We start from the raw sequence: 55399 nt of genomic DNA, 5'->3' as shown, positions 1-55399 counted from the left end.
AACCGGCCGCCGAGCCGCCCCGGCTCGGCGGCGACTGGTACGACGCCATGGTGCTGCCGGACGGCGCGGTCTTCGTCGTCGTCGGCGACGTCACCGGGCACGACGTGGAGGCGGCGCCGGTGATGGCGCAGATCCGCAGCATGCTGCGGGCCCTGGCGTTCGACCGGTGCGGGCCGCCCGGCCTCGTCGTGGACGCGCTCGACCGGGCGCTCGCCCTGTACGGCGACGCGACCGCGGCCACCCTGGTGGCGGCCCGGATCGAGCACGCGCCGGGCACCGGCTACACCGTGTGCTGGACCAACGCCGGGCATCCGCCGCCGCTCCTGGTCACCGCCGAGGGCACGGTGTGCGTGCTGGCGCCCGAGCAGCACGGCATCCCGGTCGGGGTGGATCCCTCGCTGCCCCGGCCCGACCACCGCCGCACGCTGCCGGCCGCGAGCACCCTGCTGCTGTTCACCGACGGTCTGATCGAGCGCCGCGGCCAGGACATCGACACCGGTCTGCGGGACCTGGCCGCGCACGCAGCCGCGCTGGCCGCGGCCCCGCCGCAGGTGCTGTGCGAGGCGCTGGTGAGCCGGCGCGAGACGTACGACGACGATGTGGCCCTGCTGGCGCTGCGGGTCCCGGCCGCGCGGTGACCGCCGCCACCGGTGCCCGGTCTCAGCCGGGGCGGCCGGGTTCGTCGTCCCCCGGCTCGTGCGCGTCGCCGGGGCGCGCGTGCGGGGGCGGGTCGAAGTGGACGGTGATCTTCTCGAAGCCCTTGAAGGACTCGGTCGTCGCGTAGGAGCGGTAGGCCCGCTGGTCGCCCGCGCTGAGGTGGACGCGGTCGGTGAAGGGGGTCAGCAGGCTCCGGGGCCACAGCCGCATGCACCGCACGGCGCCGATCTCCGCCGTGCCGAGGTACACCAGCGCCCCCAGGTAGATCCACGCCAGCAGGCCGAGCACGATGCCGAACAGGCCGTACGTCGCCGTGGCGCCCTGGAGCACGTGATCGACGTAGTAGGTGCCGCCCCACAGCAGCGCCTGCCAGGCGCACGCGGCGCCCAGCGCCGGGCCGTACAGCACGCGCAGCGGCAGCCGTCTGCGGGTCAGCAGCCGGTAACTGGCGATCAGCAGCGCGGCGTTCAGCACGACGGCCAGGGCCTCGGCGGCGACCCGCACCCCGACGGCGAGCCGGGCGGCGAACAGGCCGGCGGCCCACTCGGCGGTGGTGGACAGACCGGTGGTGACGCACAGTCCGAGGGCGAGCAGCGACAGGAACTTCAGGCCCTTCAGCCGGGAGCGGAACGGGTCGGGCCGGGCGTACCGGGGCACCGCGAAGATCTTGTTCAGCGCGTGCTGGGCGGCCTGCGCGACGTTGAGCACCCCGTAGAGGCTGCCCGCCACACCCACCGCGACGGCGACCGCGTTGCCCTGGAAGGAGTGGATGTTGTGGACGAGCTGGTCCCCGATCACCGGGAACTCGCTCAGCGCCGAGTTGAGCACCGCGTGCTGGAGGTGCGGGCTGCTGCTGAGCACGGCGCTGAGCACCGCGACCAGGAAGAGCAGCAGCGGGAAGAGCGACAGGAAGCCGTAGTACGTCAGCAGCGCGGCCAGATAGGCCGCCTGGTCGTCGTAGAACTTGTAGACGACGGCCAGCGGCAGGCCCGCCCAGCGGTGCCGCCGCTGGTAGGAATCCACCCGGGCCAGCACTCCCATGCGTTCTCCCACACGGTCCGCCGTGGGTCCGCCGACGCGGGACGCCACCTCTTCCGGGTGCCCTGGCCAGGGGCTTCCATGCGGTGACCACGGGAGCGGTGCGCGGCTCAGGCGCCGGAGGGCCGGTCCGAGCCGGGCCACACGTACGGCAGATCGTCGGGCACCCCGGGGAACAGCCGCGCGTAGTGGTCCGGGTCCTTGCGCACCAGCGCCGACCGGTGGCTGAGGTGCAGGGCCTCGTCGCCGAGCCAGGGCGGCAGTTCACCGGCGGCGGCCAGCTCGGACTGCTCGCGCACCCGCGCGCCGGGACGGTGGGCGGCCAGGTCGGCGACGAGCGTGGCGGCACAGCTGTCCTGGTGGCCGTATCCGCGCCAGACGCGGCACACGTCCAGGCCGTAGCGGACCAGCGCCTCCTCGTACCCGGCCCACATGCGCACCGCCGGGTGCCTGCGCCAGCCGTAGCCGGGGACGGTCAGACCGCGCAGCACCTGGAGGGCCTCGACGCGCTGCTTGCCCAGTCTGCGGCGGTCGAGCACCTGCGCCGACTCGGTGAAGCCGGGGTAGGGCAGGAAGGTCTGCATGGAATCTCCGCGGGTCTCGGCGGGTGAACGGCGGCGCGTCGCTCCGTCACACCACGTTCATATGATGTGACAGTCTGCACATGATCTGGCAGCAGAACACCGACAGGGCCGCCGTCCGTCTGGACCGGGCCCCCGTTCGTCACTCACGTCGTCGCGGACTGCGCGGGGCACTGCTGGTCACGGTGACCGCCGCCGCACTGGCCGGCGGGCCCGCCGCGGCGGCCTCGCCCTTCGGCACCCGCACCGCCGACTGGGACTCCATCGCGGCGTGCGAGTCCGGCGGCGACTGGAACGCCAACACCGGCAACGGCTACTACGGCGGGCTCCAGTTCGCCCAGTCGAGCTGGATCGCGGCCGGCGGCCTCCAGTACGCGCCCCGCGCGGACCTGGCCACGCGCCGCGAGCAGATCGCGGTGGCCCGGCGGCTCGCCGCGCTCCAGGGCATGTCGGCCTGGGGCTGCTCCTGACGCGGCCGTCCGCGGTGTGCCGGGGGTGATGCGGTTTGCCGGTCAGCAGAGCACGTCGAGCGCGCCCGGCAGGACGCGTGCCGTGACCGGGAGGACGGCGTCGACCTCGCCGTCGGCGCCGTAGGGGACGGCGCGGTCGGCCTCGACGCGGATCTCCCGGCCGCGCAGCACACGCACCTCGGGCCGGTCCACGTGTCCCCCGGACTTCAGTTCGTTCATCAGGGTGAAGAACAGCCGACGCGGGGCGGCGCGGATCAGCACGACGTCGAGCAGGCCGTCGTCGACCCGCGCGCCCGGCGCGATCATCCGGCCCGAGCCGTAGTAGGCGGAGTTGGCGGCCACCACGGTGTACCCGCGGTGCAGGTGCTCCTCGCCGTCGACGGTGACCCGGTAGCTCGCGGCGCGCCAGGTGGCGACGGCCCGCAGTCCGCCCGCGTAGTAGGAGGCGGCGCCGCGCAGCAGCCGGGAGCGGTTGGCGTGCCGGTTGGCGAGCGCGTCGACGCCCGCGTACACGCTGCCGAGGACGACGGTGCGGGCGTGCACCGCCGACTCCACCTCGATGGTGTCGACCCGGCGCGGGGCGTTGTGGAGCAGCACGGCGGCGAGTCCGGCCGGGTCGGCGGGCAGTCCGAGCGCCCGCGCGAAGTCGTTGCCGCGGCCGGCCGGGACCAGGCCGAAGAGCGTCCCGGTACCGCTGAGCGCGCCGCCGACCCCGCCCGCGATGCCGTCGCCGCCCACCGCGAGGACGACCCGGCCGCGCTCCCCCGCCCGCCGCGCCAGGTCCTGGGCGTGGGCGAGGCTGCGGCTGTACTCCGTCTCCAGACCGGCGCCCGCCTCCCGGAGCAGCCTGCCCACCCGCAGCAGCGCGGCGGCACCGGCGGAACCGCCCGCGGTCGGGTTGACGACGGCGGTGAACTGACGCATCGGTGGGCCTCCGGCGAGGTGGGCGCGGACGGACGGGACGGACGGCGCGGACGGCGGGGGCCGGTGCGCGGGCGGCGGGGCTCGGGTGACGGGGTCAGGCGCGGGGCGGGTCGAGGGGCAGCAGGACACCGGGGTTGAGCAGTCCGGCCGGGTCCAGCCGCTGTTTCACGGCGCGCAGGGCCCCGATGCCGAGCGGTCCGGCCTCCCTGACGTACGCGTCGCGGTGGTCGGTGCCCACGCCGTGGTGGTGGCTGATGGTGCCGCCCGCGGCGAGGATCGCCTCGTTCGCGGCGCGCTTGGCGGGCGCCCAGTGCGCCACGGGGTCCTCGCCCTGGGCGCTGACCACGGTGAAGTACAGCGAGGCGCCGTTCTCGTAGACGTGCGAGATGTGGCACATGACCAGCGGCGGGGTGCCCGCCTCGGTGAGCGTCCCGGTGAGCGCGTCGCGCACGGCGGCGTACAGCGCGGGGATCCGGGACCAGAAGGCGGCGGTCTCCAGCGTCTCGGCGAACGCGCCCACGTCCAGCAGCGCGTCGCGCAGATACGGCGCCGAGTACCGGCCGTGCGCCCAGCGCCGTCCCGGTTCCTCGCCGAGGGGCGTGCCGCCGCACTCGCGCAGGACGGCGGCGGCCCGCTGGGCGCGGTGGGCGACGTCCTCGGCGGTGCCCTCGTAACCGGCGACGGCCTGGCAGCCGGCGGACCGCTGCTCCAGGGACGCCCCGATGGCGTCGGGCTGGGCCAGGCCGATCAGGGTCTCGGTCTCGTCGGACAGGCGCAGCACGGTCGGGCGGGGTCCGTCCTGGGCGAGCCTGCGCAGGGCGGCGGCGCCCGCGTCGAAGGAGGCGAACCGCCAGCCCTCGTAGCGGCGCACCTCGGGCAGCGGGCGCAGCCGCACCGTCACCGACGTGATGACGCCGAACGCGCCCTCGGAGCCGAGGACGAGCTGGCGCAGGTCGGGTCCGGCGGCCGAGCGCGGGGCGCGGCCCGCCTCCAGGGTTCCCTCGGGCGTGGCGAGGGTCAGCGCGAGCACCATCTCGTCGAAGCGCCCGTAGCCCGCGGACGCCTGGCCGCTGGAGCGGGCGGCGGCGAACCCGCCGAGGGTGGCCCACTCGTAGGACTGCGGGAAGTGGCCGAGGGTGAATCCGTGCGCGGCGAGCAGTTCCTCGGCCCGCGGGCCGCGCAGACCGGGCTGGAGGGTGGCGGTCCGGGAGACCGGGTCGAGGTCCAGCAGGCGGTTCATCCGGCGCAGGTCGAGCGCGACGAAGGGCCGCACCCGCCCCCGGTGTTCGGGCGCCAGGCCGCCGACGACGGAGGTGCCGCCGCCGAACGGCACGAGCGCCAGGCCGTGGGCGGCGCAGGCCCGCAGCACGGCCAGCACCTCCTCGTGCCCGTCCGGGAGCACCACGGCCGCGGGCAGGTCGGTGAGGTCGCCGCCGCGGATGCGCAGCAGGTCGGGGGTGGACTTGCCGCGGGTGTGGCGGATCCGCGCCTCGGCGTCGGTGCGCACATACGCCTCCTCGCCCACGGCGTCGGCCAGGGCGCGGCGGGCGGCGGCGGTCAGCGGGGAGGCGGGGACGCTCAGCTCGTCCGGGCCGGCCGGGGCGGGGGCGCCCGGCTCGACGCCGAGCAGGTCGCGCAGCAGGCCGGTCACGGGGGCGGGCAGCGGTGCGGCCTCGGCCGGGTCGCCCCAGCCGCTCCACAGCATGTCCATGGGTTGTTCCTCACCGGTCGGGTCGTCGGGGCGTGGGGGGTGCTGGCGCGTCGGAGGCGGAGACGGGGCGGGGTTCAGCTCGGGGCGTTACACTGTTACACATGACGCCTATTCGTCACAATGCTGGGGAGCAGGAGAACGGGGACGGCCCGGCCGCTCCGTCCGGGGATCCGGTGCTCGACGCCGTGCGCGACTGCGTCCTGGCCGTCGGGGTCCGCCGTACGACGCTGACGGACGTGGCCCGCCGCGCGGGCGTCTCCCGGATGACGCTCTACCGGCGCTGGCCGGACGTGCGCTCCCTGGTGGGCGATCTGATGACCCGGGAGTGGATCGGGGTCGCCACCGGCGCCATGCCGGAACGCCGTCCCGGGACGAGCGCGCGCGCCCTGATCGTCGACGGCCTGGTGGCCGGGGTGGCGGCGTTCCGCGCGCACCCGCTCTTCCGCAAGATCGTCGACGTCGATCCCGAACTGCTGCTCCCCTATGTGCTCGACCGGCGCGGCGCCAGCCAGGAGGCCCTGCTCGACCTGGTCGCCGACGCCCTGCGCGAGGGCCACGCCGACGGCTCGGTGCGCCCGGCCCACCCGGCCCGGCAGGCCCGGTCGCTGCTGCTGGTCGTCCAGTCCTTCACCCTGTCGCTGCGCACGATGACCGACGAGGACGACCCCGAGCTGTCCGCCGAGGCGTTCCTCGCCGAGCTGCGGACCATCCTGGAGAGGACCCTCACGCCATGAGCCCCGCCCGTCCCCGCGCCACTCCCGCCCCCCTCGCGGGCTCCTCGCTGACCGCGGCGCGCCGGGCGCGCGAACTGGCCCTGACCGCGGGGGGTCCGGCCGTGGACGTCCTGGTGGTCGGGCTGGGCGCCACCGGTGCGGGCGTCGCCCTCGACGCCGCCGCCCGCGGGCTCTCGGTCGCCGCGATCGACGCGCACGACCTGGCCTTCGGCACCTCGCGCTGGAGCTCCAAACTCGTCCACGGCGGGCTGCGCTACCTCGCCTCGGCGCAGCTCGACGTCGCCCACGAGAGCGCGGTCGAGCGCGGGGTGCTGATGGAGCGCACCGCACCGCACCTGGTCGGCGCGCAGCCGTTCGTGCTGCCGCTGACGCCCCTGGTCTCCCGCGGACAGGCGGCCCTGGCCTGGGCCGGCTTCCGCGCGGGCGACGGGCTGCGGCTCGCGGCACGCACCGCCCGCGCCACCCTGCCCGCGCCGCGCCGCCTGTCCGCCGTGGAGACCCGCCATCTGGCCCCCGCGCTGCGCGGCACCGGGCTCCGCGGCGGCCTGCTGTCCTGGGACGGACGGCTCACCGACGACGCCCGCCTGGTCACCGCCGTCGCCCGTACGGCCGCCGCACGCGGCGCGCGGATCCTGACCCGGGTGCGCGCCCTCTCCCTGACCTCCGCCGGCGCCCTGATCCGCGACGAACTCACCGGCGAGCAGGGCGAGATCAGGGCCCGCGCCGTGGTCAACGCCTCCGGCGTGTGGGCGGGCGGGCTCGTCGAGGGCATCCGGATCCGGCCCTCCCGCGGCACCCACCTCGTGCTGCGCGCCGAGCGGCTGGGGCCGCTGCCCGCCGGCCTGCACATCCCGGTGCCCGGCGAGACCAACCGCTTCGTGCTGGTGCTGCCCCAGGGCGACGGACGGGTCTACGTCGGGCTCACCGACGAACCCGTCGACGGCGAGGTCCCGGACGTGCCCGAGGCGCCCGAGACGGACATCGGGTTCCTGCTGGACGTGCTGGGCTCCGCGCTGGACGCGCCGGTCCACCGCGACGACGTGGTGGGGGCGTTCGCGGGGCTGCGCCCGCTCCTGGACACGGCCCCCGGCGAGGCGGGCGCGGGCGGGGCCGTCCGCACCGCCGACGTCTCGCGCCGGCACGCGGTGCTCACCTCACCGGACGGAGTGACCACCGTCGTCGGCGGCAAGCTCACCACCTACCGGCGGATGGCCGAGGACGCCGTCGACGCCGCCGTGCGCACGCACCGGCTGCCCGCCGGGCCCTCGCCGACCGCCGCCCTGCCGCTCGTCGGCGCCGCCTCGCCCGCGGCCCTCGCCGCCCTTCCCGCACCGCGCCGGCTGATCCGCCGCTACGGCACCGAGGCACCCGCCGTCCACGCCCTCGGCACCGACCACCCCGCACTGCGCGCACCCGTGCTGGAGGGGCACCCCGTCACCCGCGCCGAACTGGCCTGGGCCGTACGCCACGAGGGCGCCCTCGACGAGGCCGACCTCCTCGACCGCCGCACCCGCATCGGACTGGTACCCGCCGACCGCACCGCAGCCCTGCCCGCGGCCCGTGCCGCGGTGGGGGAAGCGCTGGGCTCGCGCTGAGCCCGCGGCGGGAAGGCGCCCGGACTCAGCCGCACCGGCCCCGACAGCGGGCCGGTGCGGCGTCCGCCGCGGCTCATGCCGCCAGGGCCGGGTCCGGGTCCAGCCGGTCCAGGAGCTGGGCGCGGTGGAGCGCGACCACGGGGGCCAGGAGATCGGGGTGGCGCAGCAGTGCCGCCGCCCGGCGGTCCTGCTCGTCGGGGCTGAGCAGACGCCGGAACTCGGCCTCCGGGTGCGCCGCACGGCCGCTCCCGGCCAGTGCCGCCACCGCCCGGCCGGCCAGCACGGGATCGGTGAGCAGGCAGGCCGCCCAGCTCGCCACGACCTCGTCGACCCAGGTGCGCCAGGCGTGTTCGTCGGGATCCGCCGGTTCGCCGGCCGCGATGCCGTCCGCTCCGGTCACCCGGTCGAGACGGCCGGAGCCGCCGGGGCCCGCCATGCCGACCAGTGCGGCGTCCACCGGCGTGGGATAGCGCAGCCAGGCCGCGACCGTGACCGCCTGGCGTGCCTGCACCTCGCACAGGGCACACGCCAGCGCGCCACCGGACGCGGGATACGCGGCGGTCAGCCACTGGGCGGTCGCCGCGATGAGCGGGGAGAGGTCTTCGAGCACTGCCGGGCCGTTCGGGCTGGTTCACGGGCACAGGGGCAGCACCCGGCCGCGCCGGGTGCTGCCCGGCACCGTAAGCCCGCGGCGCCCGCGCCGCCTATGGCGCGGGCCTCCCGGAGGGCGTGGCCTTGGCCACAGGCCGCGCGTGCCCGCACCCACACCCGCACCCACACCCGCGCCCGCGCCCGCGCCCGCGGGAACGAACGGACACGGGCACCGGCACGGGCGGGGTGGCGGCGGTCAGGCGTCCGCCGGGAACCGTTCCCAGACGCGGTGCGCGCCCAGCAGGCGGGTGATCTGCTCCAGGGCGGCCGTCCCGCTGTCGACGAGCACCACACCGGGCGCGTCGGTGGGCACGCCCGCCGCCTGGAGCGCGGCCTCGGCGCCCTTCCAGGCGCCGATCGCCTTGCCGTGCCGGAACGCCTCGGACAGCAGCAGCCCGACGCGCGGGTCGTGGGCCGCCTGCTGCGCGGAGGGCAGCGGGGACTTGGCGTCCCGGGCTCCGTAGGCGTCGGCGCCCACGCCCGGGACCCCGGCGACCAGCAGCGCGTCGAACTCCACGGACCGCGCGTTGGCGTAGGTCCGCTGCGCCGCCAGCGGGTCGGCGCCGTCACCCAGGGTGCCGCCGGTCGGCGCCACGACCAGGGGCACCATCCCGGCGGTCAGCACGGCCTCGCGTACGGCCCGTACGCCCTCCAGGTCGCCGTCCGGACCGGCGACGATCCCGATGACCCGGCCCTCCGTGGGCCAGGTCTGCCCGACCTGGGACAGCGCGGGGCTGGGCTGTAGGTCGGCCAGCGGCACCGTGGGCTCCGGCGCGGGCAGACCGAGCCCGGCGGCGACCTGCGCGCACAGCTCGGGGTCGATGTTGGCCAGCACCTGCAGGCCCCGCTCCTGGATGGCCTGCTCGTAGCACTTGCTCAGCTCGAAGGTGTACGCGCCGATGATGTGCTCGCGCTCCACCGGGCTCATGGACAGCCAGAACCGGCGGGGCTGGCTGAAGTGGTCCGAGAAGGACTCAGGCGCCTCGCGGACCTTCCTCCCCTCGGGGACGCGCACGGGCACCTCGATGTACGCTCCCGTGTCCGCGCCCGCGGTGAACGGGCAGCCGCCGTCGAGGGAGTTGGGCCGGTAGGGGGCGACGCCCCGGTGCACGGCGGTCTGGTGGAAGCCGTCGCGCAGCATGTCGTTGACCGGGGCGTGCGTGCGGTTGATCGGGATCTGCCCGAAGTTGGGGCCGCCGAGACGGGTGATCTGGGTGTCCAGGTAGGAGAACAGCCGCCCGGCGAGCAGCGGGTCGTCGGTGACGTCGATGCCGGGGACGAGGTGGCCGACGTGGAAGGCGACCTGCTCGGTCTCGGCGAAGTAGTTCGACGGGTTGCGGTCCAGGACCAGCCGCCCGACCCGCTGCACGGGGGCCATCTCCTCGGGGACGATGTTCGTGGGGTCCAGCAGGTCGATGCCCTCGAAGGTCTGGTCGGGGGTGTCGGGGAAGGTCTGGATGCCCAGCTCCCATTCGGGGTACGCGCCCGCCTCGATGGCGTCGGCGAGGTCACGGCGGTGGAAGTCGGGGTCGACGCCGTTGGCGATCTGCGCCTCCTCCCAGACCAGGGAGTGCACGCCCAGCTTGGGCTTCCAGTGGAACTTCACCAGCGTCGTCTCGCCGCTCGCGTTGACCAGCCGGAAGGTGTGGACGCCGAAGCCCTCCATCATCCGGAAGGAGCGCGGGATGCCCCGGTCCGACATGTTCCACAGGGTGTGGTGGGCCGCTTCGGTGTGCAGGGTGACGAAGTCCCAGAAGGTGTCGTGGGCGCTCTGCGCCTGCGGGATCTCCCGGTCGGGCTGCGGCTTGCCGGCGTGGATGACGTCGGGGAACTTGATGGCGTCCTGGATGAAGAACACCGGGATGTTGTTGCCGACCAGGTCGAAGACGCCCTCGCTGGTGTAGAACTTGGTCGCGAAGCCGCGGGTGTCGCGCACCGTGTCGGAGGAGCCGCGCGAGCCCAGCACCGTGGAGAAGCGGACGAAGACCGGTGTCTCGACGTCCTCGGCGAGGAACGCGGCCTTGGTCACCGAGGCCGCCGTGCCGTAGCTCTGGAAGACGCCGTGCGCCGCGGCGCCGCGGGCGTGGACCACGCGCTCGGGGATGCGCTCGTGGTCGAAGTGCATGACCTTCTCGCGCAGATGGTGGTCCTGGATCAGCACCGGTCCGCGCGGGCCCGCCTTGAGCGAGTGGTCGGTGTCGTACAGCCGGGCGCCCTGGGCGGTGGTCAGATAGCTCCCGCTCTGCGCCATGCGCGCCTGCTCGGCGCCGGTCGGCTGGCCCGTGGGCGAGACGGTCTCGGGCCCGGTCTGGTCGGGCTTGGCCGGCAGCGGCTCCCTCGGCTGCGTCGGTTCCTCCAGGGAGGGCGACTCGGCGCCCGGCTTGCCCGGGATGCCGTCCTGCGGACCGTCGCCGTCGCCCTGGAGCGCGTCGGCGACCTTCCGGGCTGCCTGCTTGATGGGGTTGGCCTCGCTCATGCGTACCGTTCCTCCACTCCTGGCCGTCACCACGGTGCGTGCGCGGCCCGCGTACTCTCCGATTGCCGGTCGCCCCGACGGGGCCGCCGTACCCGGCTGCTCGCGCCGGTCCTGCCGTTCGGTCCGAGAGATTCAGACAAAACACCCTTAACGGGCATCGGCCCTGTCAATCTCTCACGGCCCGTAGTGCGCCGCACGGGGCCCGCCCCGACGGGGTGAACCTCCCGTTCCCCCGGGGCGCCGCCACCGTGCCCGCCGCCTTCCCGGCCCCCGTCGCGCTCCCGCCGCCATGACCGGCTGCCCCACCCGCGTACCCGGACACGGCGGATCGAGCCCTGCGGAAATCGGCCCGGCCGGGCGGGGTGGCCGAACGGGCGGCCGGGCCCGCCGCTCCCGCCCGTACGGCACGCCCCGCAGCTCCCGCCCGTACGGCGCGCGCCGCCGGTTCCGTACGCTGGTGCCGTGCACATCTGTTTCGTCTGCAGCGGGAACATCTGCCGGTCGCCGTCCGCCGCCCTGGTGTTCGCCGAGCATCTGCGCCGGGCGGGCCTCGCCGACGCGGTGCGGGTCACCAGCGCCGGCATCGGCCCCTGGCACGCCGGTGAGGCCATCGACGAGCGGGCCGGGCAGTCGCTGGCCCGGCACGGCTATCCGGTCGAACACGTGGCCGCGCAGGTAGGTGCCGAGCATCTGGACGCCGATCTGTTCCTGGCCATGGACCGCGGCCACGAGAAGGCGCTGCGCCGCCTCGTGGCCGATCCGTCCCGCGTGCGCCTGCTGCGCACGTTCGACCCGGACGCGACCGGCGATCTCGACATCCCCGACCCCTACTACGGCGGTCCGGAGGGCTTCGAGGAGGTTCTCGCCATGATCGAGTCGGCGGTGCCCGGCCTGCTCGCCTGGACACGGGAGCGCCTGACGCCATGACGGCCCGCCCGGCCGGCGACTCCGGCCCCGGACCCGATGCCGCCGGGGCTGCCGCCGCCGCGGCCCGGCTGACCGGGCGCGGGGCCACCGTGCGGCGCAGGCTGTCCGCCGCGCTCACCGAAGTGGCGCTGGACGACGGCCGGGTGGTGATGGCCAAACACGACGAGCACCCCGGCGCGGTGCGCGCCGAGGCGGCCGGGCTGCGCTGGCTGGCCGCCGCCGGCACCGTGCGGACCCCGGCGGTGCACGGCCATGACACGCGGTGGCTGGTGACCGACCGGGTCGCGCCGGGGCGGCCGGACGCCCGGGGCGCGCACCGGTTCGGCCGCGACCTCGCCGCGCTGCACGCGGCGGGCGCGCCCGCGTTCGGGGCGCCGCCGCCCGGCGGCCCCGAGGAGGCGCGGATCGGGCGCGCTCCGCTGCGCAACACGCCCGGCGCCGACTGGCCGCGCTGGTACGCCGAGCACCGGGTGCTGCCCTATCTGCGCCGGGCCGTCGACACGGGCGCCGTGCGCCCGGCCGGGGCGGCGGTCGTCGAGGACGTCATGGAGCGGCTGCCCGAGCTGGCGGGGCCCGCCGAACCTCCGGCGCGGCTGCACGGCGACCTGTGGAACGGCAACGTGCTGTGGGACCCCGAGGGCCGGGTCCGGCTGATCGACCCGGCCGCGCACGGCGGCCACCGCGAGACCGACCTCGCGATGCTGCGGCTGTTCGGCTGCCCGCACCTGGACCGGGTGCTGGCGGGCTACCAGGAGGTGGCGCCCCTCGCGGACGGCTGGTCCGCACGCGTCGGGATCCATCAGCTCTTCCCGCTGCTGGTGCACGCGGTGCTGTTCGGCGGCGGATACGGCGAGCAGGCCGTCGCCGCGGCCCGGACCGCCGGCTGACGGCACCGCGCCGCCGGCCGCCGCGGTGGCGCGAGGCGAGGGCGCGGGGCCGGACGGCCGCCGCTTCCCGGTCGCGGCGCCCCGGTGGCCGATACCGCCGACGTGGCGAATCTCGCTTGCGGACCCCGGCCCGTTTGCCGTCGCCACGGGTGAGCAGGCGGTCTCCTGGATGTCAGTGCGCCGGCAGGAAGGAGCCCCCATGGCGGGCAACGCAGAGGATTCCCGGGAGAGCGAGGCCGATCAGGGCGCCCGCAGGCGGCACCGCACGCTGTTCCGCGCCGCGGAACGCCGCAGGAATCCCCCGCTGCGCCGGACCGACATCACCGTCACCGACGAGCACGCGGTACGGCGCGCGGTGAAGGCCGCCTCGCTGGGCAATGCCATGGAGTGGTTCGACTTCGGCATCTACAGCTATCTCGCGGTCACGATCGGCCATGTGTTCTTCCCGTCCGGGAACGCCACGGTCGAGCTGCTGTCGTCGTTCGCGACCTTCGCCGTGTCCTTCCTGGTGCGGCCGCTGGGCGGCATGGTGTTCGGACCGCTGGGCGACAGGATCGGCCGGAAATCGGTCCTCGCCATGACGATGATCATGATGGCCATCGGGACGTTCGCGATCGGTCTGATCCCGTCGTACGGCACGATCGGCTTCTGGGCCCCGACCCTGCTGATCTTCTTCCGGCTGGTGCAGGGCTTCTCCACGGGCGGCGAGTACGGCGGCGCCTCCACGTTCATCGCGGAGTACGCGCCCGACCGGCGCCGGGGCTTCTTCGGCAGCTTCCTGGAGCTGGGCACGCTGGCGGGCTATGTCGGCGCCGCCGGTCTTGTGACGGTGCTGACCACGGTCCTCGGCAGCGGCGGGATGGAGTCGTGGGGCTGGCGCGTGCCGTTCCTGGTGGCTGGGCCGATCGGGATGGTCGGTCTGTACCTGCGGCTGCGGCTGGACGAGACGCCCGCCTTCCAGAAGCTGGAGGACGCCTCCCTGCACCGGGCCTCGGAGGCGGCGTCCGCGGTGGAGACGACCGCGAAGGGCGACCTGGCGAAGATCTTCCGCCAGTACTGGCCCTCCCTGCTGCTGTGCGTCTGCCTGGTCGGCGCCTACAACATCACCGACTACATGCTCCTGTCGTACATGCCGACCTATCTGTCGGACGAGATGGGCTACTCCGAGACGAACGGCCTGCTGATCCTCATCGGCACCATGGTGGTGCTGATGCTGCTGATCAACCAGGTGGGCCGGCTGTCCGACCGGATCGGCCGCAAGCCCGTGCTGATGGCCGGCATGCTCGGCTACCTCGTGCTGTCGCTGCCCGCGTTCCTGCTGGTCGGGCAGGGCAGCCCGGTGGCCCTGGCCGGCGGCATGCTGATGCTCGGACTGTCCCTGGTGTGCATGCTGGGCACGATGTCGGCGGCGCTGCCCGCCCTGTTCCCGACCGAGGTGCGCTACGGCTCCCTGTCCATCGGCTACAACGTCGCCACCTCGCTCTTCGGCGGCACCACCCCGCTGGTGATCACCGCGCTGATCTCGGTCGCCGGCAGCGAGCTGATGCCCGCGTACTACGCCATGGCCGCGGCCCTGGTCGGCGTGGTCGCCGTGGCCTGCATGAAGGAGACGGCCCGCCGCCCGCTGGCCGGCTCCCCGCCCTCCGTGGCGACCCCCGAGGAGGCGGCGGAGATGGTGGAGAGCCAGGCACCGGTGCCCAGGTTCTGACGTCCCCTCCCCCGAGGACCGGCGGGCCGCGGTCCCGGACCCGTCGGCGGACGGGCCCGGGACCCGCCGCTCACAGGTGCGGCCGGTGTCCCCGCTCCTGGCGGGGGAAGGTCTGGTCGGCGCCGGGCAGCGTCGGCTTCGGCAGCGTCGCCACCTCCTCCTTCGCCTTCTCCAGCTGCTCCGCCGTGTCGTGCGGCAGCCGGGGCGGGCGCGGGCGGCTGTGGGAGAAGCGGAAGGGCGAGGTGAAGTCGCCGAAGGTCTCCCGCCGCCAGTCGGTGATGTTGGGCTCCTCGACACCGGTGAAGCGCTCCAGGAACTGGAGGGCCGAGGTGTGGTCGAATGCCTCCGTGGCGACCCAGCCGCCCACCGTCCAGGGCGAGACGACGATGGCCGGGACACGGAAGCCGCCGCCGATGGGCAGGCCCTTGATGAACTCGCCGGGGGTGCCCGCGGGCGGCGTCGGCGGGGGCACGTGGTCGAACAGGCCGTCGTTCTCGTCGTAGTTGAGGATGAACGCGGTCTTGCGCCACACCTTCGGGTTGGCGGCGATCGCCTCGATCTTGGAGGCGACGAAGTCCGCCCCGGCGGCCGGCAGGTAGTCCGGGTGCTCGGACTGGTGGCTGGTCGGCATGATCCAGGAGACGGCGGGCAGCCGGTCGTTGCGGGCGTCGTCCTCGAAGGTGCCCTCGGGCTGCGGGCGCACCCCGCGCTCGTACAGCTCGGAGCCCGGCCGGGCGTTCTTGAAGGCGGCGAACTGCTCCAGCAGGTTGCAGCCGTAGTCGTCGTCCTGCTGGTACACCTTCCAGCTGACCCCGGCCGCCTGGAGGCGCTCCGCGTACGTCGTCCAGCGGTACGGCGTCGGCGCGGTGTTGTTGGTGATCGGGCCGCCGTGGGTGCCGTCGGGGTCGATGGACCCGGTCATCCACATCAGCCGGTTCGGCCAGGTCGGGCCGAACACCGAGCAGAAGTAGTTGTCGCAGACGGTGAAGGTCTCGGCGAGCGCGAACTGGAACGGGATGTCCTCGCGCGTGTAGTAGCCCATCACATAGGGGCCGTTGACGCCGTCGGCCTTGCGGTGCGCGGGCAGCCAGCGGTCCATCTTCCCGTTGTTCCACGCCTCGTGCTGCACCGACCAGGCGTGGCTCGTGGAGGGGATGGCCTGGGCGCTCGACGTGTGCGTGTCCAGGTGGAAGGGCAGGAGGTAGCCGCGGGGGTTCTCGGTGTCCGGCTGGTAGAAGACCGAACGCCCGGTGCCGAGCTTGAGCGCGTGCGGGTCGGCGAAGCCGCGGACGCCCTTGAGCGTGCCGAAGTAGTGGTCGAACGACCGGTTCTCCTGCATCAGCAGGACGACGTGCTCGATGTCGCGCAGCGAGCTGTGCCGGGGCGGCTCGGCGGCCACGGCCTTCTGGACGCTCGGCGGGAGGAGGGAGAGCGCCGCCGCGCCGCCCAGTGCGCCGGCGGCCGAGCCCAGGAGTCTACGGCGTGTCAACTCGGACATCTGTGCTCCTTCTTGAACGGGTGAAGCTCTCACGATGTCGCGGTCCGGCGGGGGGGCGTCCGGACCGCCGACCACTTTCTGCCCATCGCGGCGCGGGGAATCAGGGGCCGCGGGTGAACAAGTGGCCAACGTGTGGAAAGGGGTTGGCCAACCCATGACCGAACGCACCGGCACGACACCAGGACTTGGCCCGCCCGTTGCGATGGTGCGGGTGTCGTGCGGATCTTCCCGTACGGCGTACCCGCGAGGGCGCGCACGCGCGGCCGTCGCCGCCCCGGCCGCCGGACCACCGCGCTCCGGCGGACCGGGCCGCCCCGCCGGAGCACCGGCATGCCATGATCGCGTTACGCGGTGCGACGGCGGCCGAGGGGTACGCTGCGGATGCCGGGGTCCGGGGCGGCATCCCCGGCAGCGGTGCACGCGGCCGGGAGAAGGGTGGTGCGCAGGGATGGACTGGCGTGTCTTCGCCGAACAGATGGCCGAGCTCGCCCGGCGTCTGCTGGCCCAGGAGTCCACCGGGGCGACGCTCGAGGAGATCGCCTCGGCGGCGGTCGAACTCATCGACGGGTGTGACGCCGCCGGGATCCTCGCCGTGCGCAAGGGCCGCGCGGTGAGCCTGGCCGTCACCGAGGGCATGGTCGAGGAGTCCGACCGGCTCCAGGGCGAGCTGGGCGAGGGCCCCTGCTTCGACGCCGCCCGCCGGGTCAACGGCGACCGGGTCTTCCGCATCACCGACCTGTCCCAGCCGCAGCCGGACTGGCCGCGCTACGCGCCGGCCGCCCGTGAGCTCGGCATCGGCAGCATGATGGGCTTCCTGCTGTACACCGACGACGAGGACTTCGGGGCGCTGGACTGCTACTCCCGCCGCCCCGGCGCGTTCACCCCGGAGAGCGAGACCGCCGGCTGGCTGCTGGCCTCGCACGCCGCCGTCGCCCTGTCCGGTGCCCGGACCGTCGACCAGCTCGAACACGCGCTGGAGACCCGGCACGCCATCGGCGAGGCCATGGGCATACTGCGCGAGCGCCACCGGCTCAGCGAGGACGACGCCTTCGCGGTGCTGCGCCGCATCTCCCAGCACCACAACGTCAAGCTCCGCGACGTCGCCCAGAACATCCGCGACGAGAAGCCCCGCCGCTCCTGACCCGGCGGCCCGCCGCGGGCGCGGCCGCGGCCGTGCTCATGCCCGCGGCCGCGGGGCCACCCGGACGGCCGTACCGGTCCGTCGGCGCCGCCGCGCCCGGCTCCCCCGGCCCGCGGGCGCTCCGGCCGCCGCGCCGGACCCACGGGCCGCGCGGCACCGGCGGGATCAGCGGGTCGCGCGCGCCGCGCGGGCGGGCCCGGGGCGCGGGTGTGCCGGGCCTCGCCTGGCGGGGCCCGGCAGTGTAGACATGGCACATGGTCCGACTCCCGGGTCGAACCGGTACCCGGTCGACCCGCCGCCCCGGCGGCCGGCGCGTCCAGCCGGCGCCCGGCCCCGCCCGTCGCGCGCGTGAGCGCGCGGCGCGCAGCCGGGCCGCGGGCGGCCGGCCCACGCGGCTGTGGGCGGCGCTGCGCGGGCGCAGTGTGGCCCGGCAGGTGTTCGTGCTCCAGGTCGTCGTGGTGCTGCTGCTGGTGGTGGCCGCGGTGGTCGCGCTGGTGCTCCAGGTGCGCCGGGACAGCACCGGCGAGGCGCGCAGCCGCTCGCTGGCGGTCGCCGAGGCGTTCGCCAACGCGCCGGGCACCGCCGCCGCGCTCGCCGCCCCGGACCCGACGGCCGTGCTGCAGCCCCGCGCCGAGGCCACCCGCAAGGCCGCGCACGTCGACTTCGTCGTCGTGACGGACGCCGCCGGGATCCGCTACACCCACCCCGAGCCGAACCGGATCGGCAAGAAGTTCGTCGGCACCATCGAACCCGCGCTGCACGGCCGGACGGTCGTGGAGGAGATCAACGGCACCATCGGGCGGCTGGTGCAGGCCGTGGTGCCGCTCAGGGCGCCGGACGGCAGGGTGGTGGGCGTGGTGGCCTCCGGCATCACCACGCGGAACGCGGGCGGTCTCGCCGACCGCCAGCTGCCCGTCGTGCTGGGCGCGGCCGCCGCCGCGCTCGCCCTGGCCACGGCCGGGACGGCGCTGGTCAGCAGGCGGTTGCTGCGGCAGACCCACGGGCTGGGGCCGGGCGAGATGACCCGGATGTACGACCACCACGACGCGGTGCTGCACGCGGTGCGCGAGGGCGTGATCATCGTCGGCGACGATGGCGAACTGCTCCTCGCCAACGACGAGGCGCACCGCCTGCTCGATCTGCCCGCCGACGCCGAGGGGCGCCGGGTGCTCGATCTGGGGCTCGATCCGGAGACGGCGGCGCTGCTGGCGTCCGGGCGGATCGCCACCGACGAGGTGCGCCTGGTCGGCGACCGGCTGCTGGCGGTCAACCAGCGGCCCACCGACCTGGACGGCGGACCCTCGGGCAGTGTGGCCACCCTGCGCGACTCCACGGAGCTGCGCGCCCTGTCCGGCCGCGCGGAGGAGGCCCGCGAGCGGCTCAGCCTGCTCTACGACGCCGGGCTGGGGGTCGGCACCACCCTGGACGTGACCCGGACCGCCGAGGAGCTGGTGCGGGTGGCGGTGCCGCGCTTCGCCGACTTCGTCACGGTGGACCTCTACGACGCCGTACTGCGCGGCGAGGAACCGGATCCGGGCGCCGGGCTGCGCCGGGCTGCGGCCGGCGGGATCCGCGCTCAGACGCCGCTGTACCCGGTGGGCACGCAGATCCGGTTCGTGGCGTCCTCGCCGCAGGCGGACAGCCTCCGTACGCGCAGGCCGGTCCTCGAACCCCGTCTGGAGGCCGCGCCGGGCTGGCTGGCGCAGGACGAGGAGCGGGCCGCGCGGGTGATGCGGTACGGCATCCACTCGCTGATCACCGTGCCGGTGCGGGCGGGTGCCGTGGTGCTGGGTCTGGTGGACTTCTGGCGCTCGGAGAAGGAGGAGCCGTTCGACGCGGAGGAACTGGCCCTGGCCGAGGAGCTGGTGGCGCGGGCCGCGGTCTCCATCGACAACGCCCGCCGGTACACGCGCGAGCACGGCATGGCGGTCACCCTCCAGCGCAGTCTGCTGCCGCGCAGCCTGCCCGAGCAGGGCGCGCTGGACGTCGCCTACCGCTATCTGCCCGCGCAGGCGGGGGTGGGCGGTGACTGGTTCGACGTGCTGCCGCTGTCCGGGGCGCGGGTGGCGCTCGTCGTGGGGGACGTGGTCGGGCACGGGCTGCACGCGGCGGCCACGATGGGCCGGCTGCGTACCGCGGTGCACAACTTCTCCGCCCTGGACCTGCCGCCGGACGAACTGCTCGGGCTGCTGGACGAGATGGTCGACCGGATCGACCAGGACGAGGCCGCGGACGGCACCGGCGCGCCGGTGATCGGCGCGACCTGCCTGTACGCGATCTACGATCCGGTCTCCCGGCGCTGTGTGATGGCGCGCGCCGGGCATCCGCCGCCCGCGGTGATCGCCCCGGACGGCGAGGTGGTGTTCGCCGAGGTGCCGGCCGGTCCCCCGCTGGGCCTGGGCGGGCTGCCGTTCGAGACGGCCGAGCTGGAACTCGCCGAGGGCAGCAGGCTGGTGCTGTACACGGACGGGCTCGTGGAGGACCGGGAGCGGGACATCGACGCCGGTCTGGAGGAGCTGCGCGCCGCGCTGGCCTCGGCGGGCGGGTCGCCGGAGGAGACGTGCCGCGCCGTGCTGGACTCGCGGCTGCCGTTCCGGCCCGGGGACGACATCGCGCTGCTGGTGGCGCGGACCCGGGCGCTGGACGCCGACCGGGTCGCCGAGTGGGAGGTGCCCGCGGATCCGGCGGCGGTGGCGGACGTGCGGGCCGCGGTGAGCCGGCGGCTGGCCCGGTGGGGTCTGGACGAGGCGGCCTTCACGACGGAGCTGATCCTCAGCGAGCTGGTCACCAACGCGATCCGGTACGGCAGCGCGCCCATCCGGGTGCGGGTGCTGCGGGACACCGCGCTGATCTGCGAGGTCTTCGACAGCAGCAACACCTCGCCGCATCTGCGCTACGCGGCCTCCACCGACGAGGGCGGCCGGGGACTGTTCCTGGTGGCGCAGGTCGCGGACCGCTGGGGCACGCGCTACACGTCCACCGGGAAGGTCATCTGGGCGGAGCAGTCCCTGCTCTGAGGCGGCCGGCTCGTCGCTCGTCTCGGCCACCTCCCGGTCTTTCTCATAGGTTCCTACGAATTTCCCGCGTGACGGGTGCCGGGCCCTGACGGCCTCTGATAGGAAACCTTCCTACCAGTTGGCGTCCGGTCCAACTGCCCTCCCCCCACTCACCCTTGGAGCCCCCGTGGTGCACGCGAACCCTGATTCGGCCACACCGGCCGGCGCCTCCCGGCGTACCGTCCTCGCTCTCCTCGGCGCCTCGCTGGCCGCCGTCCCGCTGCTCGGTGCCGTCCCGCAGGCGACGGCGGCCCCGGCCGCGGCGCCGGGCCTCGACGACCCGGCGAAGAAGGAGATCGCCATGAAGCTGGTGTCGAGCGCGGAGAACTCCTCGCTCGACTGGAAGGCCCAGTACACCTACATCGAGGACATCGACGACGGCCGCGGCTACACCGCCGGCATCATCGGCTTCTGCTCCGGGACCGGCGACATGCTCGACCTGGTGCAGCTCTACACCGACCGCAAACCGGGCAACGTGCTGGCGAAGTACCTGCCCGCGCTGCGCAAGGTCAACGGCAGCGACTCGCACTCCGGCCTGGGCTCGGCGTTCGTCTCGGCCTGGCACACCGCGGCCAAGGACAGCGCCTTCCAGCAGGCCCAGAACGACGAGCGGGACCGGGTGTACTTCAACCCGGCGGTCTCCCAGGGCAAGAGCGACGGGCTGCGCGCGCTCGGCCAGTTCGCCTACTACGACGCCATCGTCATGCACGGCGACGGCGACGACTCCACCAGCTTCCGCAACATCCGCAAGCGGGCGCTGCGCAGCGCCAAGCCGCCGGCGCAGGGCGGCGACGAGACGGCGTACCTGAACGCGTTCCTCGACGCGCGGGTGTGGGCCATGAAGCAGGAGGAGGCGCACAGCGACACCAGCAGGGTCGACACCGCGCAGCGGGTGTTCCTGCGCAAGGGCAACCTCGACCTGAAGCCGCCGCTGGACTGGAAGGTGTACGGCGACTCGTACCACATCGGCTGAGGCCGGCGGCCGGCCCCGGTGCCCGCCGCGCGGGCACCGGGGTCAGCCGAGGGCGCGGTCCAGGTTGTAGGCGGCGCTGATCAGGGACAGGTGGGTGAAGGCCTGTGGGAAGTTGCCCTGCTGTTCGCCGGTGCGGCCGATCTCCTCGGCGAACAGGCCCAGGTGGTTGGCGTAGGTGAGCATCTTCTCGAAGGCGAGGCGCGCCTCGTCCAGGCGGCCCGCGCGGGTCAGCGCCTCCACGTACCAGAAGGAGCAGATCGAGAAGGTGCCCTCCTCGCCGCGCAGTCCGTCGGGGCTGGTGCGCGGGTCGTAGCGGTAGACGAGCGAGTCGGAGACCAGGTCCTCGGTGAGCGCGTCGAGGGTGGACAGCCACTTGGGGTCGGTGGGCGCGATGAACTTGGCCAGCGGCATCATCAGCACGGCGGCGTCCAGCACGTCGCCGCCCTCGTACTGGACGAACGCCCCGCGCCGCTCGGACCAGCCGCGGTCCATGATCCGGCGGTAGACGGCGTCCCGGCCGCGCTGCCAGCGCGGCAGGTCGGCGGGCAGGCCGCGGCGGTTGGCCAGCCGGACGGCGCGTTCGACGGCCACCCAGCACATCAGGCGCGAGTAGAGGAAGTTCCGGCGCCCGCCGCGGGTCTCCCAGACGCCCTCGTCGGGCTGGTCCCAGTGGTCGCACACCCAGTCGACCAGTGCGCACACGTCGTCCCACTGGGCGCTGGAGATCGGCTCGGCCCATTTGTCGTAGAGGTAGATGGAGTCGATCAGGGCGCCGTAGATGTCGAGCTGGAGCTGGCCGGCGGCGGCGTTGCCGACCCGGACCGGGGCGGAGCCCTGGTGGCCCTCCAGATGGGTCAGTTCGCGCTCGGGCAGATCGGTGCGGCCGTCGATGCCGTACATGATCTGGAGCGGGCCCGTGGCGCGGCCGTCGCCGGGGCTGATGTGGCGGGTCAGGAAGCGCATGAAGGCGGCGGCCTCGCCGGTGAAGCCGAGGCGCAGCAGGGCGTAGACGGCGAACGCGGCGTCGCGCACCCAGACGTAGCGGTAGTCCCAGTTGCGCTCGCCGCCGATCCGCTCGGGCAGGCTGGTGGTGGGCGCGGCGACGATGGCGCCGCTCGGCGCGTAGGTGAGGAGCTTCAGGGTGAGCGCGGAGCGGTGCACCATCTCCCGCCAGCGGCCCCGGTAGCGGGACTGCGCGATCCAGCGCCGCCAGTAGGCGACGGTGGCGGCGAACTGCTCGTCGGCCTCGGCGCGGGCGCAGCGGCGCGGGGCGACCTCGCCGCCCACCTGGTCCAGGGCGAAGACCGCGGACTCGCCCTCGGTGAGTTTGAAGTCGGCCCGTACGTCCGGTCCCTCGGTCTCCAGCGGCGCGGTCGCCGTCAGGGCGAGGGCGGAGTGCGCGGACTCGAACAGCGCCAGGTGGCCCTGGACGCGCACGGTGTGCGGGTCGGCGCCGTAGCCGAAGCGCGGCGCGACGCGCGCGCGGAACCGCACGGTGCCGCGCACGCACACCGTGCGCCGGATCAGGCGGTGCCGTTCGGCCTCGCCGTCGTCGCCGCACACCGGCATGAAGTCCTGCACCTCGCCGACGCCGTCCTCGGTGAAGAAGCGGGTGATCAGCACGTTCGTGTCGGGGAAGTAGAACTGCTTGGTGCGGGCGGCCTCGTCGGCCGCGGCGAGTTCGAAGCAGCCGCCCTTCTCGGCGTCCAGCACGGCGGCGAAGACGCTCGGGGAGTCGAAGGAGGGGCAGCAGTACCAGTCGATGGTGCCGTCGGTGCCGACCAGGGCGACCGTGCGCAGGTCGCCGATCAGGCCGTGGTCGGCGATCGGCACGTACCGCCGCGTGCCCGGCGCGGATGACGGGCTGGGTGTGTCGGCCATCGCTGGGCCTCCCTGTCCGGTCCCCGGCCGCGGGCCGCCGCTGCGGCGGCCCGCGTGGTCGTTCCAGCTTACGGAGCGCGGGGCCGGGCGGCGGCCGGGGAAGCCGGCCACGGGTCCGGCGGCCCTTCCGGATGCAGGGTGCGGCGCGGCGGGCAATCGTAGGAGGAGGTCCCGGTCCCTGGGCGCGGGCGGCGCGGCACGGGGCGGGGACCCGGCCGGACCCGAGGAGGACACATGTCGACGTCACAGCCCGAAGCATCCCGTTCGCCCGAAGCGTCCCGCCCCCCAGGGGAGCGCTGCACGCCGGACGCCGTGCTCCACGCCCGTACCGGTACCGAGGTCTCGCCCGAGGACGTCGTGCTGGCCGCGGGCCGCGACATCACCCCGCGCAACCTGGAGTGGGCCAAGCGCAGGATCGAGACGGACGGCCCGGCCGCCCTGGACAAGCTGCTGCCCTGAGCCGGGCGGCCGGCGGGCGGACGACGGGACCGGAGCCTCGCGCTCCGGTCCCACCGCTGTCCGCCGGGCCTCCCGCCGGCCTTCCCGCCGCGTCGGCGCGCCGACGGACCCCGCACGTGCCTGACTACGACATGCTCGTCATCGGATCCGGACCGGGCGGCCAGAAGGCCGCCGTCGCCGCGGCCCGAACTGGGCCGCCGGGTCGCCGTCGCCGGCCGGCCCGACATGGTCGGCGGGGTGTCCATCCAACACCGGTCCATCCGTCCAAGACGCTGCGCGAGGCGGCGCCGTACCTGACCGGCCTCACCCAGCGCGACCTGTACGGGCAGAGCTACCGGCTCAAGGAGGACATCACCGTCGCCGACCCGACCGCGCGCACCCGGCACGTGGTCGGCCCGCGCGAGGTGGACGTGGTGGCCGGACAGCGTGGCGTTCGACGGCCGCACCGTCATGGATTCGACCGGCTCGGGGACTGAGCGCGGGCCTGGTCCGCTCAGGGCCCGGTGTCCTCGTCGGGGAGGGCGCCGTCGTCCTCGACGATGTGCACGGCGGCCTCCTCCGCACCGGCGGCGCCCCCGTCGACGCCGGCGTCGGCGGCGACCTCCTCCTTGGTGGTGTCGGCGTGCGCGCCCTCGTCGGGGGCGACCAGGCGCCCGGCGCGCGCGCCGCCCGCCTGCGGGTCGACCGGTTCGCCCGTGCCGCCGGGCAGGTCACCGACGCCGTCGCCGGCCGGTTCGTCCGCGTCGGGGCGCTCCTGGGCGAGCCGCTGGTCGAGGCTCTCGCCCTCGTGCTGCTCGGCGGCGGTCGTGCCGTACTTGTCGACGCCGAGCGGCTTCTCCGGCGGCGAGTAGCCCTCGTCGAGCAGGTCGTCGTAGGTCCGCTCGCCGACCGCGTCCTCCAGGTCCAGCGGCGCGGCGTCCTCCTGCTCCTCGTTCGTGCCGGTGGGCTGGTAGGCGTCGTCGGCCATCGGATCGGTGCTCACGGGTGTCCTCCCTGGTGGCGGCTCGCGGTCGCGCTGTCGTGATCCGCGTTTCCCGCTGCGCCGACTCCAATCACCCCGGCCCGCTCCGGGTGCCCGGCCTCACTCGGCCGGGGAGTCGGCGGGGGCGGCCAGGTCCGCCGTCCACTTCTCCTCGATCCGGCCGACCTTCCAGATGACCAGGGCGAGCACCCAGGTGACGAAGAACAGACCGACGACGACGAAGCCGATGACGTTGAGGTCCAGACCGCCGACCCAGTCCCAGAAGGCGCCGTGCAGATCGAGTTTGTCGGCGAGCAGGCCCAGCAGTTCGACCGTGCCGATGATCAGGGCGACGGCCACGGACAGACCGGTGATGGTGAGGTTGTAGTAGACCTTGCGGACCGGCTTGGAGAACGCCCAGCCGTAGGCGAAGTTCATGAACGAGCCGTCGATCGTGTCCAGCAGCGACATGCCGGCCGCGAACAGCACGGGCAGGCACAGGATCGCGTACCAGGGCAGCCCGGAGGCGGCGCCGGAGCCCGCGAGCACCAGCAGGGCGATCTCGGTGGCCGTGTCGAAGCCGAGGCCGAAGAGCAGGCCCAGCGGGTACATCTGCCACGGCTTGGTGATCGACTTCATGAACCGGCCGAGGATGCGGTTCATCAGGCCCCGGCTGCCGAGCTGCTCCTCCAGGGCGGCCTCGTCGAAGTGGCCCGAGCGCATCTCGCGGAACACCTTCCAGATGCCGGCCAGGATGACCAGGTTGACGGCGGCGATGACGTACAGGAAGGCGCCCGAGACCGTCGTGCCGATCAGGCCGGTGATGTCGTGCAGCCGGGAGTCGTCGTCCTGCACGGGTCCGGCCAGCGCCCGGACGCCCAGGGAGAGCAGGAAGGCCAGGCCGAAGACGACGCTGGAGTGGCCGAGCGAGAACCAGAAGCCGACGGAGAGCGGGCGCTGCCCCTCGTGCATCAGCTTGCGGGTGGTGTTGTCGATGGCGGCGATGTGGTCGGCGTCGAAGGCGTGCCGCATGCCCAGGGTGTAGGCGGTCACGCCGATGCCGATGCCGAACGACTTGGTGCCCAGGCTGTAGTGCTCCGGCGCCACGATCCAGACGAGCGTGAACCAGCCGATCACATGCAGGGCGAGCACGAAGGCGGCCATCCCGCCGACCCTGGTCCACTCCTGCCGCGTCATCGAGGTGCGGACGCGGTGCCAGAGCGGGCCTTTCGGCCCGGTCGTGGCGGGGAGGGGCGGAGCGGAACCAGGGGCGGCCGTCATGGGAGAGGTGTTCCTTCGGATGGGGTCGTGCGGGCGGACCCGGGCCGGGGCCGCCTTCTGCCATCGTCACCCACCTGCGCACGATGTGCAGTAAAGGCAGCCACCGTTCTTGACCATGGGACGGGAAAGTCCAGGTGGGGAGCGGTCCGGCACGACCGGCGCCATGCCTTCACCCGTCCGGCCGATCGGGGGGCCGCACACGACGGACGATATCGTCTACAGTGACGTAGACGGTCTACTGGCCTGTAGTCGGTCGCCCTGTAGTCGGTCGCCATCGGCCACCGTCACGCGTCACCCGGACGAAATGAGCCCCGCGCCGATGAACCCCTCCCCGCTCCTGTCGTCACCGCTCGCCGTGAACGTGCTCGACGCCCAGTCGCTGCTGGCCGCCTTCGGTGTGCTGGGCGTCGGTGTCGTGATGTTCGCCGAGACCGGACTGCTGATCGGCTTCTTCCTGCCCGGCGACTCGCTGCTGTTCACCGCGGGCCTGCTGTGCACGGGCACGGCGGACCGGGGCGTACGGCTGTCCCTCCTGCCGCTGCTGCTCACCGCGGCGGCGGGGGCGCTCGCCGGGTCCCAGTGCGGGTTCGTGCTGGGCCGCAGGGCCGGGGGCGCGCTGCTGGCGCGCAGCCGCTCGCGGCGCCTGCACGAGGGCGCGCGGCGCGCCGAGGAACTGCTCGGCCGGTACGGGCACGCCAAGGCGATCGTGCTGGCCCGCTTCGTGCCGGTGGTGCGCACCGTGCTCAATCCGATGGCGGGCGCCCTGGGCGTGCCGGTCCGCACGTTCACGGTGTGGCAGGTGGCCGGCGGCCTGGTGTGGAGCGTCGGTCTCACCCTCGCGGGGTACGCGCTCGGCTCGTCCGTGCCGAACGTCGACCGGTATCTGCTGCCGGTGATCGCGCTGATCGTGGCGGTCTCGCTGATCCCGCTCGCCGCCGAGGTGGTGCGCTCCCGGCGCGCGGCGAAGACCGAGGAGGCGGGCGGATGACACCGGTCCCTGACACCGCGTCCGCGTCCGTGCCCGCGCTCCCGTGAGGCGCCGGGACGCCGCCGATCTGGCGGGCAGCGCCGCGGTCGGCGCCTGGGCCGCGTTCACCGTCCTCGCCCTGGTGGTGGCCGGCGGGCACGGCGCACCGCTGCGGATCGACGAGACACTGCTGTCCTGGTCGGTCGGCCACCGGCCCGCGACGGCGGTGGCCGCGGCCCGGGGCGTGACCGCCACCGGGACGGGCGTCGTCCCCTACCTGCTGGTCGTCGTGGCCGGTGCGGTCGCCGGACGGACGGCGCGGCGGCGCGCGGTCGCCGCGCTGCTGGGCCCGGTCTGTCTGGCCACGGGGCAGCTGGCGCGCCGGGGCGTGATGGAACTGGTCGCCCGCCCGCGCCCGCCGCGCCCCGACTGGGCGACGCACGCCTCGGGCTGGGCCTTCCCCTCGGGGCACACCACCACGTCGGCGCTGACCGCCGCGCTGCTGGTGCTCGCGGTGCTGCTGCGCGCTCCGCGCGGCCGTACGGCGCTGTGCGCGGCGGTGGGCTGCTGGGCCGTCCTGGTGGGGGTGAGCCGGGTGTATCTCGGGGTGCACTGGGGCACCGACGTGGCCGGGGGCTGGCTGTTCGCGGCCGGCTGGTCCGGGGCGTGCCTGTGCGCGGCGCTGCGGTGGCTGCCCGCCCGCTGCGTCGCGGCGTTCACCGCGCGCGGGCCGGCGTCGGCGGACGAGCCGGAGCCGCCGCGGACGCCCGACGGGCTCGGGCGCTCGCACGCGCGCTGAGGCGCGGGCGGCGCCCGGCGCGTACCCGGGGCGGGCCGGGGTGCGGGCCGCTCACACCGCCCGGCGGCGGATCAGTGCACCGAGGACCAGCAGTCCGGGGATCAGGGGCAGCCAGACCGTCAGGAGGCGGTAGCCGAGGACGGCGGAGGCCGCCGCGGTGCCGGGCGCGCCCGCGGAGGTCAGCGCGAAGGCGAGCGCCGCGTCCAGCGAGCCGAGGCCGCCGGGGGTGGGCAGCAGGGCGGCGGCGCTGCTCGCGGCGAGGTAGAGGAGCGCCACCCGCAGCGGGGACAGGGGCAGTCCGACGGCCTGGACGACGGCGATCACCACCAGCGCGTGCGCCGCGGCGAAGGCGAACGAGCCGCCCCACAGGGCGGCGGCCCGGTGCGGCCGGGCGTGCACGGCCCGGATGTCCGCCCCCACCGCGCCGGCCGCGCGCCTCCACCGGGAGCGCAGCGGGCCGCACAGCAGCAGCGTCACCAGCGCCACCACGGCCCCGGCCGCGGCCAGCGCGGTGACCGGGACCTCCGGCAGGCGCAGTACGCCCGGACAGAGCGCGGCGAGCACGGCGATCAGGACGCCCCTGGCCAGCGCCCCGGCCGCGGCCTTGACGGCGAGGGCGCCCGCCGAGCGCCCCGCGGGCAGCCCGCAGCGCATCAGGAACCGCAGGTTGACCGCGCCCGCGCCCAGTCCGGCGGGCAGCACGTGGTTGGCGGCCGAGGCGGCGAACTGCGCGGCCAGCAGCCGCCCGCGCGGCAGCCGTTCGGCGACGGCGCCCTGCTGGGCGAGGGCCGCGCAGACCCAGGTGGCCAGGGGCGGCGGTGGCGCCCAGCAGCCAGCCCCGGTCGGCGACGGCGAGCCGGTCGGCGCCGGAGGCGACCACCGGCCAGTGCCGCTGCCCGAGGTAGGCGGCGCACAGCAGGACCGCGAGCAGGGCCGCGGTGTGCCACCGGGTGCGGCGCCGGGGCGCGGGGGCGGGCGGGGCGGGAGCGGCGGGAGTGAGCAGCGGGGAGGTCATGTGCCGGGACCCTTCTGCGCCGTCGGCGCGACGTACGCGAGCACGTCGCCGAGTCGGTGGGCGGGCCAGCCGCGGGCGTACCCGGGCGGCTCGCCGCCCGGGGGGACGAGCGCGGCGACCGGGGTGTGCCGCGCGGTCTCCTCGATGGCGGCGGAGGTGGAGTTGGCGTTGTGGCCGCCGGTCGCGGCGGAGCCGCAGCCGGTGTGGAAGGCGAGGGGGATGGCCTCCTCGCCCGTGAGCAGGCAGGGCGGGCGCACGCCCAGGGCGTGCAGCGCGTCGGCGGTGCGGTCCCAGGCGCGGCGGTCGGCCGCGGTGCGCTCGGCGGTGCGGTCCAGGACGGTGTACTGGGCCCCGAGATGCACGGCGAGTGCCAGCGCGGTGAGGCTCAGGGCCAGCGGCCGCCAGGCGCCCGCCGGGGTGGTGACGCGGTGGACGATGCCGTCGGCGACGGGGACGGCGAGCAGGGCGTAGGCGGGCAGCAGGAAGCGGGGCGCGGCGTAGCCGATGAGGAACAGATAGGGGAAGGCGGCCGTGGCGGCGCAGGCCAGCGCGACCAGGGTGGGCGTGGTGCGCCGGGCGCGGCGGGCGGCGAGCAGGCCCAGCAGGGCGAGCGCCGGCAGGGCGTACCACCAGGCGGTGACCAGCGGGCCGGGCAGGTCTCCGGTGCACGGGCGGCACAGGGTGCGCCCGCCCAGGCTGCGCAGTTGGTCGGTCACGGCGAAGTGCCAGCCGAGGTCGCCCTGGATGGCGGAGGCGTCCGCGAGCCGCCGCAGCGGGCCGCCGTAGCCGGCGTAGGACTCGGCGATCCACTCGGCGCCGCCCGCGGCCGTCCCGGCGAGGAGCGCGGACAGCGCTCGCCAGTGGCGTCCGGCCAGGGCGAGCAGCACCAGCGGGAGGGCCGCCCAGACGGCGTCCATGGGACGCATCAGCGCCATCAGGACGCCGCCGGCCGCCAGGCCCCACAGCGCCGCCCGGTCGTGCCGGTCGGCGCGGGCCCGCAGCAGGCAGCCCGCGCAGCCGAGCGCGCCGACGGCGACCCAGTAGTTGGGCATGGCCTGGGGGCCGTAGAAGAGGGTCACCCACAGGGAGGCGAACAGGGCGCCCGCGAGGGCCAGGACACGGGCCGGGAAGTGGTGGCGCCACACCCGCAGCGCCAGGTAGAGGGCGAGGCCCGACAGCAGCGCGAGGTAGCAGCGCAGCAGCACGGTGGAGGACGACCAGGCGGCGACGGGGGCGACCAGCAGCGGGACGCCGCGGGCGCGCGGGGCGCTGAAGAAGGCGGCCGGGGCGTGCGGGCTGACCTGGCTGACATAGACGACCTCGTCCCAGCCGAGGCCCGTCGCGGGGCCGACCAGGAGGAGCTGGGCCAGGACGAAGGCGGCGGCCACCCCGGCGAGCAGCGGATCGCCGCGGCGGCGATCCGCCCGGCCGCTGCCGGGGCTCGGCGCGGTGCGCCGGGGCCCGGCGAGAACGGCATGCGTGTGGTCGGCCATTTCCACCCCTCGTCCCTACGCACTGTAGGGTCTTCCGCTCCTCAGTGTGCGCGACCGTGCGCGGGAGCCGGCAAGACGCCGGGGAACCCCCGGGAAAACGTCGCGGAAGAATCCGCGAACCCGTCGGCGGGCTCGGCGCGGCGCGGGCTCCCCTCGTACGGTCGCTCGTGGACAGGGAAAAGCTAACCCGTGCCGGGCCCCGCGCCGGGCGGGACACCGCCGGACATCGAGCACCCCTACGCGCTGTAAGGTTGAGGGCATGGCTGGTAGAGGGCCTCATGGCAGGACGGAACGGCGCAGCCCGGGTGAGCTGGAGGGCGAGGTCCTCGCCGCGCTGTGGTCCACGGAACTCCCGTTGACACCGGCCGAGATCCAGGTGGAGATCGCCGGGGACCTGGCCTACAACACCGTGCACACCATCCTGAAGCGGCTCTACGACAAGGGCCTGGTGCTGCGGGAGGTCGACGGGCGCCGCGGCGCCTACCGGCCCGCGAAGGACGCCGCCGAGCTGACCGCCCAGGCCATGCACGAGGCCCTGGACCGCGGTCCCGACCCGGTCGCGGCGCTGCGGCAGTTCGTGACCGGTCTGAGCCCCGACCGGGAGCGGGCCCTGCGCGAACTGCTCGCCGCCCGGCCCGCGTAGGACCGGCGCGCGCCCGGTCGTACGCGGACCGGGCGTCCCGCGCGCGCCCGGGTCAGCGGGCTCCCGGGCTGCGGTGCGGGGGCTGCTCCGGGGCCGGCAGGTGCCGGGGCGGCGGGACCGTGCGGACCGCGGGCGCGTCCGGGCGCAGCGGTACGTCCTCGCCGTGGTGGCAGACCGTCAGGGCGGGGCCCGACAGCAGGGTGTACGTGGCGTTCTGCTGGGTGATCTCCACGCGCAGCAGGCTGCCGCGGAACTGGAGCGTGAAGGCCAGCCGGCTGAACTTCTCCGGCAGCCGCGGGGAGAACTGGAGGGTTTCGCCCTTCCTGCGGGTGCCGCCGAAGCCGGTCACCAGCGCCATCCAGGTCCCGGCCAGCGAGGCGATGTGCAGCCCGTCGCGGGTGTTGTGCTCCAGGTCCGCCAGGTCCATCAGGGCCGCCTCGGCGGCGTAGTCGTAGGCGAGCCGCAGATGGCCGGCCTGCGCGGCGATGACCGCCTGGACGCACGCGGACAGCGAGGAGTCCCGCACGGTCAGCGGTTCGTAGTAGGCGAAGTTGCGGGCGATGTGCTCGTCGTCGAACTCGGCGCCGCAGGTGTACATCGCCAGCACCAGGTCGGCCTGCTTGACCACCTGCTTGCGGTACAGGTCGAAGTAGGGGAAGTGCAGCATCAGCGGGTACTGGTCGGCGCGGGTGCCGGCGAAGTCCCAGCGCTGGTAGCGGGTGAAGCCCGCGCTCTGCTCGTGCACCCGCAGTTCGGCGTTGTACGGGATGTTCATGGCCTCGGCGGCGTCCCGCCAGGCCGCGCTCTCCTCGTCGTCGGCGCCGAGGAGTTCGGCCTCCTTGGGGTGGCGTTCGACCGCGTCGGCGGCGGCCAGCAGGTTCGCCCGCGCCATCAGGTTGGTGTACGTGTTGTCGTCGGCGACGGCGCTGTACTCGTCGGGGCCCGTGACGCCGTCGATGTGGAAGGTGCCGCGGTGGTCGTGGTGGCCCAGCGAGCGCCACAGCCGGGCGGTCTCCACCAGGAGTTCGAGCCCGGTGTCGCGTTCGAAGTCCTCGTCGCCGGTCCCCGCGACGTAGCGCACCACGGCGTGCGCGATGTCGGCGTTGACGTGGAAGGCGGCGGTCCCGGCGGGCCAGTACGCGGATCCCTCCTGGCCCTCGATGGTGCGCCAGGGGAACGCGGCGCCGCCGAGACCGAGCTGGGCCGCGCGTTCGCGGGCCGCGGGCAGGGTGCTGTGCCGCCAGCGCAGCGCCTCGGCCACGGCGTCGGGCGAGGTGTAGGTGAGCACCGGCAGCACGAACATCTCGGTGTCCCAGAAGGCGTGCCCGTCGTAGCCGGAGCCGGTCAGCCCCTTGGCCGGGATGGCGCGCTCCTCGGCGCGGGCCCCGGCCTGGAGCACATGGAACAGGGCGAACCTGACGGCCTGCTGGATCTCCTCGTCGCCGTCCACCTCGACGTCGGCGCGCGCCCAGAAGTCGTCGAGGTAGGCGCACTGCTCGGCGACCAGGCCCGACCAGCCGCCGTGCGCGGCGGCGGCCAGGGCGGCGTCGACCTGGTCGCTCATGGCGGGCAGCGAGCGGGTGCCGGACCAGCCGTGCGCGACGAGCTTCTCCACCCGCAGCGTCTGCCCCGCCTCCAGGACGGCGGCGACCGTCAGCCGGGCCAGGTCGGGGTGGCTCTCGCTGCTGGTGGCGGTGCGTTCGGGGCCGGAGACGACGTGGTCGGCGGCGACGGCCACCCGCAGTCCGCTGCGCCGGGTGCGGTGCACCAGCCGCAGCCGGTGGCCGGAGGCGAAGTCCTCCTCCGGTTCCAGCGGGGCCTGGAGCGCCATCGCCGCGCGCGGGTCGCCGTCGGCCTGCGGCAGTTGCTCGTTGGCGACCAGTTCGGACTGGATGACCACCCGGGCCTGGCAGTCGACCGGCTCCACCTCGTAGGCGACGGCGCCGATGGAGCGCTGGGTCAGGGAGATCATGCGGGTGGCGCGCACCCGGACCTTGGTGCCGGCCGGGGAGATCCACTCGCAGGTCCGCTCCATCACCCCGCGCCGCAGGTCGAGGACGCGCTCGTGGGAGAGGAGCCGGCCGTAGCGCAGGTCGAACGGCTCGTCGTCGACGAGCAGCCGCAGCACCTTGCCGTTGGTGACGTTGATGACGGTCTGGCCGGACTCGGGGTAGCCGTAGCCGGCCTCCGCGTAGGGCAGCGGGTGCACCTCGTACACGCCGTTGAGGTAGGAGCCGGGCAGGCCGTGCGGTTCGCCCTCGTCGAGGTTGCCGCGCCAGCCGACGTGGCCGTTGGAGAGCGCGAAGACCGACTCGCTCTGGGCGAGGACGTCCAGGCTCAGTTCGGTCTCGCGCACGGACCAGGGTTCGACGGCGTACGAGCGGTGGGTGATCACGCGGCGCCTCCCTTCGCGGCGGGGCCGGCGGGCCCGGTGAGGAGTTCGGCGAGGTCGTCCACGACTACGTCGGCACCGTGCGCGTACAGGGCGTCGCGCTGGCCGACGCGGTCGACGCCGACGACGTACCCGAAGCTGCCGGAGCGGCCCGCGTCCATCCCGGCCAGGGCGTCCTCGAAGACGGTGGCCCGTGCGGCGTCGACGCCCAGGTCGCGGGCGGCGGCGAGGAAGGTGTCCGGGTGCGGTTTGCCGGGCAGCGCGCGCTCGCGGGCGACCACCCCGTCGATGCGTACGTCGAACAGGTGCTCGGCGTGGATGGAGCGCAGCACGTCGACGGTGTTGGCGCTGGAGGAGACGATCGCGGTCTTCAGGCCCGCGGCCCGGACGGCGTCGATGTAGCGCAGCGTGCCGTCGTAGGGCTGGACGCCCTCGGTGCGGATCTTCTCCAGGACGAGGGCGTTCTTGCGGTTGCCGAGCCCGTTGACCGTCTGCGCGTCCGGCGGGTCGTCGGGGGTGCCCTCCGGCAGTTCGATGCCGCGGGAGGCGAGGAAGGTGCGCACCCCGTCGGCGCGGGGCCGTCCGTCCACGTACTCGTCGTAGTCGGCGACCGCGTCGAAGGGCCGCTGGTCGCCGCCCCGCTCGCGCAGGAACGCGTCGAACGCCTCCTTCCAGGCGGCCGCGTGCACCACGGCCGTCCTGGTGACGACCCCGTCGAGGTCGAAGAGGCAGGCCAGGATCTCATCGGGCAGTCCGAGCTGTGTCATACAGGCACCCTTCCCCGCGACGCGGTGTCGACGGAGTGTCGCATGCCACATCAGACGGACTTCATCCCTTCCTCGGGGTCACTTTCCGGCCTTCGGGCGCCCGCCGCCCGCCGGGGAGCGCGTCCGGCCGGGTGACACACTGGCGGATGTGCCGCTCGCCTTCGACGACCTCCTGGCCCGTGCCCGCGCCCTGCCCCGCCCCGGCCACCGCGCGATCCTCGGCATCGCGGGCAGCCCCGGCGCGGGCAAGTCGACCCTGGCCGAGCAGTTGGTACGGGCCCTGAACGGCACGGCCGAGCCGTGGGTGGCGCATGTCCCGATGGACGGCTTCCACCTGGCCGACGCCGAACTCGAACGGCTCGGGCGCCGGGACCGCAAGGGCGCCCCGGACACCTTCGACGCGGCGGGGTACGCGGCACTGCTGCGGCGGCTGCGCGAGGAGTACCCGGGCAGCGCGCCGGGCGGGGGCGAGGTGGACGGCGAGACCGTCTACGCCCCTGGCTTCGAACGCGTCCTCGAACAGCCGCTCGCGGGCGCGGTCCCGGTGCCGCCGTCCGCCCGGCTGGTCGTGACGGAGGGCAACTACCTGCTGCTGGACCGGGGCCCCTGGAGGCGGGTGCGCGCCCGGCTGGACGAGGTGTGGTTCTGCGAGCTGGACGAGGAGGAGCGGGTGCGCCGCCTGGTGGCCCGGCACGAGCGGTTCGGCAAGGGGCACGCGGAGGCCGTGGCCTGGGTGCGCCGGAGCGACGCGCGCAACGCCGAGCTGGTGGCCGCGACCCGCGCCCGCGCGGATCTCCTCGTCCCGGCGACCGCCCTTCCGGTCTGGCCCTGACCCGTACGGATCCGCCCGCGCGACCACCGGTCATGACGGTGAGTGAGCTATGTTGAAGCGCTGTGGGAGACAAAGGAGGCGCCTCGGTGCCATCGCCGCAGCAGGCTCGCGCCCAGGCGTCCGCGATCACCTCGGGCACGTCGGTCCCGCGGACGCAGGCCGCACCGGCCTCGCAGCTCAGGGCGCTCTTCGACGGACCCCAGCTGTCCCCCGGGCAGCGCCGCATCGCCCAGTACCTGATCGAGAACCTCGCCGAGGCGGCCTTCCTGTCGGTCACCGAACTGGCGGACCGGGTGGGGGTCAGCCAGCCCTCGGTGACGCGGTTCGCGGGCGCGGTCGGCTTCAGCGGCTACCCGGCGCTGCGCGAGCGGCTGCAGTCCCTCGCGCTGGCCGGCCTCGCCGGCGGCCCCGGCCCGGTCGAGGAGGACCGGGGCAACGAACTCCAGGCGGCCGTCGACGCCGAGATCGAGAACCTGGAGAACCTGCGCCGGGACCTGGCCGACCCCGAGCGGGTGATCAGCGTGGGCCGCGCGCTGTCCCGGTCGGCGCCGCTGACCGTGCTGGGGCTGCGCATCTCGGTCTCACTCGCCGAGTACTTCGCCTACGCGGCCCGGCGCATCCACCCGGACGTGCGGCTGGTGACCCGCGGCGGCAGCGTGGCCTACGACGCGCTGCTCCAGTCCCGGGAGGCGGGCGGCACCTGGGTGCTGGCGTTCTCCATGCCCCGGCACGCCCAGGAGACGCTGAACGCGGTCCGGGTCGCGCGCGGCGCCGGGCTCAAAGTGGCCCTGGTGACGGACCTGGCGCTGGGTCCGGTGGCGGACGAGGCCGACGTGACCTTCGCGACCGGCACCGGTTCCCGGCTGGTCTTCGACTCCTACGCGGCGCCCGGCATCGTCTGCGCCGCCCTGCTCCAGGCGATGACGGACGCCGACCCCGAGCGGACCCAGGCCCGGCTGGAGGAGTACGAGCAGGTCGCCGACCAGCACCAGTTCTTCCTGAAGGACTGACCGGCTCCGGTCCTCCGGCCGGTCCGTCGCCGCGGCGGTCGGAACGCGGGCGCGCCGCGGTGGTCGGAACGTACGCGGACCAGCCCCCGTAAACCCGGCATGAATGTTTTCATACGCCTTGCAAAGCGGATGGCATATATAAATACTGCTCACGGATCGCGGCCCGGCTCCCTGCGTCGGCCCCCTCCACGACGCACGCCGCACACCCGGAAGCGATGACCATGCCTGTGACCACCACGCGTGTCAGCCCGGACTGGCCCTGCCAGGTCAAGCCGCCCGGCAGCTACGACTGGGAGCGCTCGGCGGTCAGATGGCTGCGGGACCTGGTCCCCGCCCGCTACGGCAGCTACCCGGCGCTGCTGCGCCATCCCGTACTCCTCGCCCGCCATGCGCAGATCCAGGTGCAGCAGGAGGTCAGGGTGGCCCGCACCGCCCTGCAGACCGCGCGCGCCGACCTGCCGCGGCTGGGCCTTCCCGAGTCGGTGATCGAGCACACGATCAAGCTGTACGCCGGGGAGCTCCTTCAGCTCCAGCACATCGCGCGCAGTGTCCGGGCGGTCACCGAGGCCCTGCTGCGGCACGGCGGCGCGGGTCGCTGAGGCACTGCCGCCGGGGCCCGCCCCGCCCGCCTCTCCCCCGCCCGGCCGCCGGCCGGGACGCAGCTGAGGCACCCCCGGAGCGCCCGCTCGCACAAGTATCCGATCTGGCCGTGATCGGATCAGGTCATCTGTGCGATGCTCGACCCGTGACCGGCGATTCCGTGTTCTCCAGGGAGTCCGGCGGCGCGCCCGGCACGGCGGCGCCGACCGGTACGGCTGCCGTGGTCGAGCGGGCCAAGGGCGCGCTGATGGCGCTCACCGGCTGCTCCCCCGAGGCCGCGCACGAGGATCTTCTGCGGCGGGCCAAGGCCGCGCACCGCACCCTGACCGAGGAGTGCTGGATCGCCCTGGGCACGCTGGTGCCGCCGCTGAGCCATGCCGCCGGGTCCGCGACCGCCGACGAGGAGGCCGAGGGCGCCGTCCTGGCCGGGCTCGGGCGGGCGCTGACCCATGTGGAGACCCCGCCGGACCTCGCCCGGTGCCTGCTGGCCCACCTCGCCGGGCCCGTGGGCGCCGACGCCGTGCTGATCCACCGCTGCCCGCCGTCGGGCGAGCCGGTGCTCATCGGGTACGCGGACACGGACGGGACGCGGGCGCGGCGGTGGCGGGACGTGCCGCCGCCGGCCGGGACCGGCGGCACCGGCGAGCGCAGCGTCCGCGCGCCGCGCCGGACGGAGCACACCGTCTGGCTGCCCGTGGCCGGTACGGACGGCGCCGAGGTCGTCGTCGGCGTGCTGCGGGAGCGGGCGGACCCGTTCACTCCCCGCACCCGGGAGCTGCTGCGCCATGTCTCCTGGCTGTGCGCGGGGCGGCTGCGCGACCTCGGCGCGGGACAGGGCCGCCCCGGCTCCTCCGGAGCGCCGCGGCCACCGGTCCCCGCGCCCGCGTCCCTGCCGGTGGACGGCCTGTTCGCGGCGCTGCCCGGCGCGGTCCTGCTGCTCTCCCCGCTGCGCTCGCCCTCGGGTGACGTGGAGGACTACCGCGTGGACGCCGCCACCGCGCAGAGCGCCGACGTGCTCGGTCTCGACGCGGGCGACCTCGTCGGGCGGCGGCTCCTGGAGTGCCGGCCGGACGCCGCCGGGGAACCGCTGTGGCAGAGCTGGCTCGCGGCCCTCGACACCGGGGAACCCCGCGAGAGCGAGCCGTTCGCCCGGCGGACACCGGAGCCGGGGACCGACCGGCGGGAGCCGCCGCAGTACGTGGTGCGGGCGGTCCCGCTGGGCGACGCGCTGGTGGTTAGCTGGCTGCGGCACGACGCCTCGGACCGGCAGGCGCAGCGCCTGGCCGAGCTACAGCGCCTCGGGCGGCTGGGCTGGGCCGTCTGGGATCTGGTCACGCATGAGGCGGCCTGGTCGGACCAGGTCCATCTGCTGCTCGACCGCGACCCCGCGCTCGGCCCGGTCCCGGTGGAGCTCCTGCCGGACCTCGCCGTGCCGGAGGACGGACCGGCGCTCGGCCGGGCGGTACGGGAGCTGCTGCGCGACGGCACATCCTTCGACGTGCCGTTCCGGGTGCGGACGACGGCGGGGCTGCGGCATCTGCGGGCGGTCGCCGAGACCGTCGTGGACACCGCGGGCCGGCCGGTGGAGGTGCACGGCTTCGTCCAGGATCTCACCGCGCAGCGCAGCGCCGAGCTGGCCCTGGTGGAGAGTGAGCGGACGATGCTCGCCCAGGACGGGGTGCTGCGGGCGGAGCGGATGCTCGCGGGCCGCCTCCAGCACGCGCTGCTGCCGCTCCCCCGCCACGCGGTGCGCCTGGCCGGGCTGCGGGTCGATGTCACGTACCTGCCCGCCGAGTCCGGGATCCACGTCGGCGGCGACTGGTTCAGCGCGGTCGAACTGCCGGACGGGGACGCGCTGTTCGTGGTCGGCGACGTCGCCGGGCACGGGATCGACGCGGTGGCGACGATGGCGCAGCTCCGGTTCACCGCCAAGGGCATGATCTTCACCGGCTCGTCGCTGACCGGGGCGCTGGCCCGCCTCAACACGCTGCTGCTGCACTCCCGCGACACCAAGGGCACCGCCACCCTCGTCCTGGCGCGCTACGAACCGCGCGAGCGCCGCCTCGTCTGGGCCCAGGCCGGCCATCTGCCGCCGCTGCTGCTGCGCCGGGGCGAACCGCGGTACCTGGAGCGTCCGTTCGGCGTGCTGCTGGGAGCGACCGAGACACCGGTCTACGCGGAGGCCGAGTGCCGCCTCGAACCCGGGGACCGGCTGCTGTTCTACACGGACGGACTGGTCGAACGGCCCGGCGAGAACATCCAGCGGGGTCTGGAGCGGCTCGCCCGGAACGCGGCCGCCCACCACGCGGACGCGCCCGGCTCCCTGGTGCCGCTCCTGGGGTCGATGCTGGAGGGCGAACGGCGCGACGACGTGTGCGTGCTGGACGTACGCGTGCCGGGCGAACCCGCGTAGTCGGCGCGGTCGGCGCACCCGGTGCGAACGGCGTACCCGGTGCGACGGGCAGGCCGGACGTGTGAGCAGGACGTGTGAGCAGGACGTACGGAACGGACGCGCGGGCCGGGCGCGTTCAGCCGGCCGGGTGTCCCGGTGTGATGTCCAGGGTGTCCGACAGGCGCAGCAGCGGCGTTCCGCCACGGCTGTCCCGGTCGTCCCTGTCGTCCCGGCCGCCGGAGTCGACCGGGTCGAGCACGAAGCCGACATGGTCCCCGCCGTCGGCGCGCCCGACGACGCGGCCGACGAACCAGGCGGGCGCGTCGTCGAGGACGACGGCGCCGTCGGGCCGCGCGGTGCGGCGCAGACCGGCGAACTTGTCGACGCCGTCGTCGCCGGTGCGGCCACCGAACAGGGCGGCCAGCGCGTGCTGTTCCCGGGTCAGCGTGTGCACGGCGAGCCGGTCGGCACGCCCGGCCACCCGGAAGGTCCGGTTCGCCCGGGACAGCCACACCACGAACCGCAGCGGGTCGAGGGAGCACTGCGAGGCGAACCCGACCAGGCAGCCCGCGCGCTCCCCTCCGGCCGCCGCGGTCACCACGTACATCTCGGGGTCCAGCCGTCCGACGAACGCGTCCATGCCCGGTGCACCCGATGCGTCCCGCATGTCCCGCTCCCTTCCCGTCCCGCCCTCGCGAGATGGTACCCAGTACCTTTACGCACGGCACTGAGTGCCATACCCTGTCGTGTGCACGGCGGCACCGCGAGCCGCCCCCGCCCGTGCACGGGTACCCCGGCAGGCGGGATTCCGGCCCAGCGCAGGGAGTTGACCAGCGTGTACCACCCCTCAGGAAACGAGACCGGTGCGGCGGCCGGCTCCGCGACCGGTCTGCTCGAACCCGCGGCCGGTGACCGGGAGGCACTGACCTTCCAGCGCTGCACCTGGTGCGGTACGGCGATGTACCACCGGCTGCTGTGTCCGGTGTGCGGGGGCAGCGAGCTGCGCACCGAGCGCAGCGCGGGCACCGGCACGGTCCGGCACGCCGCGATCGTGCACCGCAACACGCCCGCGGCGCGCAATGTGTCGATGGTGGAGATGAGCGAGGGTTTCGTCGTGCGGGGCAGGGTCATGGGGCCGCTCATCGCCATCCACGGCGGCGACCGGGTACGGCTGACCACCGCGAAGGACCCGGTGCGCGGCGAGCCGGTCTTCCAGCTGCTGGACGAGCCGTACCGCGCCTGGAGCTGACGGCGGCCCCGTCCGGCCGGAGCGGCGACCGCCCCGCGACGGCGTCGCGGACGTGCTCCGGTGACCCGGCGGGTCCCGTGTGCCGGGCAGCGAGGGCCAGTACGAGGAAGGTCAGCAGCGCGCAGCCGGCGTAGACACACCCGGGCCAGGCCAGCGCCCACGGATACGGGTCGGGCCGGGAGAGCCGGTCCTCGGCGCCGATCAGCCGGGGCACCAGCCGGGCCCCGGTGACGGCCGCCCACAGGACGAGCACGGTCCGGGCCGCCGCCCGGGTGCGGTGCGGGCCGTGCGCCAGCCAGATCATGGCGGGCAGGCACCAGATCCAGTGGTGGCTCCAGGAGACCGGGCACACCAGCAGCCCGTACAGCTCCACCGTGACGAGGACGCCCAGCGGGTCGTCGCGGCGCAGGGCGGCGCGCAGGGCGCCGGCCGCCGCCAGGGTGACCAGGGCGAGTGCGGCCCACCAGAGCGCGGTGCCGACCGCGTCGTGGCCGAGGAGCCGGGTGAGCGCGCCGCGCAGCGACTGGTTGCGCACCGACCACACCGGGCCGACGCGCCGTGTGTCCGTCACCAGACCCGACCAGTAGCGCTCCGACTCGCCCGGGGCGATCCACCAGGCGAGCCCCACGGCGGCGCCGCCCGCGGCGACCGCCCAGCCGGCCGCCCGCCACTGCCGTGTGGCCAGCAGATACGCCCCCGCGACGGCCGGGGTGAGTTTCAGCGAGGCGGCCAGCGCGACGGACGTGCCGCGGACGGCCGCGCGGCGGCCGAACGCCAGGCCCCCGACGACGGCCCCGCCCAGCAGCAGGTTGATCTGGCCCTGGTCGAGGGTGTGGCGCACGGGTTCGAGCCAGGGCGCGGCGGCGGCCCAGAGCAGCGCGCGGTCCCGGTCGCCGCCGGACCTGTGCGGCAGCAGCCGGAGCGCGCCCGCCGTGACGACGAGCACGGCGGCCAGGGAGGCGGCCCGCCAGAGCACCACCGCCGCCGTCCAGGGCAGCCGCGCCAGCGGCAGCAGCACCAGCGCGGCGAACGGCGGGTAGGTGAAGGGGAGTTCGGGGATGGGCGGCCCGGTGCGCACCACCTGGTCGTAGAGGCCGCCGGTCAGGACGTGCGGCGCGGCCTCGTGGTAGACGCGCAGGTCCAGCGGCTCGGCCGGACTCAGGAACGCGGTCAGCGCGTACAGCGCGAGGGATCCGGCCAGACACCACCCGGCCCGGCGCGTCAGCCACCGGCCCGCGCGCCGCCCGTGGACCGCGGTCCTCTTCACCGCACCACCTCCGTCGCCTCCGCGCCACCGGTCGCCCCGGCCACCCGCCTCGTCCGTGTCCCGCCCCAGGAACGACCGGTGCCCCACCGGCGTCACCGGTGATACGCCGACGGAGTGTGGTGCGGGTGTACTCCGGGCGGCCCGCGGCCGACGACGGGGCGAGGACGCGAACCGCGCGGTGGCCGCGCCGTGTTGACACTGGCGTGATCATGTCGCTGACGTCGCGTCACTCACGCCTCACAGGCAACCCACAGCCCATCTGCCCCGTCCTCCGGGGCACCAGTGGCCCCCGGTACCGACGGGGCGCCGCGTCCGAGCACCGGAGGAAGCCCGTGTTCCCAGGAGTGTTCCGAGGAGGGGACCGTTGATCCGCGTCCGTCGAATAGGGGTCACCGCCGTGGCGTTGCTCGCCATGGCGGGAGCCGCGCCCGCGTCCGCACAGGCGGCGGGGGCGGCGCAGGACCGACTGCCGTCCGCCGCAGGGCAGTCGGCGGCGGCCGGTGACAGCGGCACCGGGCTCCCGCCCGGCTGGCGCGTCACCGGGTCGGGCGACGCCCGGCAGTTGGAGTGGCACACGGGCACCCCGGTGCCCATGGGCGACGCGCGCGTCGAGTTCTACGCGGGCGACCGCCTGCTGGGCCTGCCGCGGCCCGGCGGTGACGGCCGTACGTTCCGGCTTGACCTGAGCGCGGCCCGCACGAAGGGCCTCAAGAAGCTGACGGACCTCCAGGTCCGCGCGTCCGGCCGCAGACTGGACGCCGAGGAGAAGTCCGGGGCCGCGCAGGCACCGGGCCGCCGCGGCGCCCTGGCGGCGGCTCAGCCGCCCGCCCCGCTCCCGGCGGGCAAGGTCGACCCGGGCAAGCCGGGCACCTACCGCACCACGACCGGCGAGTACCGGCTCAAGTCGGTCCGGCTGCCCGGCCTTCCGGCCCCGGTGGAGATGCAGGCCGTGGTGGTGACGCCGCAGGGCGCCACCGGCCGCCGCCCGCTCGCGCTGTTCCTGCACGGCCGCCACGCCCCCTGCTACACCCCGCACAGCGACGAGGTGTCCGGCGACTGGCCGTGCCCGGCCGGCTCGCTGCCCATCCCCAGCCACCGCGGCTACCTCCAGGACCAGAAGCTGCTGGCCTCGCAGGGGTACGTGACCGTGTCCATCGCGGCCAACGGCATCAACGGCCAGGACTGGCAGGCCGAGGACGGCGGCGCCCAGGCGCGTTCCTCGCTCGTGCGGCAGCACCTGGCCCGCTGGGCGGACTGGGCCGCGCACCCGGCCACGGCACCGGCCGCCGTACGCCGGGGCCCGGTGGCCGACCTGTCGCGGGTCCTGCTCGTCGGGCACTCGCGCGGCGGCGAGGGCGTCAACCGCGCGGCCATGGACAGCCTGTACCCGCCCGCCGCCGACCAGGACGGCTATCACGGCAGGACCCGCTGGCACATCAGCGGCACCGTGCTGATCGGCCCGACGATCTTCGGCCAGAATCCGGTCGCCGACGTCCCGTCCGCCACGCTGCTGCCCGGCTGCGACGGTGACGTCTCCGACCTCCAGGGCGAGGTGTACGTGGACGGCACCCGCGGGGTCAGCCGCGGCACCGCCCTGCACAGCGCCGTGTACGTGGTCGGCGCCGACCACAACTTCTTCAACACCGAGTGGACGCCGGGCAAGGCCGTGGCGCCCGCCGACGACGACTTCTACGAGGACCCGGACCAGCGCGACCCGGTATGCTCCCCCGGGACCGCCACCCGGCTGACCGCGGACCAGCAGCACCGGGCCGGCGCCACCTACATCGCCGCCGCCGCGCGGCTGTTCGTCGCCGGGGACGACCGGGTGCGTCCGCTGCTGGACGGCTCCGGTGTCCGGGCGCCCTCCGCCGACCCGGCGCGGGTGCTCACCCACGCGGTCGGCGCCGGCCGCACCGGCGGTCTGCTGCCCGACGGCCCGCTCACCGTGACCGGCGGCGGCGCCCGGCTGTGCTCGGCGGTGGACCCCGACGCGTCCGCCGCCTGCCTCGACGAGGACACTCCCGGCCGCTCGCCGCACTTCGCGCAGTGGGACGCGGACCGGGAGGCGGGCCGCCGCGCGGTCGCGCTGCGCTGGTCCGCCGCCGGTTCGGCGGTACGGATCCGGCCCGGCTCCCCGGTGTCCCTGAAGGGCGCCGAACAGCTCGCGCTGCGCGTGTTCGTCCCGCCGAACACCACCGGCACCCGGCTCGACGTGGCCGTCACCGACGCCGCCGGACACCGCGCGGCCCTCGGCACGGTCCGTGCCGACGGTCTGCCGGGCACCGAGCGCACCGCCTCCTACTGGGCGCGCGAGGTGCGCGTCCCGCTGGCCGCCGCCACCCGCGCCGGGCTCGATCTGCGGCGGATCGCGTCGCTGGAGCTGACCCCCCGCACGCGTACCGGGCAGGCCTGGCTCATGGACGCCTGGGGCTGGCGTCCGGGCACCCCGGCGGTGCGGGCCGCCGCGCTGCCCCGCGTGGACGTCGGCCGGCTGACGGTCAAGGAGGGCGACTCGGGCGAGCGCACCTACCGGGTGCCCGTGCGGGTGTCCGGGCAGGGCAGCGGCCAGGTCCGGGTGTACGTCATCGACCCGGTGACGAACGAGGCGAAGGACCGGCTGGTGACGGTGCGGCCGGGCGGGCACTCGATCGACGTGCCGGTCCTGGTGCGGGGCAACACCCGCTACAGCGCGGACGTGGCGAACGACATCGTCGTCAAGGCGGTGCACGGCGCGGTGGTCGGCTCGCACCGGGGCGGGGTGACCGCCCTGAACGACGACCCGGAGCCGACGGTCACGGTGACGCCCGTCGCCGACCGGGTCACCGAGGGCGAGACGCTGAAGTGGCGGGTGAACCTGTCCGCGGTCGCCGACTCGGACATCGCGGCCATCTTCGTCGTGCAGCCCGTCACGGACGGCCCGGAGCTGTCCACCAAGGACGTCGACCCGCAGTGGCTGTCGGACACCACCGGTGAGTCGCCCGACCCCGAGCGTCCGCTGTCCTCCCTGGGCATGTACCTGTGGGCCGCGATCCCGGCGGGCGAGCTGAGCACCGAGCTGAGCGTCCCCACCGTCCGCGACCAGGTGGCGGAGCAGCCCGAGCGGGTCCGCATCGCGCTGACCGGCGACGACGGGCAGGTGCACGAGGGCCTGCCGGTGGTGACGGGAACCGTCCTCGACGCCTCGTAGGACGCACCGGCACCCCGGGTGGCTCCCGTGCGCGGATCAGCGCGCGGGGGTCACCCGGATCCCCACGGTGCCCCGCTCGCCCCTGCGCAGCCTGCTGCCGAGCAGGGTGAGGCGGCCGATCAGCCCGTACTTGCGGGCGATGAGACTCCGATAGCGCGCGGTGGTGTCCCGGTCGCAGATCTCCGCGGTGGCGGGCAGCTGGTCGCCGGTCGGGTGCCCGCGCACGTCGCACGGGCCGACCAGCACGTCGGCGCGGGCGCGGATCCGCTTGACCTTCCAGGAGTCGGCGGCCGTCCACACGCCGAGCGCCGCGCCGTCGCGCACCACCCAGACGGGCGTCGCCACGGGCGTACCGTTCTTGCGGTAGCTGGTGATCAGCACATACTTGCCGGCCCCGAGCCGTGCCACCGGATCCACGTCCATGCCTGGCATCCTAGGCCGGTTCCGGTGCTCGGCGCCGGGACTCGGGACAGGGAACGACGGCCGCGGTGGCCTCGCGTGTGACCGCGCGGCGGGTGCGGGGGTGCTGACAGTGCGCCCCGGCCGGAAGGGCCGGGGCGTGCGGGACGGGGGCTGCGGGAGGAGCGGGGAACCGGTGCCCGGCGGCGGCCAGGGGCACCGACCGGGACGGCGGCGGGTCAGGCCGCCTGGTCCGAGACCGGAGCGGCCGTGGCCCACTCCATCACGAGGCGCTGGTACACCTCGCGCTGCTCGGTGGTCAGTGTCCCGCCGGACCTGCGCCACAAGGCACGGATCTCCTCGTTGACCTCCGCGGCCGATCGCTCGGAGGCGGCTTCAACAGTGGTGGACATGCTGTGAAGCATATGCCGATCGATGTGAAGACGGAGTGAGTAAGTACGACCGAACCGGACATAACGGACCGTGTTGCTGCTCACGTCGATCCGGGGCGGCCCGCCCCTCCCGCGCCCGTCCCTCAGGTGCCCGGCTTGCGGCCGTAGACGAAGACGTCGTCGCCCTTCTTCAGCAGCGACCAGTACTTCTTGGCGTCCTTGGCGGTCATGTTGACGCACCCGTGCGAGCCCGGCGGGTTCCACACGCTCACGCCGACCGAGTGGAAGGCCTCGCCGCCGTCGAAGAACTGGCTGTAGGGCATCTTCACGTGGTACAGCGTCGACACGTGGTCGATGTGCCGCCAGTAGATCTTCTTCAGACCGGTGCGGGTCTCGTACTTGTCCCGGCCGGTGCGCACCGGCACGGGGCCGTACACCAGACGCTTGCCGTCCTGGATCCAGCTGAGCTGGAGCGTGAGGTTCACGCAGGCTATGCGGCCCTTGTTGGTCGGGCACCTGCCGTCCTTGTTCGGGTTCTTCCCGACGGCCTTCTGCTTGTTCATGAGATCCATCACGCCCCAGGTGACCGGGCCCGCGTACCCGATCGTGGGCGTGATGCCGTGCTTGCTCTGGAAGGCCTTGATCGCCTTGCAGTCGGCGGCCGACTGCCGGCCGTCGGCGGGACGGCCGAGGAACTTCTCGACCTTCTTCTGGTACGGCCCGGTCGACGCCGTGCAGCTCGTCGCCGCCTGGGCCGGTGCCGTGCCGAGCGCGAGTGCGAGCGGCGTCACCAGTCCGGTGACGCCCAGCACCACGGCGCCTCGTCTGCCCATCTGCCTCATGCTGGGCTTCCCCCTCGGTTCAGTCGTGTGTCCGCGCTTTCCGGACACTTCCGGACAGCTAGACCGCCTCGGGACCGTGCCGGTTGTGGAACGGCCCGCATCGAGACGGAACGGTGACACTCGGCGCCGCGCGGCGGCCTCACCCGGTGCGGCCGGGTGTCCCCACCGCGGTGTGGAAGCCCGTGTTCACGGCGGTCAGGCCGCCGTCCACGGTCAGGGCGGTGCCGGTGATCCAGGCCGCGTCGCGGGAGGCGAGGAAGGCGACGGCGGCGGCGATGTCGTCGGGCTCGCCGATCCGGCCCAGCGGATACAGGGCACCGAGCCGGTCGAGCGCGGCCTCACGGCCCTGCCAGGCCGAGGTGCGGACGGTGCCGGGAAGGACGACGTTGACCCGCACCCCGCGCGCGCCCGCGTGCCCGGCGAGGGTGCGGGCGAGCGAGATCAGGCCCGCCTTGGCCGCGCTGTAGGCGTGGTTGCCGAAGTCCTGGAGGCCGTTGACCGAGCCGATGCCGACGATCGCGCCCCGGCCCGAGGCCGCGAGGTGGGGCAGCGCGGCGCGGAAGCAGCGGCGCGCGCCGTGCAGGGTGATGTCGAGGTCGCGGGCCCACGCCTCGTCCGGGTCGTCCTCGAAGAGCGGGGTGTCCGGGGAGCAGTGCGCCGCGGCGGTGACCAGCACGTCGAGCGAGCCGAACGCGTCCACGGCGTGCGCCACGGCCGCCTCGACCGCGTCCCGGTCCGCCACGTCGCACGGGCGGGCGCGTGCGTCGAGTCCCTTCTCCCGCAGGCCCGCCGCGGTCCCCTCGGCCGCGTCCCCGTCCGCGTCGGTCACCAGGACGCGCGCTCCCTCCTCGGCGAGCCGGCGCGCGGTGGCCGCGCCGATGCCGCGCGCCGCGCCGGTGACGAGAACTCCGTACCCCTCGAAACGCCTTGTGTCCGTCATGGCCCCGAACCTAGTGCGGCCGCACCCCTTCCGGGCAGATACGGTGCAGCACATGTCCGCCTTTCTCCAGCAACTCCCCGCGCTCATCGGTGTGGTGATCGGCGCCCTCGGCTCGTACCTGGCGGTGGTGCGCAGCGACCGCGCCCGGTCCGAACGCGAGCGCGCGACCCGCTGGGAGGAACGGCGCCTGGCGGTGTACGCCGACTACGCGCGGGTGCTGAAGAAGGCCGTCACGCTGTCCTACCGGGTCGCCGCCCACCTCGGCAACGACCCGCACCCGCATCCGCTGCCCCTCGCCGAGGCCGAACCGCTCCTGGCGGAGGCCGCCCTCGCCCGCGACCCGGCGGGCGAGGCACTGATCATGCTGGGCGCGCCGGAGGTCGTGGAGCGGGCCCGGGTGTGGGTCCTGGTGGCGATGGACATGGAACGGTTCCTGCGCGAGGAGCGGCACGCCCCCGGGGCATGGCAGGCCCTGCTGACCCGCCAGCGCGAGGCGCGCCAGGGCTACTACGCCGCCGTACGCACCGACCTCGCCCTCCCACCGGGCCACCCGGCCCGCTGGCAGATCCCCGGGACGGCGCAGCCGCCGGTACCGGGGACGCGGTGAGCGGGGCCACGCCGGTGAGCGGGGCGCTGTTCCGTGTGTGTTCGTTCAGCGGTAGCCGGTGGTGTCGGCGGGGCGGCCCCTGTCCTGGACCTCGGCGAGGTAGCGCCAGGCGTCGGGGCGGCTGCCGTCCAGGTCGGTGAAGCCGTACTCGCGGGCGAGGGCGCCGCTGGACAGGGACCGGCCGTTCAAGCGGGCCGTGTCCGGGTCGGCGGCGAGTGCGGCGACGGCGCGGCCCACGTAGCGGGGGGTCTCGGAGATCGCGAAGTGCGGGACGTCCGCCAGGGCGTCGCGCCAGTTGTCCTCGCGCACCCCGAAGTGGTCGAGCATCAGCTCCGAGCGGAGCCAGCCGGGGGTGAGCGCGACGGCGGTGGCGCCGCGCGGCCCGAGTTCATGGCCGAGGGCGAAGGCCATGCGCAGCACGGACGCCTTGGCGAGGTCGTAGAAGAGATTGACCCGGTAGGTGTCCCGGTTGTACTCGGCGGTGCCGTCAGTCATCTCCACGACCAGGCCGCCGGGCCGGCGCAGCAGCAGCGGCAGCGCGTGGTGGCTGGTGACGAGGTGCGTCTCCACGGCGAGGCGGAGCAGCCGCAGCCCGTTGTCCAGGTCGTGCTCCCACACCGGGGTGTCCCACTCGAAGAGGTGCTCGCCGCCCCAGATGTCGTTGACGAGCACGTCGAGGCGGCCCTGTTCACGGTCGACGCGGTCGATCAGGGCGCGGCCCCGGCCGGGCTCCAGATGATCGACGGGGACGGCGATGCCGTGTCCGCCGGCCGCGGTGACCAGGTCGGCGGTGTCCTCGACGGTCTCGGGGCGGTCGTACTCGGAGCGGCGGGCGCGGGTGCTGCGGCCGGTGACGTACACGGTGGCCCCCGCGGCGCCGAGTTCCACCGCGATCCCGCGGCCCGCCCCGCGGGTCGCGCCCGCGACCAGCGCGATTTTGCCCTCCAGCGGACGTGACATGTCCGGCCTCCCCTGTGCTTGCTCGTGCGTGCGACGCGCGGTGGGTCCGCGCGGTGTGCACGCCGAGCATCGCGGGGAAGCCGGACATCTCCTGTCAGGTATTTCCGGCGGGGGCGGGCCCCGGCGGCGGCTCAGTGGCCGCGGGCGATCCACTCCTGGAGGTGCGGGGCCTCCGCGCCGATGGTGGTGGTGTCGCCGTGCCCGGTGAGCACCTTCGTCCCGGGCGGCAGCGTCAGCAGACGGTCGCGGATCGAGTCGATGATGGTCGGGAAGTGGGAGTAGGAGCGGCCGGTGGCGCCGGGGCCGCCCTGGAAGAGGGTGTCCCCGGTGAAGACGACGCCGAGCCCGGGGTCGTACAGGCACACCGCGCCCGGCGCGTGACCGGGGGTGTGCAGGACCGTGAGGTCGGCGCCCGCCGTCTCGATCACCTGGCCGTCGACGAGGTGCTCGTCCGGTTCCCGGTCGGGGTGGGTCGCCCGCCACAGCGGCAGGTCGTCGCGGTGCAGCCAGATCACCGCGCCGGTGAGGTCGGCGAGCGCCGGAGCGGCGTCGATGTGGTCGTTGTGGGCGTGGGTGCAGACGATGGCGGTGAGCCGGCGGTCGCCCACGGCGGCGGCGATGGCCTCGGCGTCATGGGCGGCGTCGATGACGATCGCCTCGTGGTCGTCGCCGACGATCCACACGTTGTTCTCGACGTCCCAGGTGCCGCCGTCCAGGGTGAACTGCCCGGCGGTGACGAGGCGTTCGATGCGCGCGGCCATCAGAGGACCACCACCGAGCGCAGCACGTCGCCGCGGTGCATCCGCTCGAACGCCTGCTCCACCTCGTCGAGTCGGATGGTCTCGGACACGAACTTGTCGAGCGGCAGCCGTCCTTGCAGATGCAGGTCGACCAGCATCGGGAAGTCGCGCGAGGGCAGGCAGTCGCCGTACCAGCTCGACTTGAGGGCGCCGCCGCGTCCGAAGACGTCCAGCAGCGGCAGTTCGAGCTTCATCTCCGGGGTGGGCACGCCGACCAGGACGACGGTCCCGGCCAGGTCACGGGCGTAGAACGCCTGCTTGTAGGTCTCGGGGCGGCCGACCGCGTCGATGACGACATCGGCGCCGAAGCCTCCGGTCAGGTCGCGGATCGCGGCGACCGGGTCGTGGTCCTCGGAGTTGACGGTGTGCGTGGCGCCCATGGTGCGGGCGGTCTCCAGCTTGCGGTCGTCGATGTCGACGGCGATGACCTTCGCCGCGCCCGCCAGACGCGCCCCGGCGATCGCCGCGTCGCCGACACCGCCGCAGCCGATGACGGCGACGCTGTCGCCGCGGCCGACGTTCCCGGTGTTGATGGCGGCGCCGATGCCGGCCATCACCCCGCAGCCCAGCAGTCCTGCCACGGCCGGGGAGACGGCCGGGTCGACCTTGGTGCACTGCCCGGCGGCCACGAGCGTCTTCTCCGCGAAGGCGCCGATGCCCAGCGCCGGGGACAGCTCGGTGCCGTCGGTGAGGGTCATGCGCTGCCGCGCGTTGTGCGTGTCGAAGCAGTACCAGGGCCGCCCGCGCAGACAGGCACGGCACCTGCCGCACACCGCACGCCAGTTGAGGACGACGAAGTCGCCGGGGGGCCACCTCGGTGACACCGTCGCCGACCGACTCCACGATGCCCGCGGCCTCGTGGCCGAGCAGGAACGGGAACTCGTCGTTGATACCGCCCTGCTTGTAGTGCAGGTCGGTGTGGCACACGCCGCAGGCCTGGACCCGTACGACGGCCTCGCCGGGCCCGGGGTCCGGCACGACGATGGTCTCGACCCGTACGGGTTCGTTCTTCCCGGGTGCGATCACGCCGCGCACTTCCTGCGCCATGGTGGAGGTCCCTTCCGTCGGCCGTTCTCCGTCCCCGCGACCCTACGCCGTGCCGGGCCGGCGGCGGGCGCGAACCCCCGCGCCGCCACCGGTGTCCGGCGCGCCCGCTCCGGCTCAGCTCGGGATGGCGGGGACCAGTCCGAACAGCGGGGAGACGAGACCGGTGACCGCGTTCAGCCGGCTCAGCTCGTTGAGGTCCTGGATGTGCTGGAGCGAGGAGAGCTGGTCGGAGACCGGGGGCACCGCGTCCTGCCGGTCAGCGGGCAGCCCGGTGCGGGCCAGCGAGTCGAGCACACCCATGGGCAGCGCCCGGCCGACCACCGGCACGGACGAACCGGCGGCACTGGCGGGGAGTGCGGCGAGCCCGGTGAGCGAGGCGGCGAGGGAGGCGACGGCGACGATACGTCGAGTGGAGATCATGTCCTGAGCAACGGCGCCCGGTCCCGCCCGGACACGGGCGCGCCCGCCCGCTCACCCGTCAGGACGAGTACGGAGCGAGTACGGGACGGGTGCGGGGCGGGCGGCCCGGGACGGGCGCGGGACGGGTACCGGCGCGTCGCCCCGGCCGCACTTGCCGGTCCCGGCGCCCCGGAGGACGCTCGAAGGAGAGGCCCCGCAAGCGGCTCCTGCTCCGGGGCGCCGGGGCTCGTAGGAGGCCACCATGGCGACCACGGCAGGTCCCGCCTTCGGCACCGGCGCGCTGCGCCGGGGCATCGAGGAACACGCGGCGCCCACGCTGCTGTCGCTGTACGCGGACGACGCGGAGACACGCATCGTGGACCGCGACAGCCGGCCGAGCCACCCCAAGGTCCTGCGCGACGGCAGGATCACCGACCAGATCATGGTCCAGGCATGGGACGAGTGACGAGGAGGACCGCGGGGTTCCAGGTCAGCTCCCGGCTGACCTGGTCCTTCTCGGCCCGCGGCGGACTGGGGCAGGCGCGTTCCCCGCTGGTGCGGCGCTCCGGACCGGCCCGGACGGCTTCGGCGGCGGCCCGGTGCCTGTCCGCCGCGCTGCTGCGGTCGGTGCTGCGCGCGGCCCGGCCCGGCGCACGGCCCGCCGCGGTACGGGGGCGGCGGTCACGGCGGGGGAGGCTCCGGTGAGCGTGCCGCACCCCTGGCGAAGGGCGCACGCGCGTCCCGCTTAGGGTGGGGGCGGGCCGTGACTGGCGCTGAGGTGGAGCACCACCGGGGAGCGGCCCCTGCCGAAGTCACAGCCGCGCGCCTGGGCGATCCGCCGCACGCTCAGGAGTGGACATGTCCCAGGCCCGTCTCATGGACGGCACCGCCCTCGCCCGCCGCATCGTCGAGCGCACCGCGCACCGGGCCGCCGGACTCACCGGCCGCACGGGTGTACGGCCGTGCCTGGCCACGGTGCTGGTCGGCGAGGATCCCGCCTCGGTCACCTACGTCCGGATGAAGCGGAACCGGTGCCGCACGGCGAACATCGCCTCCCGCCACGTGGAGCTGCCCGCCGCGACCACCACCGCGCAGCTCGTGCAGACGCTGCGGGACCTCTCGGCGGACCCGTCGGTCCACGGCATCCTGTTGCAGCACCCGGTCGGCGACCACATCGACGAGCGGGCCGCGTTCGAGGCGATCGCGCCCGAGAAGGACGTCGACGGCGTCACCTTCGCCTCCTTCGCCACGATGAGCTTCGCCCTGCCCGGGTTCGTCTCCTGCACGCCCGGCGGCATCATGCGGCTGCTGGACGCCTACGACGTCGATCCGGCCGGGAAGCGCGCCGTGGTGGTGGGGCGCAGCGCGATCCTCGGCAAGCCGGTCGGCATGCTGCTGCTGGCCCGGGACGCCACGGTGACGTACTGCCACTCCCGGACCCGGGAGCTGTCGTCCGTGGTCCGCGAGGCCGACATCGTGGTGGCGGCCGCGGGCCGGCCGCGGCTGGTGCGCGGCGAGGACGTCAAGCCGGGCGCGGTCGTGATCGACGCGGGCTACAACGCGGGCAACGTCGGGGACGTGGACTTCGACACCGCGGCGGAGCGCGCCTCGCTGATCACGCCGGTGCCGGGCGGGGTGGGCCCGATGACCATCGCCACGCTGCTGGAGCAGACGGTGGACGCGGCCGCCCGGCAGCTCGGGGTGTGACCCCGGCCGGCGGGCCGAAGGGCCTGAGCGGGTACGGGGCCCGGACGGGTGCGGGGCCCGGACGGGTGCGGCCGTTGCGGTCGCGCGGGGGTGGGCGCGCCGACATGGCCGGGTCGTTCGCCGTCGGCGGGGCCGTGCGCGGTCATACTGGCCGACGTGCGCGTAACGATCATGACGGCGGGTTCCCGGGGTGACGTGGCCCCCTTCACCGGGCTGGGGCACGGTCTGGCCCGCGCGGGCCATGCGGTCACCCTGGTCACCCACGGGTGCTTCGAGCCGCTGGTCGCCGGGTCGGGCCTGGACTTCCACGCACTGCCGGTGGATCCGCGGGCCGAACTGGAGTCCACGCGCGGCCGGGGGCTGCACCGCAGCGCGACGGACGCGGGCAAGATGCTGCGCGCCGTCGGCCTGGTCCGCGCGGCGCTCGCCCGGATGACGGACGACCTGGTCGCGGCGGCCGAGAAGAGCGACGTACTGCTGCTGTCCGGGTCGCTGGGGCCGGTCGGGCACGCGATCGCCGAGGCGCTGGGCGTGCCCAGCATCGGCACGCATCTGCAGCCCCTCTCCCCCACCCGGGAGTTCGCCCCTCCGCTGCTCGGCGGCGGCCACTGGGGCGCGGCGGCGAACCGGCTCGCGGGTTACGGGGTGAACCTCGCCATGGAGCGGGTCTTCTCGGCGGCCGTACCCACCGTGCGGGCCCGGCTGGGTCTTCCGGCCGCCCGGCACGGCACCGCCCGCCGTATCCGGGCGGGGCTGCGGCAGCCGGTGTTCCACGGGTTCAGCCCGCTGGTGGTGCCCCGGCCGCGCGACTGGCGGCCCGGTCTGCGGGTGTGCGGCTACTGGTGGCCGTACGACCGCGAGGACGGGCTGCCCGCGTATGTGCGGCGGTTCCTGGACGCGGGACCCGCACCGGTGTTCGTCGGTCTCGGCAGTGCGACGGTGCCCGACCCGGCCCGGCTGAGCGGGACCATCGTGCGCGCGCTGCGCCTGGCCGGGCTGCGCGGGGTGGTGCAGCGCGGGTGGGGCGGGCTCGCGGCGACCGGCGAGGACATGCTGACCATCGACGAGGTGCCGCACGCGGCGCTGTTCCCGCGGATGGCGGCCGTGGTGCACCACGCGGGCGCGGGCACCACCGCGGCCGGGCTGCGCGCCGGGGTGCCCGCCGTGCCGCTGCCGGTCCAGTTCGACGAGGGCTTCTGGGCCGAACGCCTGGTGTCCCTCGGGGTGGCCCCCCGCGCCGTCCCGCTGCGCGGGCTCACCGCGAACGGCCTCGCCGCGGCCCTCGCGCGGGCCACCCGCAACCCCCTCCACCGGGAGCGCGCCGAGACCCTGGGCGCCCGCATCCGCGAGGAGGACGGCGTCGCGCCCGTGCTGCGGGCGGTCGACCTGCTGGCCCGCTGAGGGACGAGGCACCGGGCGCCGGGCGCCCCGGACCGGCCGGATCCCTGGGGCCGGACGCCCCTCCGGGCGCGCGGCCCTCGGCGTCCCGCACCACGCCGGACACCACGCCCGGCACCGGCACGGCGCCGGCACCGGCCCCCTCCCGGGCGGGCCGCGATCCGGTCCGCCCGTCCGGTCACGCCGGGCACCCCCGCCGCACGGCCAGAGTCACCCTCGGCCGCCCGCCGGTCACCCCACGCGCGAAGCACCCCCATCCGTCCCGCCGGACCCCACCCACGGCACCGACGGAGCCCCCGCGCAGGCCGCCCGCCCCGCCCCCGCGCCCGCCCCCCACCTGCCCCTCAGCTCTTCAGCCGCCCCAGTGTCTCCACCGCCTCCACCACGCGTCCCACCCCGTCCTCACCCGCGAGGCGGTCGGCGACGGTGGCGGCGGAGCGGGTGAGGACCGGGGCCCGTACCGCGCGGTCGAGGGCGTCCGCCAGGCGCTCGGGGGTCAGGCCGGTGAAGGGGATCGCGGCGGGGGCGGCGCCGAGGGCGGTGAGGCGGGCCGCCCAGAACGGCTGGTCGGCGGTGACCGGTACGGGGACGGAGGGGACCCCGGCGCGCAGGGCCGCCGCCGAGGTGCCCGCGCCCGCGTGGTGCACCACGGCGGCCGTGCGCGGGAACAGCAGGGTGTGCGGCACCTCGCCGACGGTGAGGATGTCGTCCCCCTCGGCGGCGAGGCCGGCGGCGCCGGACTGGAGGACGCCGCGCAGCCCGGCCCGGCGCAGTGCCCGTACGACGGTCTCGCTCAGGCGTTCTCCGTGGCCCCCGGCCATGGAGCCGAACCCGACGAACACCGGCGGGGGCCCGGCGGCGAGGAAGTCCTCCAGGTCCGCGGGCAGCCGGGCGTCGGGGTCGGTGTACGGCCACCAGTTGCCGACGACGTCCAGGCCGGGGCGCCAGTCGGGCGGGCGGGGCACGACGTGCTCGCTGAAGCCGTGCAGCACGGGCCAGTGCGCGGCCTCCCGGCGACGGCGTTCGGCGGCCGGGGTGCGCGGGGGCAGGCCCAGCTCGCGGCGGAGGGCGGCGACCGCGTCGCCGTAGAGGCGGTCGGCCATCCGCACTCCGAGGCGGCCCGCGGCGCGGTTGCCGAGGCGGCCCAGGGAGCGGGTGCCGGTGACGACGGGCGGGAAGGCGCCGGTGGGCGCGGTGGGCTGGAGGTAGGCGCCGATGCTCGGCAGGCCGGTGGCCTCGGCGAGGTGCCAGCCCAGCGGGGCGGTGGTGGTGGACAGCACCAGCAGCTCGGTGCCGTCGCCGACCGCGGCGGCGAAGCCTCCCGCGAGCCGGTTCACGAACGCGGCGGCGCCGCGCATCAGATCCCGCCGGCCCGTGACGGCACCCTGGGCCTCCGGCCCGGCCGGCAGGCCGCGGAACTCCACTCCGGCGCGGCGGACCAGCGGCGCGAAGGTGTCCGGGGCGGCGACAGCGACCTCGTGTCCGGCCCGGCGCAGCCCGGCGCCCAGACCGGTGTAGGGGTCGACGTCGCCCCGCGATCCGGCGGCGGCGATCAGGATCCTCATCGGTCCCCCTCGGGGTCGGTGCGGCGGGCCGCGTTGGCGTGCACGGCCCTGCCCAGGTAGGCGGCGAGGCCGGGGCGTTGCTGGGAGGGCGGTACGACGAGGGCGAAGGCGCGCGGGTCGG

The 55399-nt window shown here is 75.1% G+C and carries 49 protein-coding genes, 3 pseudogenes and 1 riboswitch (2 of these 53 cut by a window edge); of the genes and pseudogenes, 26 read left to right on the top strand and 26 right to left on the bottom strand.

Annotation, left to right across the window (positions count from 1 at the left end; translation table 11 throughout):
- Nucleotides 1-638, top strand: the final stretch of a protein-coding gene (locus tag R4Z62_RS31730) for a PP2C family protein-serine/threonine phosphatase (protein WP_064536837.1). It extends 661 nt beyond the left edge of the window; the window shows 638 of its 1299 coding nt (coding positions 662-1299); its start codon lies beyond the left edge, outside the window; it ends in the stop codon at nucleotides 636-638.
- Nucleotides 639-660: 22 nt separating this feature from the next.
- On the opposite strand, the gene R4Z62_RS31725 is transcribed toward R4Z62_RS31730, so the two are convergent.
- Entirely contained in the window at nucleotides 661-1698 is a 1038-nt protein-coding gene (locus R4Z62_RS31725; RefSeq protein WP_389600764.1) for a YihY/virulence factor BrkB family protein, read from the bottom strand.
- Nucleotides 1699-1805: 107 nt separating this feature from the next.
- Nucleotides 1806-2279 carry an MSMEG_6728 family protein gene (locus R4Z62_RS31720; RefSeq protein ID WP_355482166.1) on the bottom strand — a complete coding sequence of 158 codons (474 nt, stop codon included), beginning with the start codon at nucleotides 2277-2279 and terminating at the stop codon, nucleotides 1806-1808.
- Between the two features lie 80 nt (nucleotides 2280-2359).
- Here R4Z62_RS31720 and R4Z62_RS31715 point away from each other — a divergent pair, with 80 nt between their 5' ends.
- Nucleotides 2360-2746, top strand: coding sequence for a transglycosylase family protein (locus R4Z62_RS31715; protein ID WP_491521597.1), 387 nt, complete (start codon nucleotides 2360-2362; stop codon nucleotides 2744-2746).
- 42 nt (nucleotides 2747-2788) lie between these two features.
- Here the strand turns inward: R4Z62_RS31715 and R4Z62_RS31710 are convergent, their stop codons facing one another.
- A complete protein-coding gene (locus R4Z62_RS31710) occupies nucleotides 2789-3670 on the bottom strand; it encodes a diacylglycerol kinase family protein (RefSeq protein ID WP_064536834.1) in 882 nt (293 codons plus the stop codon).
- Nucleotides 3671-3764: 94 nt separating this feature from the next.
- Nucleotides 3765-5381 carry an FAD-binding oxidoreductase gene (locus R4Z62_RS31705; protein ID WP_491521596.1) on the bottom strand — a complete coding sequence of 539 codons (1617 nt, stop codon included), beginning with the start codon at nucleotides 5379-5381 and terminating at the stop codon, nucleotides 3765-3767.
- A 101-nt stretch (nucleotides 5382-5482) separates the two neighbouring features.
- Between R4Z62_RS31705 and R4Z62_RS31700 the strand changes: the two genes are divergently transcribed.
- Together R4Z62_RS31700 and R4Z62_RS31695 are read left to right on the top strand one after the other, a co-directional pair.
- Entirely contained in the window at nucleotides 5483-6115 is a 633-nt protein-coding gene (locus R4Z62_RS31700) for a TetR/AcrR family transcriptional regulator (protein WP_107440736.1), read from the top strand.
- Nucleotides 6112-7710, top strand: a complete 1599-nt coding sequence (locus tag R4Z62_RS31695) for a glycerol-3-phosphate dehydrogenase/oxidase (protein WP_491521595.1) — start codon at nucleotides 6112-6114, stop codon at nucleotides 7708-7710. Before R4Z62_RS31700 ends, R4Z62_RS31695 begins: the two co-directional genes overlap by 4 nt.
- A gap of 73 nt (nucleotides 7711-7783) precedes the next feature.
- On the opposite strand, the gene R4Z62_RS31690 is transcribed toward R4Z62_RS31695, so the two are convergent.
- Nucleotides 7784-8320 carry a hypothetical protein gene (locus tag R4Z62_RS31690; RefSeq protein WP_491521594.1) on the bottom strand — a complete coding sequence of 179 codons (537 nt, stop codon included), beginning with the start codon at nucleotides 8318-8320 and terminating at the stop codon, nucleotides 7784-7786.
- Between the two features lie 237 nt (nucleotides 8321-8557).
- Nucleotides 8558-10837: a catalase gene (locus R4Z62_RS31685; RefSeq protein ID WP_491521593.1), complete on the bottom strand. Its 2280-nt coding sequence runs from the start codon at nucleotides 10835-10837 to the stop codon at nucleotides 8558-8560.
- A gap of 462 nt (nucleotides 10838-11299) precedes the next feature.
- On the opposite strand from R4Z62_RS31685, the gene R4Z62_RS31680 reads away from it, so the two are divergent.
- From R4Z62_RS31680 to R4Z62_RS31670, 3 genes are all read left to right on the top strand, one after another.
- On the top strand, nucleotides 11300-11764 hold the full coding sequence (locus R4Z62_RS31680) for a low molecular weight protein-tyrosine-phosphatase (protein WP_491521592.1): 465 nt from the start codon (nucleotides 11300-11302) through the stop codon (nucleotides 11762-11764).
- Nucleotides 11761-12651 (top strand): fructosamine kinase family protein, encoded by an 891-nt coding sequence (locus tag R4Z62_RS31675; RefSeq protein ID WP_491521591.1) that lies wholly within the window; start codon nucleotides 11761-11763, stop codon nucleotides 12649-12651. The genes R4Z62_RS31680 and R4Z62_RS31675 overlap by 4 nt, the downstream gene beginning before the upstream one ends.
- Before the next feature lie 199 nt (nucleotides 12652-12850).
- Nucleotides 12851-14359, top strand: a complete 1509-nt coding sequence (locus R4Z62_RS31670; protein WP_491521590.1) for an MFS transporter — start codon at nucleotides 12851-12853, stop codon at nucleotides 14357-14359.
- A gap of 70 nt (nucleotides 14360-14429) precedes the next feature.
- Here the strand turns inward: R4Z62_RS31670 and R4Z62_RS31665 are convergent, their stop codons facing one another.
- Entirely contained in the window at nucleotides 14430-15857 is a 1428-nt protein-coding gene (locus tag R4Z62_RS31665) for an alkaline phosphatase family protein (protein ID WP_064536825.1), read from the bottom strand.
- A 448-nt stretch (nucleotides 15858-16305) separates the two neighbouring features.
- Between R4Z62_RS31665 and R4Z62_RS31660 the strand changes: the two genes are divergently transcribed.
- The 3 genes from R4Z62_RS31660 to R4Z62_RS31650 all read left to right on the top strand — a co-directional run bounded on the left by R4Z62_RS31660 (nucleotide 16306) and on the right by R4Z62_RS31650 (nucleotide 21027).
- Nucleotides 16306-16998, top strand: coding sequence for a GAF and ANTAR domain-containing protein (locus R4Z62_RS31660; RefSeq protein ID WP_064536824.1), 693 nt, complete (start codon nucleotides 16306-16308; stop codon nucleotides 16996-16998).
- 254 nt (nucleotides 16999-17252) lie between these two features.
- Entirely contained in the window at nucleotides 17253-20015 is a 2763-nt protein-coding gene (locus R4Z62_RS31655) for a SpoIIE family protein phosphatase (protein WP_064536823.1), read from the top strand.
- Between the two features lie 166 nt (nucleotides 20016-20181).
- Entirely contained in the window at nucleotides 20182-21027 is an 846-nt protein-coding gene (locus tag R4Z62_RS31650) for a chitosanase (RefSeq protein ID WP_355478949.1), read from the top strand.
- Between the two features lie 42 nt (nucleotides 21028-21069).
- Here the strand turns inward: R4Z62_RS31650 and R4Z62_RS31645 are convergent, their stop codons facing one another.
- Complete coding sequence (locus R4Z62_RS31645; RefSeq protein WP_491521589.1) at nucleotides 21070-22908, bottom strand: glycoside hydrolase family 15 protein; 1839 nt, start codon at nucleotides 22906-22908, stop codon at nucleotides 21070-21072.
- A 234-nt stretch (nucleotides 22909-23142) separates the two neighbouring features.
- Between R4Z62_RS31645 and R4Z62_RS31640 the strand changes: the two genes are divergently transcribed.
- A complete protein-coding gene (locus tag R4Z62_RS31640; RefSeq protein ID WP_064536820.1) occupies nucleotides 23143-23367 on the top strand; it encodes a hypothetical protein in 225 nt (74 codons plus the stop codon).
- Between the two features lie 116 nt (nucleotides 23368-23483).
- Nucleotides 23484-23792: pseudogene (locus R4Z62_RS31635) on the top strand (FAD-dependent oxidoreductase); the annotation flags it as partial.
- Between the two features lie 68 nt (nucleotides 23793-23860).
- On the opposite strand, the gene R4Z62_RS31630 reads toward R4Z62_RS31635, so the two are convergent.
- Together R4Z62_RS31630 and nicT are read right to left on the bottom strand one after the other, a co-directional pair.
- Nucleotides 23861-24349: a DUF5709 domain-containing protein gene (locus R4Z62_RS31630; protein WP_173860928.1), complete on the bottom strand. Its 489-nt coding sequence runs from the start codon at nucleotides 24347-24349 to the stop codon at nucleotides 23861-23863.
- Between the two features lie 99 nt (nucleotides 24350-24448).
- Complete coding sequence (gene nicT / locus R4Z62_RS31625; RefSeq protein WP_491521588.1) at nucleotides 24449-25609, bottom strand: Nickel transporter NicT; 1161 nt, start codon at nucleotides 25607-25609, stop codon at nucleotides 24449-24451.
- 319 nt (nucleotides 25610-25928) lie between these two features.
- Between nicT and R4Z62_RS31620 the strand changes: the two genes are divergently transcribed.
- Both R4Z62_RS31620 and R4Z62_RS31615 read left to right on the top strand, forming a co-directional pair.
- Nucleotides 25929-26597, top strand: coding sequence for a DedA family protein (locus tag R4Z62_RS31620; RefSeq protein WP_064536818.1), 669 nt, complete (start codon nucleotides 25929-25931; stop codon nucleotides 26595-26597).
- 43 nt (nucleotides 26598-26640) lie between these two features.
- Complete coding sequence (locus tag R4Z62_RS31615) at nucleotides 26641-27375, top strand: phosphatase PAP2 family protein (RefSeq protein ID WP_491521587.1); 735 nt, start codon at nucleotides 26641-26643, stop codon at nucleotides 27373-27375.
- Nucleotides 27376-27426: 51 nt separating this feature from the next.
- Here R4Z62_RS31615 and R4Z62_RS31610 read toward each other — a convergent pair.
- Together R4Z62_RS31610 and R4Z62_RS31605 are read right to left on the bottom strand one after the other, a co-directional pair.
- Nucleotides 27427-28390 (bottom strand): annotated as a pseudogene (locus R4Z62_RS31610) (lysylphosphatidylglycerol synthase transmembrane domain-containing protein).
- On the bottom strand, nucleotides 28387-29883 hold the full coding sequence (locus R4Z62_RS31605; RefSeq protein ID WP_491521586.1) for a hypothetical protein: 1497 nt from the start codon (nucleotides 29881-29883) through the stop codon (nucleotides 28387-28389). Before R4Z62_RS31605 ends, R4Z62_RS31610 begins: the two are co-directional and overlap by 4 nt.
- 259 nt (nucleotides 29884-30142) lie before the next feature.
- On the opposite strand from R4Z62_RS31605, the gene R4Z62_RS31600 reads away from it, so the two are divergent.
- Entirely contained in the window at nucleotides 30143-30526 is a 384-nt protein-coding gene (locus R4Z62_RS31600; protein ID WP_064536814.1) for a BlaI/MecI/CopY family transcriptional regulator, read from the top strand.
- Between the two features lie 52 nt (nucleotides 30527-30578).
- Here the strand turns inward: R4Z62_RS31600 and R4Z62_RS31595 are convergent, their stop codons facing one another.
- Nucleotides 30579-32921, bottom strand: a complete 2343-nt coding sequence (locus tag R4Z62_RS31595; RefSeq protein ID WP_491521585.1) for a glycoside hydrolase family 65 protein — start codon at nucleotides 32919-32921, stop codon at nucleotides 30579-30581.
- A complete protein-coding gene (locus R4Z62_RS31590; RefSeq protein WP_355478959.1) occupies nucleotides 32918-33685 on the bottom strand; it encodes an HAD family hydrolase in 768 nt (255 codons plus the stop codon). The genes R4Z62_RS31595 and R4Z62_RS31590 overlap by 4 nt, the downstream gene beginning before the upstream one ends.
- A gap of 148 nt (nucleotides 33686-33833) precedes the next feature.
- Between R4Z62_RS31590 and R4Z62_RS31585 the strand changes: the two genes are divergently transcribed.
- The 4 genes from R4Z62_RS31585 to R4Z62_RS31570 all read left to right on the top strand — a co-directional run bounded on the left by R4Z62_RS31585 (nucleotide 33834) and on the right by R4Z62_RS31570 (nucleotide 38540).
- Nucleotides 33834-34517 (top strand): nucleoside/nucleotide kinase family protein, encoded by a 684-nt coding sequence (locus R4Z62_RS31585; RefSeq protein ID WP_491521584.1) that lies wholly within the window; start codon nucleotides 33834-33836, stop codon nucleotides 34515-34517.
- A gap of 86 nt (nucleotides 34518-34603) precedes the next feature.
- Nucleotides 34604-35527: a MurR/RpiR family transcriptional regulator gene (locus tag R4Z62_RS31580; protein WP_064536810.1), complete on the top strand. Its 924-nt coding sequence runs from the start codon at nucleotides 34604-34606 to the stop codon at nucleotides 35525-35527.
- Between the two features lie 215 nt (nucleotides 35528-35742).
- Entirely contained in the window at nucleotides 35743-36126 is a 384-nt protein-coding gene (locus R4Z62_RS31575; RefSeq protein WP_064536809.1) for a hypothetical protein, read from the top strand.
- A gap of 146 nt (nucleotides 36127-36272) precedes the next feature.
- The gene (locus R4Z62_RS31570; protein ID WP_355478964.1) at nucleotides 36273-38540 is read left to right on the top strand and encodes a SpoIIE family protein phosphatase; all 2268 of its coding nucleotides are present in this window, start codon (nucleotides 36273-36275) and stop codon (nucleotides 38538-38540) included.
- Nucleotides 38541-38655: 115 nt separating this feature from the next.
- Here the strand turns inward: R4Z62_RS31570 and R4Z62_RS31565 are convergent, their stop codons facing one another.
- Entirely contained in the window at nucleotides 38656-39186 is a 531-nt protein-coding gene (locus R4Z62_RS31565; RefSeq protein ID WP_491521583.1) for a flavin reductase family protein, read from the bottom strand.
- Nucleotides 39187-39354: 168 nt separating this feature from the next.
- On the opposite strand from R4Z62_RS31565, the gene R4Z62_RS31560 reads away from it, so the two are divergent.
- A complete protein-coding gene (locus tag R4Z62_RS31560) occupies nucleotides 39355-39768 on the top strand; it encodes a Zn-ribbon domain-containing OB-fold protein (protein ID WP_064536807.1) in 414 nt (137 codons plus the stop codon).
- On the opposite strand, the gene R4Z62_RS31555 is transcribed toward R4Z62_RS31560, so the two are convergent.
- On the bottom strand, nucleotides 39659-41035 hold the full coding sequence (locus tag R4Z62_RS31555; protein WP_491521582.1) for a glycosyltransferase 87 family protein: 1377 nt from the start codon (nucleotides 41033-41035) through the stop codon (nucleotides 39659-39661). The genes R4Z62_RS31560 and R4Z62_RS31555 overlap by 110 nt on opposite strands.
- A gap of 412 nt (nucleotides 41036-41447) precedes the next feature.
- Between R4Z62_RS31555 and R4Z62_RS31550 the strand changes: the two genes are divergently transcribed.
- Nucleotides 41448-44222 (top strand): alpha/beta hydrolase family protein, encoded by a 2775-nt coding sequence (locus R4Z62_RS31550; protein WP_491521951.1) that lies wholly within the window; start codon nucleotides 41448-41450, stop codon nucleotides 44220-44222.
- A gap of 36 nt (nucleotides 44223-44258) precedes the next feature.
- Here R4Z62_RS31550 and R4Z62_RS31545 read toward each other — a convergent pair whose 3' ends face one another.
- The 4 genes from R4Z62_RS31545 to R4Z62_RS31530 form a co-directional block, all read right to left on the bottom strand.
- Nucleotides 44259-44645 carry a PPOX class F420-dependent oxidoreductase gene (locus tag R4Z62_RS31545; protein ID WP_064536804.1) on the bottom strand — a complete coding sequence of 129 codons (387 nt, stop codon included), beginning with the start codon at nucleotides 44643-44645 and terminating at the stop codon, nucleotides 44259-44261.
- A gap of 215 nt (nucleotides 44646-44860) precedes the next feature.
- Entirely contained in the window at nucleotides 44861-45046 is a 186-nt protein-coding gene (locus R4Z62_RS31540; RefSeq protein ID WP_026252877.1) for a hypothetical protein, read from the bottom strand.
- A gap of 110 nt (nucleotides 45047-45156) precedes the next feature.
- Nucleotides 45157-45855 (bottom strand): L,D-transpeptidase family protein, encoded by a 699-nt coding sequence (locus tag R4Z62_RS31535; RefSeq protein WP_064536803.1) that lies wholly within the window; start codon nucleotides 45853-45855, stop codon nucleotides 45157-45159.
- A 139-nt stretch (nucleotides 45856-45994) separates the two neighbouring features.
- Complete coding sequence (locus R4Z62_RS31530; protein ID WP_064536802.1) at nucleotides 45995-46795, bottom strand: SDR family NAD(P)-dependent oxidoreductase; 801 nt, start codon at nucleotides 46793-46795, stop codon at nucleotides 45995-45997.
- Nucleotides 46796-46847: 52 nt separating this feature from the next.
- Between R4Z62_RS31530 and R4Z62_RS31525 the strand changes: the two genes are divergently transcribed.
- Nucleotides 46848-47402, top strand: a complete 555-nt coding sequence (locus tag R4Z62_RS31525) for a hypothetical protein (protein WP_491521581.1) — start codon at nucleotides 46848-46850, stop codon at nucleotides 47400-47402.
- A gap of 45 nt (nucleotides 47403-47447) precedes the next feature.
- On the opposite strand, the gene R4Z62_RS31520 is transcribed toward R4Z62_RS31525, so the two are convergent.
- The 4 genes and pseudogenes from R4Z62_RS31520 to R4Z62_RS31505 form a co-directional block, all read right to left on the bottom strand.
- Nucleotides 47448-48362, bottom strand: coding sequence for an SDR family oxidoreductase (locus R4Z62_RS31520; RefSeq protein ID WP_491521580.1), 915 nt, complete (start codon nucleotides 48360-48362; stop codon nucleotides 47448-47450).
- A 131-nt stretch (nucleotides 48363-48493) separates the two neighbouring features.
- Nucleotides 48494-49123 carry an MBL fold metallo-hydrolase gene (locus R4Z62_RS31515; RefSeq protein ID WP_355478976.1) on the bottom strand — a complete coding sequence of 210 codons (630 nt, stop codon included), beginning with the start codon at nucleotides 49121-49123 and terminating at the stop codon, nucleotides 48494-48496.
- Nucleotides 49123-50209, bottom strand: a pseudogene (locus R4Z62_RS31510) (S-(hydroxymethyl)mycothiol dehydrogenase). The gene R4Z62_RS31515 and the pseudogene R4Z62_RS31510 overlap by 1 nt, the downstream one beginning before the upstream one ends.
- Nucleotides 50210-50323: 114 nt before the next feature.
- Nucleotides 50324-50629, bottom strand: coding sequence for a hypothetical protein (locus tag R4Z62_RS31505; RefSeq protein WP_064536797.1), 306 nt, complete (start codon nucleotides 50627-50629; stop codon nucleotides 50324-50326).
- A gap of 241 nt (nucleotides 50630-50870) precedes the next feature.
- Here R4Z62_RS31505 and R4Z62_RS31500 point away from each other — a divergent pair, with 241 nt between their 5' ends.
- From R4Z62_RS31500 to R4Z62_RS31485, 4 genes are all read left to right on the top strand, one after another.
- Nucleotides 50871-51074, top strand: a complete 204-nt coding sequence (locus R4Z62_RS31500) for a hypothetical protein (RefSeq protein ID WP_064536796.1) — start codon at nucleotides 50871-50873, stop codon at nucleotides 51072-51074.
- On the top strand, nucleotides 51062-51313 hold the full coding sequence (locus tag R4Z62_RS31495) for a hypothetical protein (protein WP_159393132.1): 252 nt from the start codon (nucleotides 51062-51064) through the stop codon (nucleotides 51311-51313). The genes R4Z62_RS31500 and R4Z62_RS31495 overlap by 13 nt, the downstream gene beginning before the upstream one ends.
- Nucleotides 51314-51361: 48 nt before the next feature.
- Nucleotides 51362-51447: riboswitch (ZMP/ZTP riboswitch) on the top strand.
- Nucleotides 51448-51466: 19 nt separating this feature from the next.
- On the top strand, nucleotides 51467-52315 hold the full coding sequence (locus R4Z62_RS31490) for a bifunctional 5,10-methylenetetrahydrofolate dehydrogenase/5,10-methenyltetrahydrofolate cyclohydrolase (RefSeq protein ID WP_355478981.1): 849 nt from the start codon (nucleotides 51467-51469) through the stop codon (nucleotides 52313-52315).
- Nucleotides 52316-52486: 171 nt separating this feature from the next.
- Nucleotides 52487-53716, top strand: a complete 1230-nt coding sequence (locus R4Z62_RS31485) for a glycosyltransferase (RefSeq protein WP_064536793.1) — start codon at nucleotides 52487-52489, stop codon at nucleotides 53714-53716.
- A 341-nt stretch (nucleotides 53717-54057) separates the two neighbouring features.
- Here R4Z62_RS31485 and R4Z62_RS31480 read toward each other — a convergent pair whose 3' ends face one another.
- Nucleotides 54058-55278 carry a glycosyltransferase gene (locus tag R4Z62_RS31480; RefSeq protein ID WP_491521579.1) on the bottom strand — a complete coding sequence of 407 codons (1221 nt, stop codon included), beginning with the start codon at nucleotides 55276-55278 and terminating at the stop codon, nucleotides 54058-54060.
- On the bottom strand, nucleotides 55275-55399 hold the 3' portion of the coding sequence (locus R4Z62_RS31475; protein ID WP_389594802.1) for a MerR family transcriptional regulator. The gene runs 664 nt beyond the window's last position; only the last 125 of its 789 coding nucleotides appear in the window; its start codon lies off the right edge, out of view; the stop codon is at nucleotides 55275-55277. The genes R4Z62_RS31480 and R4Z62_RS31475 overlap by 4 nt, the downstream gene beginning before the upstream one ends.

The organism is Streptomyces sp. PL-25 (assembly GCF_058344915.1).
This window is presented reverse-complemented; position numbering and strand designations above follow the sequence as displayed.

Bases quoted from the DNA above. Each gene is read 5' to 3' on its own strand.
- R4Z62_RS31725 (WP_389600764.1), bottom strand. From the start codon at position 1,698: ATGGGAGTGCTGGCCCGGGTGGATTCCTACCAGCGGCGGCACCGCTGG.
- R4Z62_RS31720 (WP_355482166.1), bottom strand. From the start codon at position 2,279: ATGCAGACCTTCCTGCCCTACCCCGGCTTCACCGAGTCGGCGCAGGTG.
- R4Z62_RS31715 (WP_491521597.1), top strand. From the start codon at position 2,360: ATGATCTGGCAGCAGAACACCGACAGGGCCGCCGTCCGTCTGGACCGG.
- R4Z62_RS31710 (WP_064536834.1), bottom strand. From the start codon at position 3,670: ATGCGTCAGTTCACCGCCGTCGTCAACCCGACCGCGGGCGGTTCCGCC.
- R4Z62_RS31705 (WP_491521596.1), bottom strand. From the start codon at position 5,381: ATGGACATGCTGTGGAGCGGCTGGGGCGACCCGGCCGAGGCCGCACCG.
- R4Z62_RS31700 (WP_107440736.1), top strand. From the start codon at position 5,483: ATGACGCCTATTCGTCACAATGCTGGGGAGCAGGAGAACGGGGACGGC.
- R4Z62_RS31695 (WP_491521595.1), top strand. From the start codon at position 6,112: ATGAGCCCCGCCCGTCCCCGCGCCACTCCCGCCCCCCTCGCGGGCTCC.
- R4Z62_RS31685 (WP_491521593.1), bottom strand. From the start codon at position 10,837: ATGAGCGAGGCCAACCCCATCAAGCAGGCAGCCCGGAAGGTCGCCGAC.
- R4Z62_RS31675 (WP_491521591.1), top strand. From the start codon at position 11,761: ATGACGGCCCGCCCGGCCGGCGACTCCGGCCCCGGACCCGATGCCGCC.
- R4Z62_RS31670 (WP_491521590.1), top strand. From the start codon at position 12,851: ATGGCGGGCAACGCAGAGGATTCCCGGGAGAGCGAGGCCGATCAGGGC.
- R4Z62_RS31665 (WP_064536825.1), bottom strand. From the start codon at position 15,857: ATGTCCGAGTTGACACGCCGTAGACTCCTGGGCTCGGCCGCCGGCGCA.
- R4Z62_RS31660 (WP_064536824.1), top strand. From the start codon at position 16,306: ATGGACTGGCGTGTCTTCGCCGAACAGATGGCCGAGCTCGCCCGGCGT.
- R4Z62_RS31655 (WP_064536823.1), top strand. From the start codon at position 17,253: ATGGTCCGACTCCCGGGTCGAACCGGTACCCGGTCGACCCGCCGCCCC.
- R4Z62_RS31645 (WP_491521589.1), bottom strand. From the start codon at position 22,908: ATGGCCGACACACCCAGCCCGTCATCCGCGCCGGGCACGCGGCGGTAC.
- R4Z62_RS31640 (WP_064536820.1), top strand. From the start codon at position 23,143: ATGTCGACGTCACAGCCCGAAGCATCCCGTTCGCCCGAAGCGTCCCGC.
- nicT (WP_491521588.1), bottom strand. From the start codon at position 25,609: ATGACGGCCGCCCCTGGTTCCGCTCCGCCCCTCCCCGCCACGACCGGG.
- R4Z62_RS31620 (WP_064536818.1), top strand. From the start codon at position 25,929: ATGAACCCCTCCCCGCTCCTGTCGTCACCGCTCGCCGTGAACGTGCTC.
- R4Z62_RS31605 (WP_491521586.1), bottom strand. From the start codon at position 29,883: ATGGCCGACCACACGCATGCCGTTCTCGCCGGGCCCCGGCGCACCGCG.
- R4Z62_RS31600 (WP_064536814.1), top strand. From the start codon at position 30,143: ATGGCTGGTAGAGGGCCTCATGGCAGGACGGAACGGCGCAGCCCGGGT.
- R4Z62_RS31590 (WP_355478959.1), bottom strand. From the start codon at position 33,685: ATGACACAGCTCGGACTGCCCGATGAGATCCTGGCCTGCCTCTTCGAC.
- R4Z62_RS31575 (WP_064536809.1), top strand. From the start codon at position 35,743: ATGACCATGCCTGTGACCACCACGCGTGTCAGCCCGGACTGGCCCTGC.
- R4Z62_RS31565 (WP_491521583.1), bottom strand. From the start codon at position 39,186: ATGCGGGACGCATCGGGTGCACCGGGCATGGACGCGTTCGTCGGACGG.
- R4Z62_RS31550 (WP_491521951.1), top strand. From the start codon at position 41,448: ATGGCGGGAGCCGCGCCCGCGTCCGCACAGGCGGCGGGGGCGGCGCAG.
- R4Z62_RS31545 (WP_064536804.1), bottom strand. From the start codon at position 44,645: ATGGACGTGGATCCGGTGGCACGGCTCGGGGCCGGCAAGTATGTGCTG.
- R4Z62_RS31540 (WP_026252877.1), bottom strand. From the start codon at position 45,046: ATGCTTCACAGCATGTCCACCACTGTTGAAGCCGCCTCCGAGCGATCG.
- R4Z62_RS31535 (WP_064536803.1), bottom strand. From the start codon at position 45,855: ATGAGGCAGATGGGCAGACGAGGCGCCGTGGTGCTGGGCGTCACCGGA.
- R4Z62_RS31530 (WP_064536802.1), bottom strand. From the start codon at position 46,795: ATGACGGACACAAGGCGTTTCGAGGGGTACGGAGTTCTCGTCACCGGC.
- R4Z62_RS31525 (WP_491521581.1), top strand. From the start codon at position 46,848: ATGTCCGCCTTTCTCCAGCAACTCCCCGCGCTCATCGGTGTGGTGATC.
- R4Z62_RS31520 (WP_491521580.1), bottom strand. From the start codon at position 48,362: ATGTCACGTCCGCTGGAGGGCAAAATCGCGCTGGTCGCGGGCGCGACC.
- R4Z62_RS31515 (WP_355478976.1), bottom strand. From the start codon at position 49,123: ATGGCCGCGCGCATCGAACGCCTCGTCACCGCCGGGCAGTTCACCCTG.
- R4Z62_RS31505 (WP_064536797.1), bottom strand. From the start codon at position 50,629: ATGATCTCCACTCGACGTATCGTCGCCGTCGCCTCCCTCGCCGCCTCG.
- R4Z62_RS31500 (WP_064536796.1), top strand. From the start codon at position 50,871: ATGGCGACCACGGCAGGTCCCGCCTTCGGCACCGGCGCGCTGCGCCGG.
- R4Z62_RS31495 (WP_159393132.1), top strand. From the start codon at position 51,062: ATGGGACGAGTGACGAGGAGGACCGCGGGGTTCCAGGTCAGCTCCCGG.
- R4Z62_RS31490 (WP_355478981.1), top strand. From the start codon at position 51,467: ATGTCCCAGGCCCGTCTCATGGACGGCACCGCCCTCGCCCGCCGCATC.
- R4Z62_RS31485 (WP_064536793.1), top strand. From the start codon at position 52,487: ATGACGGCGGGTTCCCGGGGTGACGTGGCCCCCTTCACCGGGCTGGGG.
- R4Z62_RS31480 (WP_491521579.1), bottom strand. From the start codon at position 55,278: ATGAGGATCCTGATCGCCGCCGCCGGATCGCGGGGCGACGTCGACCCC.